Consider the following 57,671-nt stretch of genomic DNA (forward strand, 5'->3'; position numbering starts at 1 on the left):
GGACGGCAAGGACACGGGTAAGAGCCTGTGGACCTTCCACCATCTGCCGCAAAAGAAGAACGCCTACTGGACGTTCGATATTACGCTCGAGGTGGGAAACGAAGAGGCCGCCGACACGCTCGACCTGTACGTGGACTGCGTGGATGGCAAGACGGTGACGATTCCTCTGACTCAAAAGTCGCGCGAGGGCACCCGCGTGCGCTATGCGGCGGAGTATGTGGACGAGGGTTACCTTAAGCTGCTTAATGAGTTTAACAAGGCGAATGACTCGACCTATGTGAACTGCGGCAACTTTGAGCAAATCTTTATGCCGCAGACCTGCCGCATCTCCAATGCTCAGCTTATGACCATGCTGAGTTTTGACGCCAACGCTTCGGCCAAAAAGCATTCCGCCGCGGCCGAGGAGCGCCAGCAGGAGTTCTCGAATGCCGTGCAGCAGTGGCACGAGTATATGATGGATAACTCGTTTAATGATGTCGACGAGGCCTTTAACGACGCGATTGACCAGATGGTCGCCGATGCGTTTGCCGAGGAGGACAAGGACGGTAAAGAGGACGAAGCCCAAGGTGGAGCTGCCCGTAAGGCTCGTCGCGCCCCTGCCGCCAGCGACGGCGAGGGTGATGGTACTGGCAACGACGAGGCCGCGCAGTTTGCGGCTGAGCTCAAGGCCGCGGTCGGCGGGTCGTCGGCGCTGCTGACCCAGCAGGGCGACAGCTATGGCGTCAATGTGGACAAGATGATCTTTGAGGATGCTTACGGCACCAGCGAGGATTGGTATCAGGAACTCGCGGCGGCCCAGGGCGCGAACGCTGCGGATGCGGCCGCCATCAAGGAGCTCGTCGACCATGCATCGCGAGCGGAGTTTATTGCCCAGCAGGCCGAGGATCTGGTGGGCCAGTCGATGGGTATCGGCCAGCTCAACCAATATGGAAGCTGGAATGACGCAACCGCTGCGGCGCTCAACAAGTGTGCGGGCATTAAGGCCAGCGAGTACAACGGCCAGTCGACGAGCGGGTTTAACGATTTGGGCCAGGCGCTCGGCAGCTCACTGAGCTACAAGGCGGCTGACGACGATACCGTCAAGGGCTTTAAGGTCGCCGCGCCCGATGGCGAGCAGACGGCCTATATCGAGTCGGAGTTTATCGAGAACTCCAATAACAACAAGAACCAGGCGCTTCTGTTTAACTCGATCGCCATGCAGTGTGACATTCTGGACAATCTGTACGATAACTGGAATGTGGTCCATAGCCTCAATAACTCTACGATTCGCGGCTGGCTTATGGCTTGGAAGCGTAACGGCGACGTGAGCGCCCATATGAAGCTCATCCGCACGATTCGTTCGCTCAAGAGCTATAAGATCGAGTGCGAGATGTTCGGACAGGTCTTTAAGACCGATGCGTGGAAGGCGGCCGGCCAGGCGTTTCCCGCGGCGACCCAGGGCATCGGCATCTTTACCGGCATTTACGGCGTGAACGATGCCAGCAAGAACTGGGAGAACGTGAACGTCCGTATGCAGAAGGTGAAGGGCGAGCGCGAGGGCTATGAGCTTCAGCATACGCGCCTGCTTGCCAAGCCCGAGAAGACCGAGGACGACTGGAAGTGCATTTACGCGCTGCGCGACGCCATGGAGAAGGCGCGTGCGTTTGAGGATCTGCTGCATCGCCAGCTCTGCCACGACAGCACCGATGTGGCGGTGGGCTCCATTATGACAATCGCCGGCGTGCTGACGGCCAGTTCGGCGGGTACCGTGGTGGGCGCTGCCTATGACGCGGCTTCGACCAGCGTAGGTTCGGAGCGCGCGATTAAGCTGACCAATGCCGAATGCGCCTACGATGTTGCCTGCGAGCAGGTGGAGCGCGCGTGCCAGAATCGTATTACGGTCAACTGGGGCGAGCTGACTGATACCGAGGTCTACAAGGCCAACAAGGACGGCTTGATCTCGGACGAGAAGATGCAGTCGATCTTCGAGGCGCGTTATCGCAATGTGGCTGCCAAGGCTGCACCCGACCCTGCGGGCGTGGTGTACGAGGGCCTGCTGTCCAATACGGTTGAAGGCGCGACGGTTGAGCTGTGGAGCGCCGACGATGCGGCCGGTACCAATGCAGTGCGTTGGGATGCCGAGGAGTATGAGCAGGACAATCCGCTTGCAACGGGTGCGGACGGTGCGTACAACTGGAATACGCCGACCGGCTGGTATCAGGTGCGCGTGACCAAGGACGGGTATGAGGAGGCGCGTTCGGCCTGGCTGCGCGTGCCGCCGATTCAGACTGAGGTGAACATTGGCTTGGCGTCGACGGCGGCGCCCGAGGTGGCTTCGGCCCATGCCTATACCGATTGCGTCGAGGTTGAGTTTGCGCAGTATATGGATGCGAGTGACGATACCCTGGCCGCATTGTGCGCGCAGGGCTTGGGCGACGTGACGTATACGTGGCTCGATAAGCAGGACGATCCCAATGGCAAGCCGCTGTCGCGCGTGCTGCGTATTCGCTATGCCGATGCGTGTGAGGTGGGCTCGACGGTGTCGTTTGAGCTCGACGGTGCTCGCAACTACGCCGGCACGGCCATGGCGCGCTGGGCAAGCGGCGAGCTTGTCGTGGGCGTTCGTGCCGACAAACTCAAGCTCAACGTGGAGCAGGCCGTGACCATGCTTGAGGGCAGTGACTTTGAGCTGGTGGCGCACGTGACCGATAAGGCGGGCAAGCCGTTTGCGGGCGCCAAGGTTAGTGTTGGGCTGGAGTCCTCGGCTATCTGCTCTGTCGATGCCAACCAGGCCGTGACGGGCGAGGACGGCGCGGCGACGTTTGTGCTGCATGGTGCTCTGCCCGGTTTGACGACGTTGACGGCGGCGGTGGACGGCACGGCGCTGTCCAAGCAGGTCGACGTTCGCGTGTCTGCCGAGGCAGTGCGACCGGCGCGACCGGTGGCGACGATTGGTGCGACGACGTTTGGTGCATGGTCGCCCAAGGAGAACTACATTACGGTGCCCAAGGGCACGAAGCTGGAGCTTTCTGCCGAGGATGGCACGACGATTTGGTACACCACCAACGACACCTGCCCCTGCCGTGACGAAGGCCGCGTAAAGTACACCGAGCCTATTGCGCTCGATAGCAACATGTATGTGCGCATTGCGGCACAGCGCCCTGGCATGTCGTACAGCGAGTATTCCGAGCGTCTGAACATTACGATTACGGTGACCGATGAGCCGGCGCCTGAGCCGACGCCCGATCCCGGTCTGAAGCCGGAGCCTGAGCCGACGCCTGACGGCGGCGAGCAGGGTGGCGGTACGGATGGCTCTGGTGGCGCCGGGGTCCCTGCGGGCAGTTCGACTTCGACGACGACCACGGTGACGACGAACAAGTCCAAGGGTAAGGGCAAGAACGGCAAGAAGTCCGGTGGCACGGAGCTTGCCGGCACGGGTGACTCCGCCGCGATGACGGTCGCTGCCCTGGGCATCGCCGGTGCAACCGTTGCCGCAGCCGGCATCGCCGCGACCAAGCGCCGCAAGCATTAGAGCTGGGTGACGGCTCTCGTTCTCGGCCTCAGTAAAATCTCGATCTGTAACACCAAACTGCCCAAAACGGCTCTAGATGTTACAGATTGAGATGAACCGAATGGCCGCCAATCTAATGTCTCGATCTGTAACACCAGGCGGGGAATTTGACCTCTAACTGTTACAGATTGAGATGAACAGGTGGATGTTCGCACAATATCTTGATCTGTAACAACTACAAGGCTCAACAGGGTCTAACTGTTACAGATTGAGACAAACGCCGGAATTGGTTTGCCGACCAGTCCCCAACCACCACAAAGGTGCCTGTCCCCTTTGTGGTAGTCGGCCGGCATAGAAAAAGTCCCCGCCGGGCGTGTGCTCGACGGGGACTTTGCCGTTTGGTAGCTAGCGCTGCGGATGATTACTCGCCCAGTAGGCTCTTGGTGATGGAAGCGGCGGCCTTCTTGCCGGCGCCCATCGCCAGAATGACCGTAGCGGCACCGGTGACGATGTCGCCGCCGGCCCAGATACGGGGATCGGTGGTCTGGCCGGTCTCCTCGTCGGCAACAATGTAGCCCCACTTGTTGAGCTCCATCTTGCCGCCGATCTTCTTTGCGAAGGGGTTGGCGTTGGTGCCGATAGCCGAGATTGCGACGTCGCAGGGGATCTCCTCGATGGCGCCCTCGATGGGCACCGGGCGACGACGGCCGGACTCGTCAGGCTCGCCGAGCTCCATCTTCTGGACCTTGACGGCGCACACGGAGCCGTCCTCGCCAGCGACAAACTCGAGCGGGGAGACGAGCGGCAGAACCTCGACGCCCTCGGCCTTGGCATGGTGCAGCTCGGCGCGACGGCAGGGCATCTCGTCCTCGGTACGGCGGTAGGCGATGATGGCGTGCTCGGCGCCCAGACGCTTGGCGGTGCGGACGGCGTCCATAGCCACGTTGCCGCCACCAAAGACGACGACGTTCTTGCCGTGCTTGGTGGGGGTGTCGTACTCGGGGAACTTGTTGGCCTTCATCAGGTTCACGCGGGTGAGGTACTCGTTCGCGAAGAAGACGTTGGGCAGGTTCTCGCCGGGGACGTTGAGGAACTTGGGCAGGCCAGCGCCGGTCGCCACGTAGATGGCGTCGAAGCCCTGCTCGAACAGCTCCTCGGCCGTGGCCATGTTGCCCACGACGGAGTTGTACTCAAACTTGACGCCCATGTCCTCCAGGCCGTCAATCTCGCGCTTGACGACCGCCTTGGGCAGACGGAACTCGGGGATGCCGTAGACCAGCACGCCGCCGCCGGTGAAGAAGGCCTCAAAGACGGTAACGTCAAAGCCGTTGCGGGCGAGCTCGCCAGCGCAGGTGATGCCGGACGGGCCGGAGCCGACGACGGCGACCTTCTTGCCGTTCTTGGGAGCCATCTTGGGCGTGGAGGCGAGCTCGGGGCGGTCACCCAGGAAGCGCTCGAGCTGGCCGATGGCCACGGGCTCGGACTTCTTACCACGGATGCACTTGCCCTCGCACTGGTTCTCCTGCGGGCAGACGCGGCCGCAGATAGCGGGAAGCATGGAGTCCTCGCGGATGGTATCGAGAGCGCCGCCGAAGTCCTTCGCGCGGATCTGCTCGATAAAGCGGGGAATGTTGATGTTGACGGGGCAGCCCTCAACACAGAACGGCTTCTTGCAGTTGAGGCAGCGCTCGGCCTCGGCCAGCGCCATCTCCTCGGTGAAGCCCTTGTCGACGGGGCGGAAGTCGCAGGCGCGCTCGGCAGCCGGCTCCTCGTTATCGGGGGTGCGGGGCGACTTCATATCGGCAACGAAACGACCGTTAACTAGTGGCATGCGCAGCTCTTTTCCTCATAGGCCTTGAGGGACTCGCCCTCTTCGGAATGGTAAGCGGCCTGGCGGGCACGAAGGTCATCCCAGTCGACCAGGGTGGCATCGAAGTCGGGGCCGTCGACGCAAGCGAACTTGGTCACGCCGCCCACCTCGACGCGGCAGCAGCCGCACATACCGGTGCCGTCAACCATGATGGGGTTGAGCGACGCGGTGATGGGGGTGTCGTACTTCTGGGCGGTGAGGGTCGAGAACTTCATCATCGGAACGGGGCCGACGCAGAAGACCTGGCTCACGGCCTTGTCCTGAAGCAGGCGCTCCAGCGGAGCGGTGACAACGCCCTGCTCGCCGTAGGAGCCGTCATCAGTGGTGATGTGGATGTGGTCCTCGTCGAGGAGCTCGCGGAACTGGTCCTCCATAAGCAGGAGGTCCTTGGTGCGGGCGCCCATGATGGCGTGCACCTCGTGGCCGGTCTCGACCAGGTGCTTGGCGACCGGGAAGGCAATTGCCAGGCCGACGCCGCCGCCAATGACGGCGCAGGGGCCCTCAGCCATCTCGGTGGGAACGCCCAGCGGGCCCACGACGTCGCGCAGCGACTCGCCGGCCTCGTAGGTGGAAAGCATCTCGGTGGTCTTGCCGATCACCATGAAGATGAACTCGACCCAGCCCTCGTCACCGTTCCAGCCGGCCAGGGTAAACGGGACACGCTCGCCCGTCTCGTTGGCGCGAACCATGAGGAACTGTCCAGCGTGCGCATGCTTGGCGATTGCAGGCGCCTCGATGCGGAACTTGAACACCTTCTCCGAGAACTGCGTCTTCTCCAGGATCTTATACATAGAACCCCTCTCTTGTTAGGGCTGCCGAACCGTGCCTCCACGGAAATGGACGGTAGCCCGAATAAAACCGTACGCGCACAGGCGTTGTGCAGACATACGGTGCAAATTATACCCTCATGGCAATGTCGCTTACGTGTTTCTTTGGCAGGTGGGAAAAGGGTTTATCCACTTCGGCCTACCAAATAGGGACAGGTTTATTTTGGTCGGTTTTATCAGGCAAAACGGCAAAGGGGCCGGCCTCGGGTTGTGATGAGGCCGGCCCCCTTTGGGGCGCTGCATATGTATGGCGGCACAGGGTTTATTACGGCGCGGCTGTCATGGCGTTTCCGTAGATAAAACCTGCCAAAATAACCCTGTCCCTAAATAGTAGGTTTTAGTGCTTGCCGTTGGCGGAGGCGGCGCCGTTGACATGGTCGCGAGCATAGACTACGCCGTGCACAATCGCCAGGCCGGCGGCGTCGGCCGCGCGGGCGCAGGTGTCCTGGAAATCCTCGGCCTCGCGGGCGCGCAGCTGCTTAAGCACGTAGTCGGCGACGGCCATCTTGCCGGGAGGGTTGCCGATGCCGGTGCGGATGCGGCTGAAGTCGCGGCTGCCCATCTTATCGATGATGGAACGCAGGCCGTTGTGACCGGCATGGCCGCCGCCCACCTTAACACGCACGTCGCCGGCGGGAATATCGAGCTCGTCGTGGATGACGAGCAGCTCCTCGGCCTTGATCTTGTACTCGCGGCAGAGTTTGGAGATGGGCCCGCCCGAGGTGTTCATGTACGACTGCGGCTTGACCAGTACAATCTGGCGCTTGCCGCCCTCTTCCTCGGGATCGTTGATGTTGATGAGCGCGATCTCGGCGCCTGCTTGGTTTTTCCAGTACGTGACGCCGGCCTGACGGGCCAGCTCGTCGATTGCTTTGAAACCAGCGTTGTGACGGGTCTCGGCATATTCCTCGCCAGGGTTGCCAAGTCCGGCAACCATGCGAATCTTAAGCGGCTGTGCAGCTGCCATGTTCATCCTTTCGTTGATTTGTCGCCTGCTATGGTGAGCGACCCCGTTGCTGCTGTCAAATGGCGGGTGATTGAGGCTGTATGAGGGCGTTTGGGCAGTCGTCAGAAGCCGGGGTGGACAGTTAGTTCAGATTTGTATAAACCAAGAGGTCTTTGACTGTCAAAATTGGGACCGCGGAACTGCCACGGCGCTTTGGGGAGCACATTTTGCGCTATTTCAGATCTTTCGAGTCTTCAAATGAGGTGACTGGCGCCGGGATGGCGGCAAACTACCTCGATATTAGCCGTCTTTTTATACAAATCTGAACTAACTGTCCAGCCATGCTAGGTAACACTGGGTAAAAGTCTTTTAGACCGGCGCGAGGCCGATTCCGGCCCGCAGGGCGTTGAGCCAGGCAGCCTGACGCTTGCGATAGCCCTTGATACGGTAGCGGAATCGGACTCCCGCGAGTCGATGCATCGTTTGGGCGAAGGCTTCGAGCGCAACAAGGTCTTTCATTTGGTCGCGATTGATAACCAGGACGTGGATGCCCATTGCCTTGAGGCCATTATTTCGATTGCCATCGTGGATGCGAGCGTTTTGAAGCTCATGCCCAATTCCGTTATATTCGTTGTCGACACCGGCTGCCGGGCAATATAAGTCGCAGATGGCGTAGGGGATGCCCGAGGACATGTTGACCGCAAGGGCGTCGAAGTCGACTCGATAGTTGAGTAGCAGGCCGCCCATGGGAAGGCTGCAACACCCGAATCCGCCAAAGCGCATGGGCGCTCCGAGAACAGCAAACATTAGGGATTCGGCTGGGGATGCAGATCCGGGTCGGGCGAGTTTGACGGCAGTGCGAAACGAGGTATATGAGCTGCTTTTTGCGAACCGTGCGATCGCCTCGAGCTCCTCGATGGTCGTGGCTGGCTCGCATTTGTAGTGCGCCTGTTCGTAGCGGGTTTCATTTTGCTGCTCGGTCACCGACTGGTCGCTCCGGCAATCGAGATCGTTCGTCGCTTCGAAGGTGTCGGCCTTGGGCCAGATGTCGTCATAGGCGATGGGGTAGGTTGCCTCGGGCGGAAGAGAATACGTTCCGAGCAGCTCCATGAGAAGCATCAGGGTTTTGGCAACCGATTCATTTTTGGAACACAGCAGCGCCGTCATGGCAGGGGATGTGGCGTAGATGTCGGCCTCGATGTGCATAATCGCCCCTTCGGGAAGCGGGGCAGAGAGAATATGCTGAAGAAGTCGCTTGTCGGGACGTCTGTTGTCTTCGTTTGAAACGAGAAGATCGAGCAGTTCGGAATCGTCTTCATTCCAGGCATCGAGCATCGAAAGCGCGTCAAAGTCTATGGCGTCATTATTGGGGATGCAGCCAGCCAGAGCCCGCGATTGCTGTCCGACGTCGATGGAGTCCCACGGAAGCGCAGAGTACGCCCGTCGTGCGCGGCGAATCGCGCGGAGGGCGGAGAGATGTGAAATTACGGTCGTCATAACTACAAGGTACTAAGCCGTTGGCGAAACGTGGTTGCCGCGTCGTTCTTTTCGCTCAGTGGGGTGTTGTGTGCCATGAACGGCTGGGTGTTATGAAGTCGGAGGAATTGGTTGAGGGGATTGCGGGAAATCGAGCTCTTCCGCGAGGGTTGACGACAACTGCTGGACAGTTAGTTCAGATACGTATAAGGCATCGCGCGTTCGAGGCGTTTCTAAGGGCCCTCGAGGACGATTTGAGGGTAAATGTGCAGCGGTAATGCTCGAAAACGATGAGTTTTGGGCGGCATAGCGTCCGCCGGGGAGCTCAGAAAGCTCCGAACGGCACTTTGGGGCTTTAAATAAATACGTATCTGAACTAACTGTCCAGGGCAGGTTGACGAGGAATAGAAAAAGGGTCGGAAGTATGCTTCCGACCCTTAAAAAACATCGAAGATGATGCGATGTGCCGCAGATTACAGCGCGAAGTCGCCGCCGACGAGCGTGGAGACGGGCTCCTCGTGGTAAACGGCGGAGATGGCTTGAGCGAATTCCTCGGCGACCGAGATGGTCTTGATCTTGCCGCCGACCTCGACGGGGATGGCGTCGGTGACGACGCACTCGACGATGGGGGCGTCGTTGAGGCGCTCGATAGCCGGGCCGGAGAAGATGCCGTGGGTGGCGCACACGTAGATGTCGCCGGCGCCCATGGCTTTGAGCTCCTTGACGTTGGCGCACAGGGTGCCAGCGGTGTCGATCATGTCGTCGTTGATGATGCAGGTCTTGCCCTTGATGTCACCGATGATGCCCATGACCTCGGCGGCGTTGTGGCGCGGACGACCCTTATGGGCGATGGCAAGGTCGCAGCCGAGCATGTCGGACAGCTTCTTGGCAGCCTTGGCGCGGCCCACGTCGGGGGAGACGACAACCAGGTTGTCGGTGTCGAAGTGCATGTCGTTGTAGTACTGGCCAAACAGCGGCAGTGCGGACAGGTGGTTAACCGGGATATCGAAGAAGCCCTGGATCTGGCCCTGGTGCAGGTCGAGGGTGATGATGCGGTTGACGCCGGCGCGCTCGAGCAGGTTGGCGACGAGGCGGGCGGTGATGGGCTCGCGCGGGCCGGCCTTGCGGTCCTGGCGGGCATAGCCGTAGTGGGTGATGACGGCGGTGATGGAGCGAGCGGATGCGCGCTTGGCAGCGTCGGTGGCGATGAGCAGCTCCATGAGCATGTCGTTGACGTTGCCGCCGGCCACGGACTGAATCAGGAAGACGTCGGCGCCGCGGACGGTCTCGTCGTAGCGGGCGTAAATCTCACCGTTGGCGAACTGCTTAAGCGTAAGGCCCGAAAGCTCGACCCCAAGGTACTCAGCGATCTTCTGAGCGAGGGGACGGTTGGAGGAACCGGAATACACGCGGATGGACTTGCGCATATTCTCCGACTTCTCGGGATCATTAATCGGCATTACCCTTCTCCTTTATACATCGAATGCCATATAGATGCCTTGTTGCATTGTAACCGCGCGACGGGGTTTATCGAGTCTTGATAACGTCTTTACCGTCAACGGACACGAACCGACCACTCATCCGGTCGCGCAGGTCACGATAGAAAAAGGAGCCGTCCCCATGGAACAGCTCCTTTTGTGCTTGGTAAAACGTTATACCTCGTCGTCCTCGTGCAGACGGCGGCGATAATCGGCGGCCCAGCCCTCAATATTTACCTGACGGGCGCGACCCAGGCCGAGTGCGTCGGCCGGGACCGGCTCGGTGATGACGGAGCCTGCTGCCACGAGCGCGCCGTCGCCGATCTGGGCGGGCGCGACCATCATGGTGTCGGAGCCGATGAAGGCATCGTTGCCGATGACGGTCTTGTGCTTGTGGACGCCGTCGTAGTTGCAGGTGATGGAGCCTGCGCCCACGTTGACGCCGGAACCCATGGTGGTGTCGCCGATGTAGGACAGATGCGGCACCTTGGAGCCCTCGCCGATCGTGGACTTCTTGATCTCCACGTGCGTGCCGGCCTTGGAGCCGTCGAGCATGTGGGTGCCCGGGCGCAGGTAGGCGCGCGGGCCGCAGTCGACGCCGTTCTCGATGACGGCCTCGATGGCGATAGTCTCATCGATGATGCAGCCGCTACCGACGGTGGTGTCGGTGAGGCGGCTGTTGGGGCCGAGCTGGCACTCCTCGCCCACGGTGACGTGGCCGATCAGATGCGTCTGCGGCCACACGATGGTGTCGCGGCCGATGGTGGCGTCGGGGCCGATCCAAGCCTGCGTGGGGTCGATGAAGGTGACGCCCTCGGCCATCCAGTGCTCGTTGATGCGGTCGCGCGCGATGGCGGTGAGCTGGGCGAGCTGGATGCGGCTGTTGACGCCCAGGCCGTCGCGGTAGTCGTCGCAGTGGAAGATGGAGACCGCCTGGCCGTGACCTTTGAGAATCTCGAGCATGTCGGGCAGGTAGTACTCGGACTGCGCGTTGTCGTTGTCGATCTCGTTAATGTGGGCGGCGAGCTGTGCGCCGTCGAAGGCGTAGCAGCCGGCGTTGCACTCCAGCAGCGTGGCGGCCTGCTCAGGCGTGCAGTCCTTCTGCTCGATGATGCGCTCGATCTGGCCGTCGGCGCCCAGCTCGATGCGGCCGTAGCCAAAGGGGTCGGGCGGGGTCATGGTCATGACGGCGCAGGCGAGCTCGCCGGTGGCGACGGTCTGCGCGAACTTGGCGACGGTGTCGGCGGTGATGAGCGGCAGGTCGCCGTTGAGTACGACGACGGGACCATCGGCGATGCCGCAGGCCTCGAGCGCGACCTTTACGGCGTGGCCGGTGCCCAGGCGCTCGGTCTGCTCGACGCACTCGACCTTGGTGGCGCTGTTGGCGTAGGCGCCGTCGATGAGGGCGCGCATCTCGTCGGCGTGGCTGCCGATGACGACCACGACGCGGCTGCAGCCGGCCTTGATGGTGGCGTCGACGATCCACTGAACCATGGGCTTGCCCAGGATCTTGTGCGAAACCTTGCAGTGGTTCGACTTCATACGGGTGCCCTCGCCGGCAGCGAGGATAATTGCGGTTGCGTCCATGTGATCTCCTGTTACGTTATAGAGACGTGTGTTTGGAAACGATACACGGCGCAATATGATACCGCAGGCATATGATGAGCGCGTAACGATTGGCACGCGGTGGCCGAGGCCTGTGCTGTTGGCGCGGCGTTTGTGCTGCTTGTGTATGGCGTTGACGGCGCCGTGGCGTTGGCGTTTGAGCGAGAGAACGGGGGGTGCCCGTGGACAACATGCGAGAGGATTCGGGCGCCGAGCCCATGGCGGCATTCTCGATATCGCATCCGGCGGTGCCGGCGCTCTATATAGTGTTGACGCTGGGGCTCACCATGTTCTCGATGCAGCCGGTGTTGATCGCGCTGTCGCTTGCGGGTGGGCTGGCGTATGGATTTGCGACGCGCGGGGCTGCCCGCACGTTGGGTGCGCTGCGCTGGCAGCTGCCGGTGATTTTGATTATCGCGCTGGTCAATCCGCTGTTTAGCGCCTCGGGCTCGACGGAGCTGTTCCGCATTGGCATGCGCGCGGTGTATTTGGAGAGCATGGTGTACGGCCTGTGCATGGGCGGGCTGTTTGTGGCGAGCGTGCTGTGGTTTGAGGCCGCGGCGTCGATGCTCGAATACGACAAGGTGCTCGCGTTGCTGGGTAATGCCGCACCGGTGATTGCGCTTATGATCTCGATGTGCATGCGGCTGATCCCGCAGTTTTTGCGTCGCGGCCGCACCGTGTTGGCGGTGCAGGACGCGATTGATGTGCCGGGGCGCGCGCCCACCGATCCTGTGCGCTCGCGCTTGCGGGCGTCGAGCGTGCTGATGGGCTGGGGTTTGGAAGATTCGCTTGAGCGTGCGGACGCCATGCGCTCGCGCGGATGGGGTGCCGTGTCTCGTCGTACGACGTATGCGCGGTATCGGCTGGGGCGCGGCGATGTTGCTGCGCTGGTTGGGCTTGCACTGTTTGGCGTGGTCACGGTGACAGTGGCGTGGACCGCGACGACGCAGTATTCGTTTTATCCGCAGCTCTCGGTGCCGGCGCCGTGGCCGGGCTATGTCGTGTACGCTGCCTGGATGGTGCTGCCTTGCGCGTTGCACGCGATTGATGAGAAGAGGTTTGGCTGATGGCTCGGTTTGATAGGAGCTCGGCGGCGGGTGTGGCATATGGCTCGGCCGCGCCGGCGATTGAGGTGCGGGGCCTTAGTTTTGCCTATCCCGGGGCCGAGGCACCGGTGCTCGAGGGGCTTGATTGGCGTGTTTCCCAAGGTGCGTTTGCGCTGCTTGTTGGCGGTACCGGTTCGGGCAAGTCGACGCTACTCTCGCTGCTCAAACCCGAGATCGCGCCGACGGGCGAGCGCGCTGGCGATGCGCGCGTGCTGGGCGAGAGCGTTGCCGACATGGATGTTCGGACGTCCGCGGAGCGCGTGGGCTATGTGTTTCAGGATCCCGAGAACCAGATTGTGTGCGAGACCGTGTGGCACGAGATGGCGTTTGGCCTGGAAAACTTGGGGCTAGCGCGTGACGAGATGCGTCGTCGCGTGGCCGAGACCAGCTATTTCTTTGGGCTGGAGGATTGGCTCCACCGCGATACCGATACGCTTTCGGGTGGTCGCAAGCAGCTGCTGTCGTTGGCCGCCGTGTTGGCGCTCCGCCCGCGCGTGCTGCTGCTCGATGAGCCCACGTCTCAGCTCGACCCCGTTGCCGAGAAGAGTTTTCTGCATGCGCTGTTTCGCGTGAATCGCGAGCTGGGCTGCACGGTTGTTGTGGCGACGCATCAGCCGCGCCCAATGCTCGAATACGCGACGTGTGCGTACCGGATTGAGGACGGTCGCGTGCGCGAGGTGGCGGATATGGCTTCTTTGGGACGCCGAGAATCGCTGTTGTCCGATGACATGTTGGGGTGGGGTGCCATCCGATGTGCAAATAAAGGAGTATTCAGCAGGCGTGAGGACAATTTGGGCTCTCTGGAGCCGCCCGGGGACGTATCGAGCGCGAAAAAAAGTTCGGAATTGGACAAATCGTCCGAATTTGTGGCGCAAACGTCGCTCGAGAACGGCTCGGAAGCCTTTCCGCGCACGGATGGAAGCAGAATACTCCAAAAAATGCACGGCGGGTCGGCTACCACCCTGTCGGAAGGCTGGTTTCGCTACGATCGCGCGGGCGGTTGGGTGCTGCGCGGGCTCGATGTGTCGTTTTCGGCTGGCGCGGTGCATGCGATCGTGGGCGGTAACGGCTGCGGTAAGTCGACAATGCTTTCGGTGCTGGCGAAGACCGCCAAGCTGCAGCGCGGCCGCATGGTGCGCGGAGCGGCCTCGGCGGCGCTGCTGCCTCAGAATCCCAAAGCATTGCTGGTTGCCGAGACGGTGCGCGACGAGCTGATGGAATGGGCCTCGACCTGCGGATATGACGAGAACTTGGCGCGGGAGCGTGCGGCGCAACTGGGATTGGACGGCCTGGAGACGCGCCACCCTTACGACCTCTCGGGCGGACAGCGCCAGCTGCTTGCGCTGGCAAAGCTGCTGCTGATCGGCCCCGAGCTGCTGCTGCTTGACGAGCCCACGAAGGGCCTTGACCTGGAGAGCCGCCGCATCATCGCCCGCGCCCTGCGTGACCATGCGAAGGCTGGCGGCACCGTCATCATGGCTACGCACGATTTGGACTTTGCCGAGCAGGTAGCCGACGACGTCGCCATGATGTTTGACGGCGAGATTGCCTGCATGGAGCCCCCGGCCGACTTCTTTGCCGACAACGTGTTCTATAGGGCGTGATGGGATGACGGACTGTCGTTTCTCGCGTTTACTCACAAAACTGGAGATCCCGCTGTTGTTGGCGGTGCCGGCGGTGATGGCAGCGGCGTTGCTGGCGGGCGTTGAGCAGGCGGCGCTTGCCATGCTTGTCGTGGTGGCGCTGGTGCTTGCACTGTTCTTTGCGGGTTACGAGGCATCTCGTCCGGGTTTGCGCCAGATTATGCCCACGCTGGTGCTGGCGGCGCTGGCGGCGGCGGGGCGCATCCTGTTTGGGCCCATTCCCGACTTTAAACCGGTGAGCGCCATCGCCATTATCGCGGGGGCGACGCTTGGTCGCCGCAATGGTTTTATGGTTGGCGCGCTGGCGGCGCTGACCAGCAATTTCTTTTTTGGGCAGGGCATGTGGACGCCATGGCAGATGTATGCCTGGGGCCTGGCTGGCTATGTTGGCGGTGCGCTGGCGCATGCCGGTGCGTTCGACCGTGCGGATGGAACCGTGCGCATGCCGGCGCTGATGGCGTACGGCTTTGCTTCGGGTCTGCTGTACGGCGTGGTGATCAACGCGTACGACATTATCGGTTTTGTTCAACCGCTCACCTGGGCAGGCGCCGTAGCGCGTCTTGCCACGGCGGTGCCATTCGATATCACGCACGGCCTTGCGACCTGCGTGTTTTTGGCCGCCTTGTACAAGCCTTGGTGCCGTCGCATTAACCGTGTCGTCGTGAAATACGGACTGTAGGGCATTTCGCGTTCCCTCACGAACTTGCGGTGGAATAGTTCTCGTTTTTGGCTATTTGCTGCCCAAACAGGAACTATTCCACCGCAACTTATAGGGGGAGAGGGGTCACATGGTCTGTTTTCCTCTGTCCCCCAGGAATTACTTGGGGCTAGAGCTCTAGCGTGAGGGTGACGGGGCAGTGGTCGCTGCCGAAGATATCGCCACGGATACCGGTGTCGCGAACGTTGGCGGCGATCGAATCGCTTACCAGAAAGTAATCGATGCGCCAGCCTGCGTTGTTCTTGCGGGCATTAAAGCGGTAGCTCCACCAGCTGTAGACGCCCTCGACGTCGGGGTTTGCCGCGCGCCAGGTATCGGTAAACCCGCCGTTGAGCAGCTCGGTAAACTTGCCGCGCTCCTCGTCCGAAAAGCCTGCGTTGCCGCGGTTGGACTTGGGGTTCTTAAGGTCGATCTCCTCGTGCGCCACGTTAAAGTCGCCGCAGGTCACGACGGGTTTGCCGGTCTCGCACTCGAGCGCGTTCAAAAAGCCGCGGTAGGCATCGTCCCAGGCCATGCGCACGTCGATGCGGGCGAGTTCGTTTTGCGCGTTGGGAGTGTAGACATCCACAAACCAGAACTTGTCGAACTCCAGCGCGCAGACGCGGCCCTCGGTCGCGGCTTGGGCGACGAGCTCGGCCGCCTCGCCCTCGCCGGCGTAGGGCAGCAGCGCATCGGCGCGCAGTACGCGCAGCGGTTCCTGGCGGCTAAAGACCGCGGTGCCCGAGTAGCCCTTGCGCTCGGCGTAGCTCCAGGTTTGGTGATAGCCGGGCAGGTCGATATCGACCTGGCCTTCTTGCAACTTGGTCTCTTGCAGCGCCAAGACATCGACATCGAGGTCCTGCGCGATCTGGATAAAGCTCGGGTCCTTTTTGAGCACGGCGCGCAGGCCGTTGACGTTCCACGAGGCGAAAGTGTAAGTCTGAGGCATGGTGTCCTTTCGACGGGGTTGGCAGGCTTAAGATTAGCGCAACAGGGGCGGGGTGGGCTCCGCGCATGCTGACTTAAAGGCCGCATGCTGGGACGTCGCTCAACGCTGCCCGACTAACAAGGACGGAGGACTCATATGACGCAGGCAATAACGGATCCCAAGCAGGCCTCCGCCGCGCTGGCGGAGCTGTTCGGCACCCATAAGCGCGTGGTCTTCTTTGGCGGCGCGGGTGTTTCCACGGCAAGTGGCATCCCCGATTTCCGCAGCGTGGACGGCCTGTATCACCAGCAGTTTGCCTATCCGCCCGAGACCATGCTGTCGCATAGCTTTTACGAGGCGCATCCTGCGGAGTTCTTCGACTTTTACCGCACCAAGATGATCGCGCTTAACGCTAAGCCCAACCGCTGCCACACCAAGCTGGCCGAGCTGGAGCGCGCCGGCAAGCTCGACGCCGTGGTGACGCAAAACATCGACGGCCTGCATCAGATGGCCGGCTCACAGCGCGTGTTCGAGCTGCACGGATCGGTCCATCGCAACATTTGCCAGTCGTGCGGCGCGGTCTATAGCGCCGAGTGGATTTGCTCGCGCGAGCACGAGGACGCCGCGGGCGTGCCTGTGTGTCCTGCGTGCGGCGGGCGCATTAAGCCCGATGTGGTGCTCTACGAGGAGCCGCTCGATGAGCATGTGCTGACCGGTGCCGTTGCCGCCATCGCCGCGGCCGATGCCCTCATTGTGGGCGGGACCTCGCTCGTGGTGTATCCGGCGGCAGGCCTTACGCGATACTTTACCGGCGATACGCTGGCCATTTGCAATCTTGCTCCCACCGATCAGGATGCAAATGCCGACCTGCTGATTTCTTGCGACATCGCGGCCGCGTTTGCGTTCTAGCCCGCGCGCGCGGATACAATAGAAAGACTGATTGCAAAACGACCCCGCCGCCAGCGCCCGAGCGCGGCGGCGTGGGCATTTTAGGAGGATGTTCATGGCGAACGACAGCAAGACATGGCGGTGCGGAAAGTACGAGCTCAGCTTTGACCGTCCGCGCATCATGGGCGTCCTCAACGTGACGCCCGATTCGTTTAGCGACGGCGGGGAGCACTTCGACCCCGATGCCGCCATCGAGTACGGCCTGGCGATGCTCGATGCCGGCGCCGACATCATCGACGTGGGCGGCGAGTCCACACGCCCTGGTTTTACCCCGGTCAACCCCGACGAGGAGGCTCGCCGCGTGCTGCCCGTGGTGCGCGCGCTGGCCAAGGAGGGCGCCATCGTCTCGATCGACACGCGTCATGTGGCGGTTGCCAAGGCGGCCGTGCGCTGCGGCGCCTCGATCGTCAACGACGTGACGGGCTTCACCGATCCCAAGATGGTCGAGTTTGTTAAGACGAGCACCTGCGGCGTCATCGTGATGCATGCCGGCGAGGTCGCCGCGCCCGCACGCGCGCACGCAACGGTGCAGCTCGATACCTCGGCAGCGGCGTTTGTTGCCGAGAAGGCGCGCGAGGCGGCTGCCGAGGCCGCGCGTGAGGCCGAGAAGCCGGCCCGCCGCCGTCGCGGCAAGTTGCTGGGCGAGCCTAAGCCGGAGGCCAAGCTTCCGGGCGGCGTGGTGCAGCCCTCACTGCCGTTTGGCGAACCGGAGCCCACGTCCGAGCCTGCAACCGAGCTGGGGCAGGAGACGCCGGCCGCCGAGCAGGCTGCTGCCGCCGAGACCGTCGCGCCCGCGCCCGAGGCCGCGCCCGCAGCCACCGAGGCCGAATCGGAGTCCAATGACCGCCTGGCCGCCATGATGCGCCGCAGCGCCCGCCGCGAGGAAGCCTACGTGCCCACCTCGCAGCTCCGCCGCTTCACCCTGCCCGATTCGGCGCCCATCATGCGCCGCGTTATGGGCTTTCTGTCCGACCAGGCCCGCACGCTCATCCATGCCGGCGTGTCGCGCGACCGCATCTGCATCGATCCTGGCCCGGGCTTTGGTAAGTCGGCTAACGAGGATATCGTCATCCAGCGCGAGACTGCCAAGATGGCGTCACTGGGCTATCCGCTCATGTGCGCCGTGTCGCGCAAGCGCTTTGTGGGCGCCGTCTCGGGCGTGACCGAGGCCGCCGAGCGCGATGCCGCTACGTTTGGCGTGTGCCTGGGCGCCATCCAGGCCGGTGCCAACATCGTGCGCGTGCACGACGCCGCGGGTTTTGCGCAGTTCCTGAACGGTTACTGGGCGGTTGCCAAGCCGCAGCCGCGCCGCGCGTTTGTGGCTGTGGGCTCCAACCTGGGGCATCGCTGCGACAACATCCGCGCCGCACGCGAGATGATCGCCGAGATTCCACTCACCTGCGTGTCTAACTCCTCCAAGATTTACGAGAGCGAGCCTGCCTACGAGACGCGCCAGGACGCGTTTGCCAACGCCGTCATCGAGATCAAGACCGAGCTGGCGCCGTTGGTGCTGCTCGACGAGCTTATGAAGATCGAGGCTGAGCTAGGGCGCGACCGCTCCAAAAAGGCCAAGGCCAACGGCCCGCGCACCATCGATCTGGACCTGCTGTGGATGGACGGCGAGACCCACGGCGGCAAAAAGCTGCGCCTGCCGCATCCGCTGATCGGCGAACGCGACTTTGTGCTGGTGCCGCTCGAGGACCTGATGCACGACCCGGCGCGGTTCTTCCGCTACAACGGTGTCGAGGTCAAGGAGCCCGAGGACCGCGTGGGCCATATCGTGGGCGAATTGGGGCGTATGTAGATGATCGAGATGAATGCTGTTGCCGCCGGTACCGAGCTTGACGCCGCGCGCGACGCGGGCCGCGAGGGTGCGTCCGCGGGCTGGTGCGCTTGGAGCGCGGGCGATGCTTCGCTGAGGTTTTCGCTGATCGTGCGCCCGGACGTGAACATGCATGCCTTCCACGGCCTGCCGTTTGTGGCTGCGATGGGCATGATGGACGCGCTCGTGGGCACGGCTTCGACGCCGGGGTTGGGCCTTGCCGGTAAGGTGGGTATCCAGTGGCCGAGCGATATCGTGTGCGGTGCGCCTGCGTTTGAGACGTCGCTCGCGCGTGTTGCCGTGAACGGCGGTGCCGCTGCTGCGGGCATGTTCGGTGCCGTGACGGTGGATATTGAGCGTTCGGCGCTGGGCGAGCTTGGTGTGGACGTGGCTGACGAAGCGCTGGTCGAGACGCTGGCCGCCGCCGTGCTGACCCGTGTGGATGCCTGGGCGGCTGTTGCCAACACGCCGCAGGGCGCCGCAGGGCCGCTGGCTCCCGTGCTGGGCGAGTACTTCGACATGGTGCCGCTGCTGGGCCGCCAAGTTGCGGCGGTGTCGCCCAACGGCCTGCCGCTTGCGGTCGGTGTGTTTGCAGGCCTGGACATCTGGGGCCGCGCGACCATTAAGACCGATGCCGGCGAGCAGGAGTTTCCGCCCGAGGCCGTACGAATTCGCGGGCTGTAGCGCGGGGCGTTCGCGCCCAAAGATAGACATGACAACAAGACCCTCCTCGGCCTGTGCCGGGGAGGGTTTCGCCTATCTGGGGAATGGGTTGCCAGCGCCCTATTCCTCAAAACTGAAAAATTTTCGTTTTTGAGGAATAGGATTAAGGCAGCTCGGCCTTTCGCGAGGTATATTCGCTACAGAGCCTATTCCTCAAAACTGAAAAATTTTCGTTTTTGAGGAATAGCGATAAAAGACCGCGAGGAGGCCCCAATGAAACTCATCAATAGAACGTCATATATGGACACGTTGACGAGCCTTATTGGCGTGCCGGACATCAAGGTCATAACGGGCATCCGCCGTAGCGGTAAGTCAAAATTGCTCGAGGCCCTCCGCGATTACGTGGAGGCAAATCTGTCCAATTCGAATGTCATCCATATCAACTACAACCTCGATGAGTTCGAGAATCTGCTCGAGTATCACGCGCTGCTCGCCTATGTAAAAGAGCATCGAGTGTCCGGCAAACAAAACTTTCTGCTTATCGATGAAGTTCAGATGTGCGACGGTTTTGAGCATGCGATCAACAGCCTCCACGCATCCGAGCAGTACGACATATTCATTACCGGATCGAATGCCTTTTTGCTGTCGAGCGATCTGTCGACGCTCTTTACGGGGCGTACGTTTGAGATCGAGGTTTTCCCATTCTCGTTTGAGGAGTATCGACTCTATGGCGACGAGGGCGAGGTCGACCGCGACTTCGATGAGTACGCGAGAACCGGCGGTATGTCCGGCTCCTACCCTTATTCACTGCAGGAGCAGCGTTATCAATATCTCTCCAATGTCTTCAAAACGCTCATCGTGAGAGATATCGTGCAGCGGCATAACGTGAGAAACGAATCGGCGCTGCTGCGCATTGCCGATTACATGATGGACAACGTATCCAACATAACGTCGGCACGTAACATTACGGATATTTTGAACGCGGATGGGCTAAAGATAACGAACAAGACGGTCGGCACGTACATGGGGTACCTGTGCGATGCGTTTGCCTTCTATAAAGTTCGTCGGTACGACATCCGCGGCAAAAAATACCTTAAGAGCGGCGAGAAGTATTACCTGGCAGACCACGCGTTCAAATACGCGCTGCTCGGTACACGTGATATGGATTGGGGACGCGTATACGAGAACATGGTGGCAATCGAGCTGCTGCGCCGCGGATACGAGGTATACGTCGGCGTGCTCTATAAAAAGGAAATAGACTTTGTAGCAATCAAGCGAAGCGAGAAGCTCTACATTCAGGTGAGCGACGACATCAGCTCGGATAAGACATTTGAACGCGAGATTTCACCACTGCTGAGCATTGGCGACGCGTACCCCAAGATGATTCTCGCCCGCACGCATCACGAGGCCACGGACCGCAATGGGGTGCAGATCGTGGACCTGGCGAGGTGGCTGTGCGACGAGGCCTAGCAGAAAGCCCTATTCCTCAAAACTGAAAATCTTTCGATTTTGAGGAATAGGGCCGATGCGTTGCCTAGTTCGCCGCTCGCGCTCGTGCTCGACTTAAGCCCCTGTCCTATCCCAGCTCCTGCATGCGGCGGTAGATTTCGCAGATACCCTTGATGGTGAGCTGTCCGTCGACCACGTCGAAGGCATCGGTCGAATCGGCGACGATGCTGGCGAGACCGCCCGTGGCGATAACGGTGGCATCCTCGCGGCCCAGCTCGCGCTTCATGCGCGCGACCAGGCCCTCAGCCATGGCGGCGGCGCCCGTTACGGCGCCGACCTTGATGCACTCCTCGGTATCGCGGCCGATGGCGTGCTCGGGCGCCTCGAGCGGCACGCTGGCGAGCTTGGCGGCACGGGCGGCAAGCGCGTCCATGGAGATGCGAATGCCTGGCGCGATCGCTCCGCCAATGTAATAACCGTCCTCATCGATGACGTCGATATTGGTCGCGGTGCCAAAGTCCACCACGATTGCCGGCGCGCCGTAGAAAGTCTCGGCCGCAACGGCGTTGGCGACGCGATCGGCACCTACGGCCTGGGGGCGCGCCGCGCGCAGCTTGGTCACCGCGGCCGTCTGCGGCCCGATGACGATGGCGTCCGCGGCAATGCGGTCGGCCACGGCGTGCCACTCGCGCGAGAGCTGCGGCACCACGCCCGCAAAGGCGATTGCGTCGACCGCATCGAGCGAAAGGCCGTACATCTTAAAGAAACCCATCAGGCGCACGTGGATCTCGTCGGCGGTATAGGAGCGGTCGGTGGGCATACGCCACGACTGCACCAGCTCGTCTCCGTCAAACAGGCCCATGGCCGTCTGCGTGTTTCCCATATCGATAGCGAGCAGCATGTCTACTCCCGGTGTTGGCATAAAAGGACGCGCACCATTGTATACGCGCCGTCGACGGCGCTCGGCCGCGATTCGTTTACGGTGATAGGGGCTGAGGGGTTTTAAATATGAAGGAATTATGCTCTACGAGATTTTCCTTGCCGTTTACCGAACTCCCGCGTAATATTCTTTCTTGCGCACATGAGGCGCCCAGACATTGCGGGGTGGAGCAGTCTGGTAGCTCGCCGGGCTCATAACCCGGAGGTCGTAGGTTCAAATCCTGCCCCCGCGACCAAGAACTTGCAGCTCGTCGGCCTAGCCGGCGAGCTTTTTTTGTTATTTCGGGACCGTGTTTTCGGTCCAATTCTCGGCCTCTCAAACAAAATCTCGATCTGTAACATCTAGACCCGATTTGGGCGGCTAGGTGTTACAGATCGAGATATACCGGTGGGTTGGGTCGTGTTTGTCTAAATCTGTAACACGAGGGACGGATTTTGCCGAGTTGTTGTTATAGATTGAGATTTTCTAGCAGGCGGGTTTGGTTTGTCTCGATCTGTAACAGGTAGGGGTCAAAAGTGGGCCTAGCTGTTACAGATCTAGATTGTTGAGGATGGGCCGAGAGGAATGTCTCGATCTGTAACAGTAAGACCCGGTTTTGTCGCGTAACTGTTACAGATTGAGATAAACCGACGGGCTGCCCCGCCCATCCCCATCCACCTGCCGCTACCTGCTGTCCGCCGATTTCCGTTGCGCTGCTGTATTCCCATGCCATATCCTCTAGATAACTACGCGGCATCATCGCCGCCGCGCCTACAAGAGAGGAATGTCCATGACCACACCTGCATCCAAGCTGCTCCAGCCCATTACGGTTGGCCCCCTTGAGCTCAAGAACCGCATTATGTTTCCGCCGCTGACCACCGGCTACGAGGAGCGTGACGGTTCCATCGGCGAGCGCAGCCTGGCTTTTTACGAGCGCTTGGCCCGTGGCGGCGTGAGCTACATCGTCATCGGCGACGTCGCTCCCGTCATGACCGCAAGCCCCACGCCCAAGCTGGCAACCGACGCCCAGATCCCCACGTTTAAGGCGCTGGCCGACGCCGTCCACAAGCACGGCGCCAAGGTCGCGCTGCAGCTGTTCCACCCCGAGTACGATGTGCCCGGTGTCGGCCGCATGGTCATGGGATCCATGGCCGCCGCCAAGGCCGCGCAGGAGGCCAAGGCCGCCGGCGACGAGGAGACCTTTGCCGCCAAGATGGCCGAGTCCAACGAGATCCGCAACCAGGCCTACGCCAAGCTGCATCACGACATGCAGCACTTTGTGAACGAGGCGAGCGTAGAGCAGCTCACCCAGATCAAGGAGGCCATCGCTGCCTCGGCCGCTCGCGCACAGCAGGCCGGGATCGACGCTATCGAGGTCCACGGCGACCGCCTGGTGGGTTCGCTGTGCTCGGCCATCCTCAACCAGCGCACCGACGAGTACGGTGGTTCGTTCGAGAACCGCGTTCGCTACGCGCTGGAGGTCGTCGCCGCCATTAAGGAGGCCGCGCCGCAGCTGATGGTGGAGTACAAGCTCCCCGTGATCATGGAGAACCCCGACGGCACGCCGCGCGGCAAGGGTGGCCTGCAGCCCGACGAGGCCTGCGAGTTCGCCAAGCTGCTCGAGGGTACGGGCATCGATATGATTCAGGTCGCACAGGCCAACCACACCGGCAACATGGGCGACACCATTCCGCCCATGGGCGCCATGCCCTACAACTGGACGCTGCCCGTGGCCGAGCGCGTCAAGGCCCTGGTCTCCGTGCCGGTGGCAACCGTCGGCCGCGTTGTCTCGGTTGAGGCCGGCGAGAAGATTCTGGAAGACGGCGCCGCCGACATCATCGCCTATGGCCGCTCGCTCATGTGCGACCCCGACATTGCGCTGAAGGCCGCCACGGGTGAGCCCATCCGCGAGTGCCTCAACTGCAACAAGGGCTGCGTCGATGCGATTCAAAACCGCAAGTACATCTCGTGCGTGCTCAATGCCGAGAACGGCGATGAGGCAACCATCGCCATTAAGCCGGGCGAGGGCGACAAGAAGATCGCCGTGGTGGGCGGCGGCATCGCCGGTCTGGAGGCCGCGCGCGTGGCGGCCAAGCGCGGCTACGACGTGACCGTCTACGAGGCGAGCGATCATCTGGGCGGCCAGATTGTGCTGGCGGCCGCGCCTCCGCGCAAGGACGAGATCATGCGCTCGGTCGAGTACTACGAGAAGATTCTGCCCGGCCTGGGCGTGAAGGTCGAGCTCAACCATGCCGCTACCGCTGAGGACCTCAACGCCGCCGACGCTGCGATTGTGGCCGTGGGTGCACACGACGTGGTCATCCCCGTTCCGGGTGCCGATTCGGAGAAGGTCGTCTCGAGCTGGGACGTGCTGGCCGGCAAGGTGGAGCTCAGCGGCCGCGTCGCCGTCATTGGCGGCGGCCTGGTGGGCACCGAGACTGCCGAGTACCTGCTGCAGCACGGCTGCGAGGTGGCGATCGTGGAGATGCTCGACAAGATTGCCGCGGGCGAGTCCGAGACCATTCTGCCGCTGATTATGAGCGACTTTGCCGAGCACAACGTGGAGCAGCACGTGAAGACCCGCCTGACCGCCATTACCGATGAGGGCGTGGAGGCCGTTCGCACCGCCGAGGACGGCGCCGAGGAGCCGGTGAAGATCGCCTGCGATTACGTGGTGATGGCCGTGGGTTCCAAGGCCAACGCGTTTGACCTGGACGGCGTGACGGTGCCCGTGACCTGCGTGGGCGACTGCTCGGGCGAGCGCACCGCCGACATTGCGAGCGCCATCCGCACGGCGTATCACGCGGCCAACGAGTTGTAGTTGAACATCGCGGCGGGACGGGGCGGTAGCACGGATCCGTCTCGCCCGGCTGTGTCCCGTCGGGTGTCAACCGGTGCGGGGCCTGCAAGCGCAGCAGGTCCCGCCCTTTTTGTTTTGCTCCGATGAATGGCAATGCGCGGTAATCATGAGGAGTGAGGACGTCTACTGCCTTGCAGATCACTCAAAAATATTGGGGGAGGGGTTAATAACTATATCCTCTATACCAAAGGACATAAAGAGATGCCAATTTTGTTGACAAGCGAATGACGATTAGCTGCGAGTCAGCTACCAGCGTAAATAATCGATAAAGAAATGTCGTAATTTGGTGCCAAATGCCCAGATAACGCCGCGTCTATTTTAATTAACTGCTTTGAGCAAACAGTAAAATGCTACTATCTAACTTGCACGTAAGAAAGCAGATTAACGGCTAAGGCTAAGAAGTGGCAGGTATGTCGGAAGCAACTAGGACTCGCACGCATGCGCCCGAGGTTAGGCAGCGCGCCGTCGAGATCCTCCAAGAGGGGGTCGGTCATCGCGCTCTCGCCGCGGAGCTTGGCATTCCCCAGGCCACGGCTCGTCAGTGGGCCCGCGCGTATGCCGTGGGCGGTGCCGACGCCGTTCTCAATGCCGGTTCGCATCATCACACCTATTCGTACGACGTAAAGCTCGCTGTGGTTAAGGACCGTCTGGAAAACGGCTTGACGGTTCGCGAGGCCATGATCAAGCACAAGATTCCCAGCGAGTCTTCGGTCAAGGCTTGGTGCCGTCAGTACCGCGAGAGCGGTGAGGCCGCACTGGTCGATAAGCCGCGCGGTCGCAAGCCGCGCGTTAAAAAGGCGGAATAGCAAACGGGATGGTGCGCCCACAGGGGCGCATTTTTCTTGCCGCGCCAACTTTTTGGACCGGCGCGAGCCTGTCGGGACATTCTCCAAAGTGGCCAATAAACTGCGCGCAGTGGCCCGCGTGCCTGTCGCTGCGATAGGGGGGCGTCGCCCCACTGCTCCAAAGCGGACGTGCCCTTACCCCGTACGCCTAAAACTCCCCAGTTGACCGAAAACCTGCCGCCGCTGCTCCTCAATTGAGCTATAACGTTAAACAATTGCAGCGTTTTTGCATGGGGGAGTGATGGTATGACGCTACTGTATTTCCTTACCCTGTTTCCGCTGGTACCGGCGCTGGGCATGCTGCTCGCGCGCGGTGACCGCGCCCGCGATGCGGTGGGGCTTGTAGGCTCCGGCATTATTATGGCGGTGACAGTTGTAGTCGCCGTCTTGTTTTTTGGCACGGGTCCGCAGAGCTTTGAGGTTGCCCCCGGCACCTCGCATGTGCTCTCGATCATCAGCTCCGCCATCGATGCCATCCTGTGCGCCGTCATCCTGTACAACGCGTATAAATATAGGAACGCGCTCACCACGGTGCTCGGCATAGTCCAGCTGGTGGGCTCGCTCGCCTTTGCAGCCATGACGCTGCCCGCGGCCGAAGCCGTCACGGCGACGCCGCTCTACCTGGACTACATGAGCGTGATCATGGTCCTCGCCGTCGGCATTGTCGGCAGCCTAATCTGCGTGTATGCCCTGGGCTACATGAAGGACTTCCAGGCTCATGACGAGCACGAGGCCGCGCTGCGCGGGCAGACCGCGCCCGACCGTCGCCCGCAGTTCCTGGCGCTTATGTTCCTGTTCCTCTCGGCCATGTTCGTCATCGTGACGAGCGATAACCTTGAGTGGCTGTTCTGCGGCTGGGAAATCACCACCGTGTGCTCGTTCCTCATGATTGGCTACACGCGCACGCCCGAGGCCATCAAGAACGCCTTCACCCAGATCATCCTTAACATGCTGGGCGGCATCGCGTTTTTGGCCGGACTCATGTTCCTGCACGTTAACGGTATGCCGTTGACCATCTCGGGCATGATCGAGCTTTCCGGCGCCGGAACCGTGCAATCCGCGCTACTGGTGATGCCGGTCATCCTGTTGTCGCTCGCCGCGCTCACCAAGGCCGCACAGATGCCGTTCCACACTTGGCTGTTGGGTGCCATGGTTGCCCCCACGCCCACGAGCGCCCTGCTGCACTCGTCAACCATGGTCAAAGCCGGCGTGTTCCTGATGGTCAAGCTGAGCCCGCTCTATGCCATCTATCCCGTGACCGGCTTTATGGTCACGAGCGTGGGCGCCATCACGTTTTTGCTCGCTGCCCTTATGGCCATCTCGCAGAGCAATGCCAAGCGCGTGCTCGCGTACTCCACCATTTCCAACTTGGGCCTCATCAGTGCTTGCTTGGGTGTCGGCGCGCCCGAGGCCGTATGGGCGGCCATCTTCCTGATCCTGTTCCACACGGTGGCAAAGTCGCTGCTGTTCCTGTGCGTGGGCACGGCCGAGCATCATATCGGCAGCCGCAATATCGAGGACATGGACGGTATGTTCAGCCGCATGCCGCACCTGACGCGCCTGATGATGCTGGGCATCATGGGCATGTTTGTGGCGCCGTTTGGCATGCTCGTGTCCAAGTGGGGCGCTCTGGTGGCGTTCGCGCAGACCGGCAACGTGCTCATGATCATGGTGCTTGCCTTTGGCTCGGCCGCGACGTTCTTCTTCTGGGGCAAGTGGCTTGCCAAGCTTTCGGGCGTCGACCCCACGGCTCAAAACGTTGAGGGCAATGTCCATAAGACCGAATGGATGGCCCTCAACACCATCGCCGCGCTGCTGATTCTGTGCTGCGTGGCGTTCCCGGTTATCTCGAGCGGTCTGGTGTCGCCTTACTTGGCCATGGTGTTTGGCCGCGTGCCGTACGTTATTGGCAAGGACGCCATGTACCTGATGGTGGTTATCGTGGCGTTTATCGCCGTGGTGCTGCTGACTTCATTCCGCGTGAGCAACAAACCGCACGTCAACGTGTACCTTTCGGGCGTGGGGACCGACAAATATCGCCATTTCCGCGGCTCGATGGGACACGAGGTGAAGGCCGAAAAGCGCAATTGGTACTCGGAGGACGCCCTTGGCGAGAAGCGTATTGGCCCCGCGGGTAGCGTCGTGTGCTGCAGCATTATCTTGTTTGCGCTGCTGTGTTGCGCGTGGATTGGGCCCGAGCGACTTGCCATGAGTGCGCCCTCGGTGCTGCGCGGCAAGTATTTTGAAGGTTCGGGCGTCGTGGGCATTTTTATTGGCACCGTGGCATTTGCCTTACTGGCGCCGCTTGTGGGCGGCCTGATCGACGGCGTTGACCGCAAACTTTCGGCCCGCATGCAGGGCCGCGTGGGCCCGCGCCTGCTCCAGCCTTTCTACGATGTGGTCAAGCTGCTGCGCAAGGCCCCCGCCAGCGTAAACACCATGGACGATACCTACATGGCGTGCGCGCTCATCTTTACCGTGGTGGGCGGCGGCATCTTTGTGTCGGGTTCCAACACGCTGTTGTGCGCTTTTATGGTGACCCTCGCTGCGATCTTTGTGGTGTTGGCGTCCGCCTCGACGCAAAGCCCGTTTGCCCAGGTCGGCGCCGACCGTGAGCTGCTGCAGGTCATGAGTTACGAGCCCGCCGTTTTGCTGATGAGCGTGGGCCTGTACCTTGCCACCGACAGCTTCGATTCCATCGCCGTGACGGGGCAGTCGGCCCCCATCATCGTGTACAGCGCGCCCATTTTCCTCGCGCTGCTCGCGGTGCTCACCATCAAGCTGCGCAAGTCGCCGTTTGACCTTTCGTACTCGCATCACGCGCATCAGGAGATCGTCCAGGGCGTCGCCACCGAGATGAGCGGCGGCACGCTGGCCAAGATGACCCTTATGCACTGGTGCGAGACCGTGCTGTTTTTGATGTGGGTGGGCATGTTCTTTGTTTGGGACAACCCGGTGAGCTGGGTCGTAGCCCTGGTCGTGATGGCTGCGACGTATTTTGTCGAGGTGCTGATCGACAACACCTTCGCACGCAGCACCTGGCGCAGCTGCTTTAGGCTCGGATGGGGCGTGGCGCTGGTGTTTGGCCTGCTCAACCTTATGCCCATCCTCGTCGACGTTTTTATTTAGGAGGCGGCATCCATGGATCATAAAATGTCGCGCTCGCCGTGGGTTATTCATTACGACGGCTCGAGCTGCAACGGATGCGATATCGAGGTGCTAGCCTCGCTCACGCCACTGTTTGATGCGGAGCGCTTTGGCGTGGTCAACACCGGCAACCCCAAGCATGCGGACATCTTTTTGGTGACGGGGTCGGTCAATGCCCAGAACCTGCCCGTCGTGCGCCAGATTTACAACCAGATGCTCGAGCCCAAGTGCGTGGTGGCGTGCGGCATCTGCGCGTGTTCGGGCGGCGTGTTCCGCGATGCCTACAACGTGATCGGCGGCGTGGACCGCGCGATTCCCGTGGACGTGTACGCGCCCGGGTGCGCCATTCGCCCCGAGACGGTGATCGATGCCATCGTGGAGGCGTGTGGCATCCTGGACCAGAAGGAGGCCGTGATGCGCGCCGGCGGCGACCCGCTTACCGTGGGCGGTGCCGCTACTTGGGACGGTGGCGTTGAGCTGGGCGAGGACGGGTTTGTGGCTGCGGGGGCCGGGGCCGTCGCTGGTGACGCACCTGCCGCTGGTGACGCACCTGCTGAGAAGCCCGCCGCTGCAAAGGAGGCCGAGTAATGCAAAAGGCTATCTATACCACCGTCGGGATCGAGGAGCTCCTGTCGCATGTCCAGGCGCTTAAGGGCGTCGGCGCGCGCTTTGTGCAAATGCACGCCGAGCGCAACGTCGACGACGGCTCGTATCGCTTGGTCTATACGTTTATCAACGTTCGAGCTGCTCAGGAGCATATTGCGCAGGACGGCAGCTATGCGATCGAGAACCTGGTGGTTGAGGGCATCGACCAGTACCAGGAGATTCCGTCCATCAGCTCGTACTATCCGGCGGTATTTCCGTTTGAAAACGAAGCACACGACCTGTTTGGCCTTGCCATCACCGACATGCAGATCGACTTTAAGGGCTTTTTCTACCAGGTCTCGACTGCCGAACCCATGAGCGTTATCACGCCCGAGGTGAAGGTCGCGCGCGAGAAGGCCATGAAGGTCCGTGCCGCCGCCGAGGCCAAGGCGCGCAAGGCCGCGGCCGAGAAGGCCGCCGCGGCTGCGGCTGCTGCAGGGGAGAGCGCTGCGAGCGCCGGCGATGCCGCGGGCTCCGATGCTCAGCACGATGAGGCTGCTGCGAAGGCCGCGCTCAAGGCTGCCGAGATGGAGGCAAAGCTCGCTGCCATGGATCCCGAGAAAGCGGCCAAGGTCCGCGCGGCGCTTGCCGCCAAGGCCGCCCGCGACAAGCAGAAAAAGGAGGCGTAAGGTCCATGGCTCATCGCTCCGTAATTCCGTTTGGCCCGCAGCACCCGGTGCTGCCCGAGCCGCTTCATCTGGACCTGGTGATCGAGGACGACCGCGTCATCGAAGCAATTCCGCAGATCGGCTTTGTGCACCGCGGACTCGAGAAGCTCACCGAAAAGCGCGATATGCATCAGTTTTGCTATATCGCCGAGCGCATCTGCGGCATCTGCGCCGTGGGCCATAGCTGTGGCTACGCTAGCGCCTGCGAGCGCATGCTCGGCATCGAGGTGCCTGGTCGCGTGCAGTATATCCGCACCATTCTGCATGAGCTTTCGCGCATTCACTCGCACCTGCTGTGGCTGGGCCTGCTCGCCGATGCCTTTGGCTTTGAGGCGCTGTTCTATCGTTCGTGGACGCTGCGCGAGCAGATTCTCAAGATCTTTGAGAGCACTTGCGGCGGTCGCGTGATTCTGTCGATTAACGAGATTGGCGGCCTTAAACACGACATTGAGGATTCCGAGCTGGCGGGTATTGTCCAGACGCTCGACGCTATGCGCCCTGACTACGAGGCCGTGGTGCATACGTTTTTGGACGACAACAGCTGCGGCGAGCGCCTGCATGGCGTGGGCGTGATCAGCAAGAAAGACGCGCTGGATCTGTCGATGGTCGGCCCGTTCGGCCGCGCCTCGGGCGTGGATTACGACGTGCGCATGTTCGGCGACGGCGCCTATGCGGATCTGGCCGCGTTTGAGCCCATCGTTGCTACCGATGGCGATTGCTATGCCCGCTGCCAGGTGCGTTGCGCCGAGGTCACGCAGGCCATGGACATTATCAAGGAGCTTGTCGGCAGGATTCCGCACGACGGCATCGGCGGGCGTACCAAGCTCACACCGGCCGACGGCGCGCGCGGCGAGGTTGTGATTGAGCAACCGCGCGGCGAGGCGTATTACTATGTGCGCGGTAACGGCACCAAGAACCTGGACCGTTTCCGCGTGCGCACGCCGACGTCGCAGAACCTGGCGGGTCTGACGCATGCGCTGCAGGGCGTGCTCCTTGCCAACGTGCCCATGATTATCCTGACCATTGACCCCTGCATTAGCTGCACGGAAAGGTAGGCGCGGCATGAGTTTACTGACATTTGCCAAGACGGCCTTGGGTTCTATGGTCAAGCAGCCGGTCACGGTGTGCTATCCGCAGGAGAAGCTCGCGGCACCCGAGCGCCTGCGCGGGCATATCGTTAACGACATGAACGTGTGCATCTGCTGTGGCATGTGCGCGCGCCGCTGCCCGGCGGGCGCACTCGCGGTCGATCGCAAGGGCGGAACGTGGTCGATCGACCCGTATGCCTGTGTGGTGTGCGGCGAGTGCATCGAAAGCTGTCCTAAACACTGCCTGAGCATGGACACCGCCCGCACTCCGGTTGCGGCGGACAAGACTCCCACGGTAGAAACCAAGCCGGAGTAGCGTTTGGATGGGGCCGGTGGGGCAAAAATGCCCCACCGGCCCCGCGCGTGAACGCGCGGTTGGGCCGCCACGAACAAAACTATGCCGGTTTACGGAGCTGGATAGCGAACCTCCGACCATACGGAAAATCCCAAAAACAAAACCGACGCTCCTATAAGTTGTCAAGAGGCAGTTTGCGGGAGCGCTCCCTGCAATTCGCACAGGAGCTCGTAGTACATCCTCTCCAGTCTCGTCGACCGCCGTGTCCCCCGTTCCAGGTGACCGAGCGCGGCCGCGGACATGCCGAGCCCCGCTGCGGCCTGCCTCTGGGTCACCCGCATCGCCTTGCGCATCTTCGCGAGCTCGGGCCCTTCCGGCGCGGCGCCGTCGGGGTTCGGGTCCATGAGCACGCGGTACACCTCCCGCGCTATGTAGCGCTTCAGGCAGCGGATCGCCTCCCTCCGGGACTTCCCCTCGGAGGTCCGCCTCGCCACGTACCTCCTCGTCCTCTCGTCGTACGCCATGCGCTTGATCGCGATCTCGTAGAGCGCCCAGTTCGCCTGCCGGTTGCCGCCGCGGTTGAGCCTGTGCCGTTCCGTCTTCCCGCTCGACGCGGGGATCGGCGAGGTGCCGCACAGCATCGAGAACGCCGCCTCGCCCTTCAGCCTGCCGGGGTTGTCGCCGGCGGCCACGACCAGGGCGGCCACGACCAGGGCGGCGGCGGTCGTCGTGCCGCAGCCCTCGACGCCGAGCAGCGCGGGCGCGTTCGCCTCCAGCAGCGCGCGGATGCGCGCGTCGAGGGATTCGACCTGGCTGCGGGCCTCCTTCCAGACCGCCGCGACGGACCGCAGCGAGGCCAGCACGCTCTCCTCGAGCGCGCTGGCCGCCTTTCTCCCGCGCGCGAGCAGCGGCATGAGGTCCTTCGGCCGCTCGCGGCCCCTGAACCGCTCCCTCAGGGCGCTCGGGGCCGTCGTGAGCATCGACTTCGCGCAGGCCACGCAGGACGTGGACGTCGCGACGGCCAGCCTGCGCGCGACGTAGAGCTGGCGTACCGCCTCGACCCAGCCGTCCTGCGACTTCGGCACGGAGCACCCCTTCCCGGACGCCGCCTTGCGCGCCGCGCGCTCGGCGTCCAGCGGGTCGCTCTTCCCCTCGCCGGGCCTCGCCTTGTCCCTCTTGGGCCTGAGCACCTCGACCACGTTGTACCCGAGCTCCACGAGCCTCCTCGTCAGCCCGGCCCCGTACGACGCCGTGCCCTCGACGCCGACGACCAGGCAGCCGCCCGGGTCGCCTATCGCCTCCGCCAGCCTGTCGTAGCCTTCGGGGTCGGCCCTGAAGCTCCCGCTCCGGATCTTCCTCCCGAGGCCGTCGAGCAGGCACAGGACATGCACGTCCTTGTGCGTGTCGACGCCCGCGATGACCGTTTCGCCTTCCATTTTCGCTCCCCTCGGTCTGCCGCCTGCCCCGCGCCCGGGTCTCCCAGACATTGCACTGACGGGAGCGCTGCAATCCAATTGGCTTGTCCGATTGTCCGCGCTCATGCTCCTATTAGGTCATGGCAGGACTCCGGGTCGCGGAAGCCGGGGCGAGACAGGTCGGATTTGAGGACGGCCGAAGAGGCGTCAGCAGGTCAGTGGGTCATCGCCCCGGCTTTCAGCATCAGGGTAGCGCTGCGACGCGGAAATCGCGCGCTGTCGCCGCGCCCCGCAGTGCCCGCTTCCCCCGAGAACAATTATCAGTGCAGGTAGAACGCCTGCGGTTTTTCAAAAAATGAGGGTATGGATGAGGGTCCCGACTTTAGCCCCGTAATCCGGCATAGTTTTGAAATGGTACCATATCCGTAACAGCTTTTGATCTTCCGTGGACGGAGGAAAACGGATCATTTTGGCCTGTTGGCTCCGAGTCGCACCCGTTTTCCTGCAAAAACTCTCGTGTCTCAACTTTGGTGAGACATTTGTCTCACGCCCAAAATCAAATCTGGAACGTGTGTCACCTGCCCTAATTGTGTCTCATTTCGTAACTTTAGGCTGATGCAAGGTCTGAGACCGCGAGAAGGGAGACACGATGGGTAAGTACACGAGGGGCCTCTTGGCGGTGATACTTGCCGTAGTGCTGGTATTGCCAGCTGCAGCATTTGCCATGCTGCCCGAGGCCAACGCCAGGTCCAGCACCGGAATGGACGGACCGGTCATGACCGGAAAAACGGTCGTCGACTACGACACCAGCAACCACTGGAAGTTCTGGGCCGGCGGCTATAACGGAAAGGAAATAACAACTCAAAACGTCGGCCGAATCTGGACCGACAAGACGGTCAGGGCAGTCGAGAACGGGGATTCTGATTTCCTGACCACGCTGTCTGCTATCTCTTCGACATCCGATACGACGGTCTCCGGCAAGCCGCTCGACATCGTGCTGGTGTTGGATGCCTCTGGCTCGATGAGTGATCCTATGGGCGACGGAGACCCCATCAAGCGTATCGATGCGCTGAAGACGGCTGCCAATAGCTTTATTGACACCATCGCCAAGGAAAATGCAAAGATTTCGGACGAGTCCAAGCAGCATCAGGTTGCCGTCGTTAAGTTCTCGGGCAATAAGTCCACCACGGTCGGAAATGACTATTATCGTGATGATGATGGGTACACCTACAACTACTCACAGACCATGATGGGCCTGACCAATTGTTCTGAAGCCAGCGCGACTGAACCCGGCGCAACTGATCTTAAGAAAACAATCAACGCAATTAATCCTGCCGGTTCTACACGCGCCGACTATGGCTTGCAGCTGGCTGATGAGGTATTTTCGTCTGGTCGCGCCGACGCCAAGAAGATTGTTGTCTTCTTCACTGATGGTTCACCTACGAGTTCTAGTGGGTTCGAGAAAAAGGTTGCCAATAGCGCCGTCAACACCGCCAAGAAGATCAAGGGTAACGGCGCCGACATTTATGCAATCGGTATCTTTAGCGGCGCAAAACCCAGCGACGTTCCCACAGCTGAGGGCATAAGCAACGAGAATAAGTTTATGCATGCCGTGTCGAGCAACTATCCTGCCGCCTCATCCAGTATTTCTTTCTGGGGCGAATGGACTATCAACTTTGGTGCGCGCGCAGAAAACGCCAATTACTACAAGTCGGCAACCAGCGCCTCTGAGCTCGAGAAAATCTTCGAAGAGATCTCGGGAAGCATTATCCAAGCTGGTTACCCGACCGAAGTTCACGGCGGTTATGGCGAGCATAAGTCTGGCTACATTACGTTTACTGACGAGCTGGGCGACTTTATGCAGGTCGACAACTTTACGTCTGTCGTGTACAACGGCGAAACGTTTGCCAAACCGGCAATAAAGACCGAGGGCAATGTCGACACCTATAAATTTACGGGTGCCGCTGCGAACTTGGTCATCACCGTTCAGCATACCGAAAAGAGCAAGCCCCGGACCGGCGATATCGTAACAGTCAAGATTCCTGCGTCGCTGATTCCGCTGCGCCACTTTAAGATCACCGATGGCGTTCTTACGGTCGACGATGCTGAGCCCATCCAGGTGAACTACACCTCGAGCGTTAAGAGAGACGCACTCGACAACCTGTTTACGCCCGAGAAGGTAGCGGGGCTCAAGGGCTACATCGAGAGCAATACGATCACCGCGGAGAACGGTTCCAAGACCGTGAACTTCTACGCGAACAAGTGGAATGGCGGCACGCTGGGCGATACGATTGCGAACTTTGAGCCCGCCGATTCCAACCGTTATTACTATTTCCAGAAGCAGACTCCCATTTATGTGGATAAGAACTGCACAACGCCTGCGACGGGCTCGCTGGCTGCCGAGGGCATCTATTACTACAAGGATGAGTTCGAGGCGAAAGGCACAGACAGTAAGGTCGAGCCCCGCACAGCTATTATTGAGTTTACCGGTGGACATGCCGCGCAGTTTGAGGGCGCAATCGTGCGCGATGCGAGCGGCAACCTGTCGTTTAGTGAGGGAACCGCGCGACTGGCCTTTATTGACGAACTTCATACCACCAAGGAACTCGTGGGCGGCAACCCTACTGGTACCGCGGCCGACGTGCTCAATCCCAAGTGGAATAACACGTCTGCCAAGTCGGACGCCACGGAGGTTGACGTTCACCTGGGCAACAACGGCAAGATCAGCTTTAACGTGACGCCGGCAACGGTGGATACCAAGACGAGCTTTGGCCTGACCAAGGTGCTCGAGGGTCGCGAGTGGACGGATACGGACAAGTTTAAGTTTGAGCTCTCCGCGACGTCCGAGAATGACGCCCCGATGCCCGCACCCGCGACCGCGACTGTGACCAAGGCGAACCTGGATGACAAGGGCAAGGCGGCCATTAACTTTGGCGAGATCACCTACAACAAGCCGGGCGAGTACACCTATGAGGTCCGCGAGGTCAAGGGCGACGCCGGTGGCATCACCTACAGCAAGAACGTTGCCACGTTCAAGGTGACCGTGGCGGTTAAGGCCACGGGTGGGCTTAAGGCTGACGTTGAAAAGATCTCGGGCGAGACCGAGTTCAAGAACACCTATAGCGCCAAGACGGAAACCTCGCTGACTCTTGAGGCAACCAAGAAGCTCACGGGGCGCCCGATGGCCGATGACGAATTTAAGTTTGCGCTGAGCTATGCGGAGCACGACGAGGTTCTGCTGGATGCAACCAACAAGGGCGGCAAGGTTGAGTTCGGTCCGCTGACGTATACGACCGAGTCGCTTGCCAAGCTGGTCGAGGAAGAGAAGGCGTCGTTTGACGATAGCTCAGACAAGCCCACGTGGACCATTCGCTACACTGCTGCCGAGCAGACCGGCAAGCTGCCTGCGGGCGTGAGCGCTGCCGTGTCGGCAATTGACGCATATGTAACCGTTGTCGACAACGGCGATGGTACCCTGACGGCGACGGCTGACTACGGAGACGCCGGCAACGAGTTCGTGAACGCCTACACTGCCGCGCCTGCCGAGGCATCGCTTGTTGGCAAGAAGAATCTGCAGGTTCCTGATGGCCTGACCCCGGCTGACATTACCGGCAAGTTCACCTTTACCGTGACCGGTGAAGAGGGCGCACCCATGCCCGCGAACGCGAGCGTGACCAATGATGCCAAGGGCAAGGTCGACTTTGGCAAGATTACCTTTACGCTCGACGACCTTAACAAGGCCCTGGGCGAGAAGCCCGAGAAGCGCGAGCATACCTTTACCTACACCGTGACCGAGTCCGGCGAGGTCGCTGGCGTGACCAACGACGCCAAGCTGTCGCGCGAGGTTTCCTTCACCGTGACCGATGACAGCAAGGGCAAACTGAGCGTGTCCCGCAACCCGGATGGCAACGCAGCCTTTACGTTCACCAACACCTATAACGTGACGCCTGTCGAGACGAGCGTCACCGACCAGATCACCGCGACCAAGGTCCTGACCGGCCGCGACATGGCTGAGGGCGAGTTCTCCTTCGAGCTCGTCGAGGGCGAGGGCAAGGACGCCAAGGTCGTCGCCACCGGCAAGAACGCCGCCGATGGCAAGATCACGATGAGCGCCGTGAAGTACACCAAGGCCAGAACGCACACCTACACGCTGCGCGAGGTCAAGGGCAACGCCGGCGGTATCACCTACAGCGATGCCAAGTTCACCATCGAGACCACCATCACGGACAGCGGCGACGGTACGCTCAGCGCCACGCATGTTCTGAAGGACGTCAAGGTTGCCGAGTTCAAGAACTCCTACAACGTGACCCCCAAGAGCTCCAGCGTCACCGAGCAGATCACCGCGGACAAGGTCCTGGACGGGCGCGACCTCAAGGCTGGCGAGTTCCGTTTCGAGCTCGTCGAGGGCAATAACGTGGTCGCCACCGGTACCAACAATGCCGACGGCAAGATCGTAATGGATCCTGTCACCTACACTGCGGCTGGCGAGCACACCTACATACTGCGCGAGACCAAGGCCGGCACCACCGAAAATGGCATTACTTACAGCACCGCTGAGTACACTATTGTGACCACCGTCAAGGATAACAACGATGGCACCCTCAGCGTGGAGCACAAGCTGCAGAATGTTGACAAGGCGACCTTCGAGAACGCCTACACCGTAACCCCCAAGAGCTTCAGTGTTACTGATCAGATCACGGCGACCAAGGTCCTGACCGGGCGCGATCTCAAGGAAGGCGAGTTCTCCTTCGAGCTCGTCGAGGGCAACGATGTTGTTGCCACCGGCAAGAACGATGCCCGCGGCAAGATCAAGATGAGCCCCATCGAGTACACCGCTGCCGGCGAGCACACCTACACGCTGCGCGAGGTCAAGGGCGACGCCGGCAACGGCATCACCTACGATGGCAAGACCTACACCATCGAGACCACCATCACCGACAAGGGCGACGGCACGCTCGAGGCGAAGCATGTCCTGAAGGGCGACGGCGAGGCGAAGTTCAGCAACAGCTACAAGCCGAATCCTGGTGAGTTCAGCGTCACCGACCAGATCACCGCGACCAAGTCCCTGACCGGCCGCGACCTCAAGGAGGGCGAGTTCTCCTTCGAGCTCGTCGAGGGCGACAAGGTCGTCGCCACTGGCACCAACGACGCCAGCGGCAACATCACGATGGGCGCCGTGAAGTACACCGAGGCCGGCAAGCACACCTACACGCTGCGCGAGGTCAAGGGCGGAACCACCAGCAAGGGCATCACCTACAGTGACGCCAAGTACACCATCGAGACCACCATAACGGACAACGGCGACGGCACCCTCAAGGCCGAGCATGTCCTGAAGGACCTCACGGCTGCGACCTTCAAGAACACCTACAGCGTGACCCCGACCGATGCAGACCTCGACTTTGGCCTGAGCAAGGCTGTCGATGGTCGCGCTTGGACGGACTCCGACGAGTTCAGCTTTACCATTACCGCCGCCGAGGGCACCCCGCTGCCCGACCCCGCAACCGTGACCGTGAGCAAGAAGGACGCGAAGGACGGCATCGCCGCCATCAACTTCGGCAAGATCCGCTACACGGCTGCCGGAACCTACAAGTACGAGATCCGCGAGAACGCGGGCAATGCGGCAGGCATGACGTATGACGGACATGTCGCGACCGCCGAAGTGACCGTGACCGAGAACGGCGAGGGCGTCCTGACCGCCAACGTCACCAAGAAGGAAAGCGGACGTTTTACCAACACGTACCGCACTGAGCTCGATTACGCCGCGGCCGGCGGCCTCAAGCTCAGCAAGAGCCTCTCCGGACGTCCCATGACCGAGGGCCAGTTCACCTTTACCGTGAAGCCCGCCGACGAGGCTTCGGCCAATGCGCTCGGCCTGCTGCCCGGCGCCAACAACTTCCAGTCCCCTGCAACGGCAGAGGCGACGGTCGGTCTGATTGATATTCTGGCGGGCCATGAGGTCAAGTTTACGCAGGCTGACGCCGGCAAGACCTTCAAATATACCGTGACCGAGAAGAACGACGGCAAGCCCGGTTACACCTACGACAACGCCGAGCGCACGGTGACGATCGTTATCGCCGATGACGGCGCCGGTACGCTTACCGCTACCACGACCGTTTCCGGCGGTCCCGAGGGTACGCATACGACGGTCCACAAGAGCGGTGAGAACAAGGTCGAGAGTGCCCTGGTCCCGTTCCACAACAGTTACAGCGCTACGACCAACACGCCTGGTGGCACCGCTGCTCAGGTCGTTGCCACCAAGACTCTGACCGGTCGCCCGATGGCCGACGGCGAGTTCTGGTTCGGCATCGCCTATCAGGGTGAGCTTGTGGCATACGAAAACCTCAAGCCCAATATCGGCGGGCACGTGAGCTTTGATACGCTGCACTACGACACTAAGATGCTTGCTAATCTTGAGGCTGCTGGGCTTGCCCATCGTACCGATAAGGACGGTAAGCTTGCCTGGACCATTAACTACACGGCCTACGAAGATTTATTCGGGCTGCCGAATGGCGTTTCCGCTACAACGTGGAACTTTGGCTTTAAGGTTATCGTCGTCGACAACGGCGACGGTACCCTGACGGCAACGGTCGACTACGGCGGCGTCGAGCCCTTGTTCGAGAACGTCTACGGTGCCGAAGCCGTCGATGCCGCGCTCACCGGCACTAAGAAGCTCCAAGCTGCCGAGGGCCTGACCCCGGTTGACATCACGGGCAAGTTCACCTTTACCGTGACCGCCGACGAGGCTGGTGCCCCGATGCCCGAGCGCACGACCGCAACCAACGACGCGGCTGGCAACGTGGGCTTTGGCAAGATCCACTTTACGCTCGAGGACCTCAACCGCGCTCTGGGCGTGACGGACGATGCGACCGATAAGGCCGAGGCAGACGAAGCTGACGAAGCCGAGGCCAACGCCGGCGAGGCCGAGGTTGACGCCGACGCTGCCGACACCGACGAGTCCAACGACGAGTCCGAGCCCGCAGCCCCCACCGCTCCGCGCTCGCACACCTTTACCTACACGGTGACCGAGTCCGGTAGTGCCCCTGGTGTGACCAACGACGCCAACGCCATGCGCAAGGTTTCCTACACCGTGACTGACGACGGTACCGGACATCTGCGTGTCGTGCGCGAGGGCGACGACGGTGCTGCCTTCACGTTCACCAACACCTACGGCGTGGCACCTACCGATTCTTCCGTGACCGATCAGGTCAAGACGGTCAAGCGTCTGACCGGACGCGACCTTGCAGCTGGCGAGTTCACGTTTGAGCTGCTCGAGGACGGCGCGGTTGTCGCGAGCGGCACCAATGACGTCGACGGTAACGTTACGCTGAGCCCGATCCGCTACGAGGCGCCCGGCACGCACACGTACATGCTGCGCGAGGCCTGCCCCAACGCGCTCGGCCTGCACAAGGGCGTCACCTATGACGGCGCGACCTACACCGTCGTGACCACCGTCTCCGACAACGGCGACGGCACGCTGACCGCGACGCACAAGCTCGAGGGAACCACCGAGTCGGCTGGCTTTACCAACAAGTATCACGCCATGCCCACGCAGGTTTCCATCGGGGCCATCAAGGTGCTCGAGGGACGTGAGCTCAAGAAGGACGAGTTTAGCTTTAAGCTCGTTGGCGAGGACATCGAGTCTACGGTTACCAACGATGCCGACGGCAAGATCAACTTCGACAAGTTCGAGTACGACGAGCCTGGTACGTACGTCTACACCGTCAGCGAGGTCAAGGGCGACGAGGCCGGTATGACCTACGACAAGTCCGTCTTTACCGCGACCGTCAACGTGGTCGACGACGGTGAGGGTAACCTCAAGGCGAGCGTTACCTATACCAAGGGCGACAAAAGCGTCGAGGGTATCGTGTTCAACAACGCGTACAAGAAGCCCGAGACTCCTACGCCGGCACCCGATCCCGGCACGCCCAAGACCGTGACGAACATCGTCAAGACGGTCAAGGGTTTCCTGCCCACCACAGGCGACCAGCAGGCTGCCGCTCTGCTTATGGCATTTGTCATCGCCATGGCCGGCGTCGGAGCCCTGGTCTGGGGTATCCGTAAGCGCTAGGCACGTCGACAGCGCCCGGGGCCAAAAGGCCCCGGGCGGCCGGCGGGGAGCCAGAACATAGCCCCACCCCCAGCCCCAGCCGCCACGGAGGCATCTCCCTCCTCCGTGGCGGCGCTTTTGTGCGTTGGGGAGGAGAGCTCGCCACGAAATCGGCCCATCTACTACGTCTAACCCCTTACCCCCAACCATACTAAAAAAACGCCAAAACATAACCGCAGGTAGAACGCCTGCGATTTTTCATGAAAAGCGGGTATGGTCGGGGGTATCGGGTCAAACGTAGTAGATGGGCCGGTTTCGTGGCAAGCGGTTCCGGCCGATCTCTTGGGGACGGAGGAAAACGGATCATTTTGGTCCCGCGAGGCTTGCGGGAGCACTCGTGTAGGGCCGATCGAACAAAACTCTGCCGGTTTACGGGGCTGAGCCATGAGTTCCCAACCATACCGATATTCGTGAAAATAAAACCGCAGGTAGACAAGCCATCATTTGGCGGAAGCAATGGGTGTGGATGGGGGCCCTGAGTTTAGCCCCGTAATCCGGCATAGTTTTGAAATGGCATTAAATCGATAACAGCCATTTTGCTATGCCGGGGCGGTCGGTCGTTGGGTAATTACCCTCGCAGGTAGGCGATGGCGATTTGGGTGCGGTTGCGCAGACCCATTTTGGCCAGGATCGAGCTGATGTGGTTGCGCACCGTGCCTTCTCCCATATAAGCCGTGGCGGCAATCTCCTTGTTATCGAGGCCGCGGGCGATGAGCTCGGCGACTTCGAACTCGCGGTCGGTCAGGCCGGCAAAGGCGGCGGGCCGGCGGGTCGCGCCGGCCTCGACGTCCGCCCCATCAAAGTTGATATCTTCGATTGCCTTGCCCTCGAGCACGCGTTTGCCGTCCATGACCTGCGCCAACGCCGGCGGAATGGCAGCGACATCGGTCTTGATCAGGTAGCCGCGGGCGCCCAGCTTGAGCGCCGACACAATGTACTCGTCATCCAAGAATGTCGTCAGAAACACCACGCGCGCCGCAGGGTCGTGCTCAAGGATCTCGCGCGCGGCCGAAAGGCCGTCGCGTCCCGGCATCTGGATGTCGAGCAGCGCGATATCGGGTGCGTGCTCAGCGTAGAGCGCCACCGCATCGTTGCCGTTGGCACCGGTGCCCACCACTTCGATCTGCGGCTGGGCGCCCAAGATAATCTTGAGCGAATCGACCACCAAGCGGTCGTCGTCGACAACGATGAGCCTCATCGGCCCTCATCTCCTTGCTGTTTGGGAACGGTGGCAAACACACGCCAGCCGCCGGCGCCGGCACGCGGGCCGGCGGTGAAGGTGCCGCCAAGCGCCTCGATGCGCTCGCGCATGGAGGTAAGCCCCATGCCCTCCGCGGTGCCGCGGCCGCTTGCTTGGACCTCACCCACGCCATCGTCGGTAACAATGAGCTGGTAAAACGACGGATGCTCCATGCACCGTACGGTGACGGTCTGGGCGCAAGCGTGGCGCATGGTATTGGAGAGCGCTTCGCGCAGGACCGCTGCAAAGCAGTTGGCGACGTTTGCGGGCGCATGTTCGGCCATAACTTCAAGCTCAATCTGCGGGCCGCCGTCCGAGCGTGTGCCTTCGACAATGCGTTCGAGCTGCACGGAAAGGTCGACGGCGTTGTCGTTGAGCGCGTGGACGCTGGTGCGCACAAGCTGGAGCGCCTCGTCAACCGTGCGTTTAACGTCGGCGAAATCGGCGGCGACGCCAGGCTCGTCGGCGTGGACCACGCGTAGGGCTTCGGCCTGCAGTGAGGCGCGCGTGAGCTGGTGCCCGACGTTATCGTGGATCTCGCGCGCGATGCGGGCGCGTTCGGCGAGCGTCGCGAGCTCGACTTCGTAGTCCTGGCGGTCGGCGAGGTCGCGGTTGCGTGCCTCGAGTGCCAGGGCGCGTTCTTGCAGCTTGTCGCGGGTGCGACGCATGCGTTCCTGTTCGCGCTCCAGCTGCGCGGTGCGCAGCGACAGCAACGTGGCGGCGACCGAAAGGATGGCGGTTAACAGCAGCGTTCGGGTGGTGAGCACGCCACCACGAAGGTCCGCGACAAGCGCGCAGACAAGCACGGCGCCAATCGCCAGCGCGGGCCAGATTCGTTCACGGTGAACGCGTCGCGCGATGTCATAGAGAGCGAGAGGCGCAAACGGCACAAACGGCGGCACGAAGACGGCCGCGATGATGTAAGCGTAACTCGCGGCCTTGCCCGCACGGCGGGCGCGGTTTCCCTGTGCGACCTCGGCCAGCGAAGTGGCAATAACGCCAAGGCAAAACGCCACAACCAGACGAGCGTCCACGGCAAGACCCATGGCGGCCGCAATACAGCACGCCAGCACGATCGATTTGTCGAAAAGCCTGTTCATACGGGTATTGTACGCGAAGCTGCGCGTGGTGGAGGGGCCGCCTAGCGCAACCGTGACATTCCTCCCGCGCGGCAAAGCGGCGTCGATCGCTCGCGCGAGCGGGGGTTTCACCTCTGCCCCCTCGCACTCGTGACAAAGCTCACTGGCGCGCCCTCGCCGCACCTGCGATGATGCAATCGTACCGGGCCGCAATCAACGGAAAGGCCGCCTCATGACAGACATCGTCCACGTCGAAAACCTCGTCAAGCGCTATGACGACCTTATTGCGCTCGACCACTTTAACCTGAACATCGCCCCCGGCGAGATCTTTGGCCTGCTCGGCCCCAACGGCTCGGGCAAAACCACGTCCATCAACTGCATCCTGCAGCTGCTCGCCTACGACAAGGGCACCATCGAGCTGTTCGGCGAGCCCATGACGCCCGCCCGCTACGACCTCAAGCGCCGCATTGGCGTGGTACCGCAGCAGGTGGCAGTGTTTGACGAGCTCACGGTGCGCGAGAACATCGACTATTTCTGCAGCCTCTACGTAGGCGACCGCAAGCGCCGCCGCGCGCTGGTGGACGAGGCAATCGACTTTGTCGGTCTGGGCGACTTTACCAAGTTCCGCCCCGGCAAGCTTTCGGGCGGTCTGGCGCGCCGCCTCAACATTGCCTGCGGCATCGCGCACAAGCCCGAGCTCATCTTCTTCGACGAGCCCACGGTGGCGGTCGACCCGCAGAGCCGCAACGCCATCCTGGAGGGCATCTGCCGACTGCGCGACGAGGGCGCCACGGTGGTGTATACCAGCCACTACATGGAGGAGGTCGAGCAGATCTGCAGCCGCATCATGATCATGGACGGCGGGCGCGTGTTGGCGCAGGGCACCAACGACGAGCTCAAGCGCATGATTCAGATGGGCGAGAAGATCGTGATTGAGGTCGGTGAGGTGCCGAGCGCGGCACTCGCCGCCGTTGCGAGTCTGCCGCATGTCCTGGACCTGGCGGCGACGGCGGGCCAGCTCACGTTTTCGTGCGAAGCGAGCCCGCATAACCTGACCGACATCCTCGACGCGCTGCGCTCGCACGACGTACCGCTCGGCCGCATCTACTCCGAGCCGCCGACCCTTAACGACGTGTTCCTCGAGATCACCGGCCGCGAGCTGCGCGACTAGGGGGCGGCCATGTTCAACACCATCATCATCACGCTCAAGACGCTGTTGCGTCGGCCGAGCACCTGGGTTTGGGGTGCGGTCTTTCCCGTTGCGCTTTCCACGATGTTCATGTTTATGTTTGCGAACCTGAGCTCCGACGGTAAGGTCGACCCGGTGCCGGTGGCCATCGTGGCGGACAAGGCCTGGGACGCGTCGACCTTTAAGGACGTGGCGACCTCGCTGTCTAAGGAGGGCGACGATCAGCTGCTCGAGATTCACGAGTGCGAGGATGCGGCCGCCGCGAACCGCGCGCTCAAGGCCGGCGAGGTCGCGGGCATCTATACGGTCGATGCCGCGGGCACGCCCAAGCTCACGCTGCTTTCGAGCTACGATAGTTCGCGTGCGTCCACGGTGCTCGTCGACCGCAGCATTCTGGAGACGGTGGCAAGTTCGTATACGCAAAATGCCGAGCTCATGGCCCAGATTGCCCAGGACGACCCGGCGGCGCTTGCCGACCCGGAGACGGTTGCGCGCGCCCTGTCGCTCGAGGGCGGGACCCGCCGCGTGAGTCTGACGCGGACCACGCCCGACGGCACGACCATTTACTACTACGCGCTCTTTGGTCTGGTCGCGATGATGTCTGCCGAGTTTGCCGCCTTGAGCGCCGTCGACCTGCAGCCCAATCTGTCGGGCCTTGGCGCACGCCGCTGCGTGGGCGGCCTTTCCAAGACGGCGTCGCTGGCCGGTATCTTTATCGGCTCGTGGCTGGTCTCCTTTGCCTCGATGGCAATCGCGATCGGCTACGTGCGTTTGGTTGTCGGCGTCGACTTTGGCGGGCGCGAGGGGCTTTGCCTGGTGGGTGGCGCCGCATCCGCGCTTGCCGCAACGGGCCTGGGGCTCTTTGTGGGCACGCTGCCCGTTAAGGGCGGCAAGGCGTCCAAGTCGGGCATCCTCACGGGCTTTGCCACCACGTGCGCCCTGTTCGCCGGACTCTACGGCGAGCCGGCGATGGCGCTTGCCGACGACGTCGCCCGCGCCTGCCCGGCCGAGTGCTGGCTCAATCCCGTCAAGCTCATCTGCGACATGTTCAACCGCCTGTATTTCTTTGAGGACCTGGGTCCCTTTGTCGTGCGCGCGGGCGCGCTTGTCCTGATGACCTTGGTGTTTGTCGTCGCCGCTACGCTGATCTTTGGAAGGAGCCGCTATGAGCACCTTTAAGACCGCGCTTCGCATGGCGCTGGCGCACCCGTTCTACCTGCTCATCTACACGGTGTTCATCTCGCTCATGGGCGTGTTCATTGCGGCATCGGTGAGCTGGAACTCGTCGCAGCTCACCGAATACAAGCCCTACGACACCAACGTGATCGTGGTCGATCGCGACAACAGCGACCTTTCGCGGGCGCTCACCAAGCACCTGGGGTCGCGCTTTGACCTGATCGCAGGCGTCGGCGACGACACGTACGATCTTGCGGACGCGCTTTCCAAGAGCAACAGCGCCAAAGGCAGCGCCGATTGCGTGTTCTTTATCCCGGAGGGGTTTGAGGCCGACCTGATCGCGGCCGCCCGTGCGGGGGAGGCCCTGCCCAAACTCGACGTGACGTACGGCTCAGGCACCATGGCGGCAGCGCTTTCGTCTGCCGAGGCCTCGCGCTGGATCTCGCTCGCGGGCGCTGCGGCGGCGCTTGAGCCTGCTGCCTCCGACGGCGACGTCGCCAAGGCTGCCGAACATGCCGCCGCCAAGCGCGCCGAGGTCCAGATCGAGCAGGTCAAGGTCGACTCCACGGCCGCCGCCACGCTCGAGTCGTACTTCAACTTTGGCGCGTATGCGATCATCTCGTCGGTCATCGTGTCGGTGGGTCTGGTGTTCTCGGGTATGAACGAGCCCGAGCGCGTGCGCCGTATGGATGCCGGCCCGGTCTCCGAGCGCCAACGTTCGCTCGCCGTATTCGCGGCCGCCGCCGTGCTCACCGTCTGTATTTGGTTTGTGTCGAGCATGATGGGCGTTGTGGGCTTTGCCAGCGAGGTCGCCGAGGTCGGCGTGGGCCGCGTGTGCCTGGCGCTGGCGGCGACGTTTGCCTTGGCGTGCACGCTCCTGGCCGTTGGCTTTACGCTGTCGAGCCTGGGTGCGCGCGAGGAGTTGCTCAACGGTGTGGGTAACCTGCTCGGTATGCTCATGACGTTTTTGGGCGGTGCCTGGATGCCACTGTCGCTCATGGGGTCGGCCGTGCAGACCGTGGCGCACTTTGTGCCGACGTATTGGGTGAACGATGCGATCGGCAAGGCGCTTGCGTCGGACCTGACGTCTGCCGTGCTGGGCGACATTGCCTGCGACCTGGGCGTCACCGTGCTCTTCGCCGCCGCCATCGCCGCCGTAGGCCTAGCCCTCACGCACACCAAATCCCACGCCTAGCCACCTAGCCATCGGGTACTCATTGGGGACAGACTTAAACGACCAAGAGTAGTCATTGGGGACAGACTTAAACGACTAGTCATTGGGACAGTCTTTGCCGATCTACCGCTTCGCCGGCTGGGTTGGCAAGGACTGTCCCCATTTGCCGGCAGGAAAGGAACGTCCCTAACTGCCGGGTGACTAGTTTGAAATAAATGCCATATGTCGCGCAAAAATAGTTCGCCTGGGTTTACTATAGCCCTAGAAAAGTAGCAGAAGGCTAACAATGGGGGATAGTATGGCGACGAAGCAAGCCTACGTCCAGGTTAAGGACCTCAAAAAACACTACGGCGACGGCGATGCGCGCCTGACGGTGCTCGACGGCATCGACACGTCCATCAACCGCGGCGAGATCTGCGTCATGCTGGGGCCCTCGGGTTCGGGCAAGTCGACGTTTCTCAATCTCATCGGCGGCCTGGAGGACGCCGACGGCGGTTCCATTATGGTGGACGGCTGCGACCTGACGACGCTCAAGCCCGCCGATCTGGGCGAGTATCGCCGCCGCGAGCTTGGCTTTGTCTTTCAGTTCTACAACCTGGTGCCCGACCTCACCATCAAGGAAAACATCGAGGTCACGGCGCACCTGTCCAAAGACCCGCTCAACGTCGACGACCTGCTGCGCTCGCTGGGCCTCTACGAGCACCGTAACAAGTTCCCGCGCCAGGTCTCGGGCGGTCAACAGCAGCGTTGCGCCATCGGCCGCGCGCTCGTCAAAAACCCGGGCCTGCTGCTGTGCGACGAGCCCACGGGCGCGCTCGATTACAAGACATCCAAGGAAATCCTGCAGCTCATGGAGGACGTCAACCGCACCTACGGCTGCACCATCATCATCGTCACCCACAACGCCGCCATCGCCCGTATGGCCAACCGCGTGCTGCGCCTGCGCGACGGGCGCATCGTCGAGGACGAGCTCAACGAGTCGCCCGTCGCGGCCGCCGAGCTCGATTGGTAGGCGGCACCATGTCACCTCTCGCAAAACGACTCCCCCGCGAGCTGCGTCGCAATATCGGTAAATACCTAGGCATCTTCCTGCTTATGTGTGGAAGTATCGCCCTCACGTCGGGCTTTTTGCTCGCCGCGCACTCCATCGGCTGCCTTATCGACGACATGCGCGATACGTACACGATTGAGGACGGTCGCCTGACCACGGCGTTCGAAGCCACCGACGATCAGCTCAAAGCCGCCGAGGATGCGGCGGAGGATGTTGGGGGCGTCACGCTCTACAAGAACTTCTCCATCGACGCCATCATCAAAAAGGCCGACGGCGACGATGGCACCAAGCGCACGCTGCGCACCTATGCGCACCGCAGCAAGGTCGATATCGCGTCCTACTGTGAGGGCAAGGAACCCAAGGTGGATGACGAGGTGGCCATCGACCGTGTCTTTGCCACCAATAACGACCTCGCCGTGGGCGATAAGGTCGAGCTTGAGGACCGCGCCTACACCATCTGCGGCATCATGACCCAGCCCGATAGCCAGGCGCTGTTCCTCAACAATTCGGACTTTACGGTGAACACCATCACCTATGGCGTGGCCGAGGTCACCGACGCCGGCTTTGCCGCGCTCGAGGATGCCGGTGGCGCACCCGCCTACACCTACTCCTTCACCTTTACCGATCGCGACCTCCCCACCGCGGACCGCATTGACGCCGAGCAAGATATGGTCGAGGCGCTGACCGACGCCGATGCGCGCGTGGACGATCTGATCGACGCCGATTCCAACCAGGGCATTGGCTATGCGCGCGACGACGTGGACGGCGACTCCATGATGTGGATGACGCTGCTCGACATCATCATCGTGATCATGGCGTTTGTCTTTGTGGTCCTTACCGACGCCACCATCGAGGAGGAGAGCGCCATTATCGGCACGCTGCTCGCCAGCGGCTATCGCCGTCGCGAGATCGTGCTGCACTACCTTGCGCTTCCCGCCATCGTGGGCGTGCTCGCGGCGCTTTTGGGCACCGCGCTCGGCGTCGCGTTCTTTACCGAGCCCATGCGCGGCCTCTATTACGGCTCGTACAGCCTGCCGCCCTTCCAGGTGTACTGGAGCTGGGAGATCTTTGTAAAGTGCGCCGTGGTTCCCGCCTCCGCGCTCATCCTCATTACGTTGGTGGGCCTGCTCCGCAAGATGGGAAAGACGCCGCTGCAGTTCCTTCGTCACGAGGCGGGCGGCAAGTCAGGCACCAAGCGCGGTTTTCAGCTGCCGGAGCGTATGGGCTTTGTCTCGCGCTTCCGCCTGCGCATCTTCCTGCGCAATCTGGGCAACTTCGCCACGCTCTTCGTGGGCATCGCGTTTGCGTCGCTGCTGCTGCTCTTTGGTCTGGCGATCCTGCCCACGATGACGCACTACGCGGACAACCTGGAGACGAGTTTGGTCGCCGAGCATCAGTACACGCTCAAGGCTCCGCTAGAGCTTGAAGGCACCGCCGAGGAGCGCGAGCAGTGGTCGGCGCTCGAGCGCTTGCAGTCGGTGGATGGCGCGTTGCTCTCTGCCGCCCAGGATGCGGACGACGAGCTTGATGACGCGGTCGATGCCGCGCAGGCGGCTGCCAATGCCGCGACCAGCTCTCCGTCTGCCGAGGGTTTAGCCGCAGCGCAGGACGCGCTCGCAACGGTTCAGGACAAGAAGGACGTCCTCTATGCGCGCCTCGACGATCTTGCCGATGCGCTTGGCTGCAACCGCGACGAGGCCATCAATCTGATTGAAAAGGCCTCGAAGATCGATACCGACAACGATGATATTCATCCCGTCAATACGACGGATAACGGTGCGGCGAAGATTGCGCAGGCCGAGAAATATGCCGTTTACCAGCTGCAATACGACCGCGGCGACGGAAATGGGCAGGAGACGATTTCCGTCTACGGCGTCTCGCCCGATTCGCGCTACTGGAAGGACCTCGATGTGGGCGACGGTCTCGTCGTCTTTGGTGGCGGCTTGCTCGATAAGTTTGGTTGGAGCGAGGGACAAAAGGTCACGCTCCACGACAAGTACGAGGGCAAGGACTATTCACTGGAGTACACGGGCAAGGACGCCACCTGGGGCTCCAAGTCGGACATGAATATCTACATGAGCATCGACGACTTTAACGAGCTGTTCGGCAACGACGCTGCCTACTTTAACGGCTATGTGAGCGACGAGAAGCTCGACCTCGATGCGCGCTACTTTGCCGGCGACACCACGCCCGACGACATGCGTGCCGTGGGCGACCAGTTTATCGGCATGATGAGCAAAATGATCGGCATGATGGTTGGCCTCGCGGTGTTTATCTTCCTGCTGTTTATGTACCTGCTGACCAAGGCTGTTATCGACCATAGCGCCCGCTCGATTAGCTACATGAAGGTCTTTGGCTATCGCGACGCCGAGATCTCGCACCTGTACATCCGCTCGATCACGTTGTGCGTGGCGGCGTCGCTCGTGCTGAGCCTGCCCGTGATCATCGGCTCGCTTACGGCCATCTTCCGTTCGATGCTGCTCGCCTACAACGGCAATATCGAGATCTACGTGCCCGCTTGGTCCATGGCGGCGTGCGTGGGCATTGGCTTTGTGACCTACCTGGTCGTGGCGCTCCTGCACACGCGCTCCATCAGGCGCGTCAGCCTCGCCGAGGCGCTCAAGGTCCAGGAATAGGAGGGCTCATGGCCAGATCGGCAGAAGAGCTCAAGCAGCTTTCCGTCAAAGAGTTCACCGAAGCGGCGAAGATCTACGAGTCCGGCCATGCCGGGATCTACGAGATGTGCAAAGACGATTATCCGCAGATGCTCGAGGAGCTCGCGCTCGAGCCGTTCGAGGACGTGCTCGACGTGGGCTGCGGAACCGGAGCGGTCCTGGAGCTGCTGCACGGGGAATACCCGGGCAAGCACCTGACGGGGCTCGACCTCACGCCCAAAATGATCGAGGCGGCATGCGCCAAGCAGCTCGGGAACGTCCGCTTCGTCGTCGGGGACGCCGAAGCCCTGCCCTTCGAGCCGCAAAGCTTCGACGCCGTGCTCTGCTCCAACAGTTTCCATCACTATCCGCACCCCGAGAGGTTCTTCGCCGAGGCGGCCCGAGTCCTGCGCCCCGGCGGGCGCCTGATTCTCCGCGACTACACGTCGAGCGACTTCGTGGTATGGCTCATGAACACCTTTGAGCTGCCGTTGGCGCGCCTCGCAGGTCACGGCGATGTCCGGATCTGCAAGGTGTCCGAGCTTCGCGCGCTCGCCGAGGGGGCCGGATTCCTCCTGCTCAAGCTCGAGGCGCAGAAAGGCTTCCGCGCCCACCTGGTTGTGCGCAAGCCCTCCTAGGACGACCACACATCACACACATTTTGGGACGAAATCCCCCGCGACGCCTTTCCTACCAAGAGTGGTCATTGGGGACAGACTTAAATGACTAGTCATCGGGGACAGTCTTTGCCGATTCGCCGGCTCGCCGGCCGGACTGACAAGGACTGTCCCCAACTGCCGGCAGGAAAGGAACGTCCCTAGCTGCCAGGTGGCGAGGCACTCATTTAAGTCCGTCCCCAATGAGTGGTTTCAGTCATTTAAGACTGTCCCCAATGACTAGGTGCCGTACTTGACTTTAACTCTGCTTTAACTGGTACCATCCTCTTATGTCTGTAACGCCATATAGACCGAGGGGATAGATCTATGACCGCAACTGCACCCGCCAAGGTGTACTTTACGAATCTGCGCACGCATGCTCGCGAGAGCCAGCTCGACAAGCTTAAGCGCCTCATTCGCCGCGCCGGTATTGAGCAGATCGACTTCGAGAACAAGTTCGTCGCCATCAAGATTCACTTTGGCGAGCTGGGCAACCTGAGCTTTTTGCGCCCCAACTACGCTCGCGCCGTCGCGGATGTTGTGAAGGAGCTGGGCGGCAAGCCCTTCCTTACCGATTGCAACACGCTCTACGTCGGTAGCCGCAAAAACGCGCTCGAGCACATCGACACCGCTTACCAGAACGGCTTTACCCCGTATGCCACGGGCTGTCAGATTATTATCGCCGACGGTCTCAAGGGTACCGACGAGGCGCTCGTCCCGGTCGAGGGCGGCGAGTACGTGCACGAGGCCAAGATCGGCCAGGCACTCATGGATGCCGATATCGTGATCAGCCTCACCCACTTTAAGGGCCATGAGCAGGCCGGTTTTGGCGGCGCCATGAAGAACCTGGGTATGGGTGGCGGCAGCCGTGCCGGCAAGATGGAGCAGCACGCCGCCGGCAAGCCGAGCGTTGCGACCGAGCATTGCGTGGGCTGCCGTGCCTGCGAGAAGATCTGTGCGCACAACGCCATCTCGTTTGACGACACCCGCGAGCGCGAGCTTGCCAACGGCAGCACCCGCACGGTCCATGTCGCCGCCATCGACCACGATCGCTGCGTGGGCTGCGGACGCTGCATTGCGGCGTGCAATCAGGATTGCATCAAGCCTGATTATGACGCCGCGGCCGACGTGCTCAACTATAAGATCGCCGAGTACACCAAGGCTATCGTCGACGGCCGTCCGAGCTTCCATATCTCGCTCGCCATGGATATCAGCCCCAACTGCGATTGCCATCCCGAAAACGACACGCCCATCGTCAACGACATCGGCATGTTCGCGAGCTTCGACCCGGTCGCCATCGACCAGGCCTGCGCCGATGCCGTCATGGCATCCGAGCCGCTGCCCAACACCGAGCTCACCGACAGCGCCGCCAAGATGGAGCACAACCACGAGCATCTGGAGGGCGAGCAGGCGCGCGATCCCTTCTGCATCACGCATCCCGACACCGACTGGCGCGCGTGCATCGCACACGCCGAGAAGATCGGCCTGGGCACGAGCGAGTACGAGCTCATCGAGGTCAAGTAGCGCCGGACTATTGGACAAATCGCGCGCTTTTGTTGCGTAACTCAAACATAAACCGCCTGCGAGCACGGTGCTCGCGGGCGGTTTTTCGGAAGTATGCGGCAAATTTCGAGACCGCCGAGCACACGGCGTTTTTTGGCAACAAAACCCCTGATAAATTGTTGGTAAAACAGCGGTCTGGTCGGCAACTCCAGAATTTGCCGCATACTTCCGAAATCATGGGGCTGGAGGAGGCTGCAGACGCCGCTTTTTGCCTAAAAATTCTTGTCGAGGAAGTCGTTGACCGTGCTCCAGTAGAGCTCTGGGTCGACCTGCGCGCTCTTGGCGTGGGCGGCGCCGTGGACGGTGAGCTTTTGCTTGACCTTGCTGGTGCACGCGTCGTAGTTTTGGTCGAGCATGCTGTACGGCACAAAGGTGTCCTGGTCACCGTGGATAAACAGCATGGGGACCGTTGCGTGCTTGAGCTGCTCCACGCTGCTCGCTTTATGAAAGTCGTAGCCCGCGCGCACGTTGCACACCAGGTTGGCTACATCGAGCAAGGGAAAACTAGGCAGGCCGAACACGTCTTTAAGCTGCAGGGAAAACTCGTCCCAGACACTCGTATAGCCGCAGTCCTCGATAATGCACTTCACGTTTGCGGGCAGAGATTCCCCTGCCACGTTCATGGCGGTCGCCGCGCCCATCGACTCGCCAAAGACCAGGATGCGCGCCTCGGGATCGTCCGCAACGATCCGTTCGATCCACGCGACGACATCGAGCCGCTCGGGCCAGCCCATGCCGATGTAGTCGCCGCCGGAGCGCTCGTGGGCGCGAGCTGCGGGCGCGAGCACGTTCATGTCGCGGTCGTGGAAACGCTTGATGTATCGTGCCATGCCGATGGGCTCGTTGGTGTATCCGTGCAGGCAGACAGCATAATCGTGGGTGCTCTCCGGTGCAGCGAAATACCAAGCGGCAAGCTCGGTCCCGTCATCCGCGGTGAGGCTGCTGCTCTCGCGATTCTGCTTAAACCAAGCCCGCGCTTCGGTCTCCTCGGCATCCATCTGCTCGCCCTTTTCGGCGTTCTTGCCGTCCTGCATCATCTTCATGGTGTAGGGCGCTTGGGGGTTTAGGGCAAAGTCGAATAAGAAGTTGCCGGCAAACCCCAATAGGGCGACAACGAGCACCGCGGCAACGGCCAGGCCGATCTTGAGTCCTCGATGGGGGTGCGTATTTTGAGCCATAATCGCTCTCCTATAAGATGTTAATACATCAACATTTAATGCAAGCGCATTATGGATGTTCATCGTTGATGCGTCAACAAGCAAAGAATGGGTAAACAAAAGGTCACGTATAGTGCAAATTTCGCACGTACCCAGACGCTTTGATATAGTGTTGAGAACTATTTATGTTGGAGGATGTAACCGGCATGTCCGATTCGAGCGACAGTTCCAAGCCGCGACCTAAGGCCGCGGCCGTTCCGCAGTACACGGTGGGCGAGGAGATCATGAACTCCGTCACCCATGGTGTCGGCTGCCTGCTGGGCATCGCAGGCCTCGTACTTTTGATCGTATTCGCCGCCCTGCGCGGCGGCGGCCCGGCCCACATGGCCGCGGCGATCGTCTACGGCGTCAGCATCATTCTCGAATATCTGGCCTCCACGCTCTATCACGCGATTCAGCCCGCGCCCGCAAAGCGCGTATTCCGCATCATCGACCATAGCTGCATCTACCTGCTCATTGCGGGCAGCTATACGCCGTTTTGCCTCATTACGCTGGCAAACGACGGCGGTGCCGTGCTGTTCTTTGCCGTATGGGCCATCGCCATCATTGGTATCGCGCTCGAGTGCTTTTTGCGCGAGCGTCAGCCGCACTGGGTAAGCGGCCTGGTCTATCTGCTGATGGGCTGGCTCGTCGTCTTTAAGCTGCCCGCACTCGTAGCGCTGTTGAACCCCGTCGCGTTAGCGCTGCTCGCCGTCGGCGGCGTGTGCTACACCGTGGGCGTACCGTTCTACATCGCCAAAAACGTGCGTTACCTGCACAGCGTGTTTCACCTGTGGGTGCTCGCCGGTAGCATCTTCCAGTTCATGGCGGTGATCCTCTTCGTAATCTAACGACCGAGCCCGTGCCCGCGGATCCACCCAGGTGGCCGTCGGGCGCAACCGCCTTATCCGCCAACTACGTCTCCTGCCAACGTCCCGAATCTTGGAGGTTCGAGAAACTCCCGATGGACATAACCATCTCCCTTATCACCACCCTCGTTTTGACCCTCATCAACGGCTACTTCTCTATGTCCGAGATGGCCCTCACCACGGCCAAGCGCGCCGTGCTGGAGCACGAGGCCGAGGAGGGCGACAAGCGCGCCGAGTGCGCCATTAAGCTCGCCGCCGACTCCGACCAGCTGCTGGCCACCATCCAGGTCGCCATCACGCTTGTGGGCTTCGCCTCGTCTGCCGTCGCCTCGACGAGCCTGTCCGACCCGCTCGCCACGTGGCTCATGAGCTTTGGCATCGCGCCGCTTTCCGCCATCGCGCGTGGCCTGGCGCCGGTCATCATCACCGTCGCCGTCGCCTTTGTCTCCATCGTGATCGGCGAGCTCGTGCCCAAGCGTATCGGCCTCGCTAACGCCGAGGGCGTGTCCAAGCAGGTCGTGGGGCCGCTTTCCGTGTTCCAGAAGATCGCCCGCCCGCTCGTGTGGCTGACCGGCGCCTGCTCCGACGGCCTGGCCCGCATCCTGCGCATCAAGAGCGCCGACGACCGCCAGAACGTCTCGGAAGAAGAGATCAAGTACATGGTCTCGGAGCAGGACGACCTGCTCGACGAGGAAAAGCGCATGATCCACGAGATCTTTGACCTAGGTGACACCGTTGCCCGCGAGGTCATGGTGCCGCGCGTGGACACCACCATGTGCGAGGATGACGAGACGGTCGCCGACGTGTTGTCCACCATGCGCCAGACCGGCTTCAGCCGTATCCCCGTCTACCACGAGGATCCCGACAACGTGGCGGGTATCGCACATATCAAGGACCTGATCCAGCCCGCGCTCGACGGCAAGGGTGACCAGCCCATCGCCGACTTTTTGCGCGACGCCACCTTTGTGCCCGATACCAAGGACATCCTGCCGCTGCTTTCCGAGATGCAGACCTCGCACGATCAGATCGTGGTCGTTGTGGACGAGTACGGCGGCACGGCCGGCATCATCACCATCGAGGACATCGTCGAGGAGATTGTGGGCGAGATCGAGGACGAGTTCGACCCCGATAACAAGTACCTCACGCGCCTCTCGCGTCGCGAGTGGCTCGTCGATGGGCGTTTTTCGTGCGATGATGCGATTGAGCTTGGATGGCCGCTCGAGGAAAGCGATGATTATGAGACCATCGCCGGCTGGATTTTGGAGCTTTGCGACTCGGTGCCCGACATCGGAGAGGTGTTTGAGGTTGCGGGGTACAAGTTTAAGGTGCAGTCGATGCGTGGCCAGCGCATCTCGCTCATTCGCGTGATCGCTCCGGCCGAAACCGATAAGAAGGATTCCGAGTCCGCGGCGGACGAGCCGGCGGCGTCGGGTGCGGGTTCTGCAGATCCGCACGATGGCGACGAGTAGGACAAGGACGAGTAGGGGAGAGTTATGGCAGGCCTGTTCAACATCCTTAAGGTCACCGTCAGCGAGGACAAGATCTGCGCGCATGTGCTGGTGAACCCCGGCATGCCGCTCATGACCTCGGAGGATATCGAGGCCACGGCGCGCGTGTACTATCTGGTGCCAGCGATTGCCAAGCATCTGTGCCTGGGCGATTCCGGCCGCGAGTTCCAGGATTGCATGGGCCAGACCGAGCTCTGCCACCTGCTGGAGCACGTGTCGGTCGAGCTCATGAACGAGACCGGCCTTGCCGGCAATATCTCGTGCGGCCGCACCCGCGTGAGCGAGCATGACGAGCGTGTCTTTGAGATTGAGCTTTCGTGTCCCGACGACGCGCTGGCCATCGGCGCGCTGTCGTCGGCTACCTTTATGATGGACTGGGCATATCTGCATGCCGACCAGCCTGCGCCCGACGTGGACGGTACGGTCGCGGGTCTGCGCAATCTGGTTTTGGGCATGCGTGCCGAGGCCGAGGGCAAGGATCCGCACGAGGCCGTCGCCGCCGCGAATGGCGAGGACGTGGCCGAGGATGCGGCCGAGGGCGATGCTCCTGCCGACGACGACGTCGATCCCGTTGTCGATGCGGCCGCCGAGCCGGCAACTGAGCCCCAGGGCGTCCCCAACTTTGAAGACGAGCCCCAGGTGGTGATTGATACCGAGGGCGCGGTTGTCGAGAACCACGAGGCCTCCGCGGCCGTCTTCGGCGGCGCGGCAACGGCTCCGGCTGGCTCGGCACATGAGGCCGGCTTGCCCCTCGTGGACGGCGCCGGCGGGGATCCGGCTGCCACGGTTGCCATGCCCGCCATGCCTCAGGAGTAGGTTCGCTCGCTCAACACCATCATGTACCTGCGCCTTTGCCGTATGCAGATGAGCGGGGCGGTAAGTGTTGCGCTGCGGGTATAATGGACAGCATTCAAACGGTGGGCGCCGACGTGCCCGCAGGAGAGGAATGATCATGGGTAAGACTTTTAGCTTTGTCTCCGGTGCACTCTTTGGTGCCGCCGCCGGCGCTATCATCGGCGTTGCTCTGGCCCCGCGCTCGGGCGCCGAGACTCGCGCCATGGCTGCCGATATCGCCAACGACGCTTGGGATAACATGCGCGATACCTACGAGCACGGCGCCGAGGAGGCCCGCGCCGCGGTCAACGACTTCGGCCCGATGGTCGATGCCAAGACCGATGACCTGCGCGCCAAGGTCGACCTGGCCCGCGAGCGTATGGACCAGCTGCGCGAGCAGCTCAACGACGCCATCTCGGGCGGCAACGTGACGCCCGCCGCCGACGTCGTGGTCGAGAACGCCGCCGAGGCCGACACCGAGGCTGCGGAGCCCTCGACCGAGGCATAATGCGCGCTGGGGATTTTGTCGGCGCCAAGATCTA

At 61.7% G+C, this 57,671-nt stretch carries 40 protein-coding genes and 1 tRNA gene (2 of these 41 only partly in view); 29 read left to right on the forward strand and 12 right to left on the reverse strand.

Features of this window, described 5'->3' with window-relative positions; translation table 11 throughout:
- Window positions 1–3,511, forward strand: the 3' portion of a protein-coding gene (locus OIL88_01955; protein HJI71138.1) for a leucine-rich repeat protein. Its footprint begins 3,101 nt before the window's first position; only the last 3,511 of its 6,612 coding nucleotides appear in the window; the start codon falls outside the window, past its left edge; its stop codon occupies window positions 3,509–3,511.
- A 400-nt stretch (window positions 3,512–3,911) separates the two neighbouring features.
- Here the strand turns inward: OIL88_01955 and gltA are convergent, their stop codons facing one another.
- From gltA to glmU, 6 genes are all read right to left on the reverse strand, one after another.
- Window positions 3,912–5,321 carry an NADPH-dependent glutamate synthase gene (gene gltA / locus OIL88_01960; GenBank protein ID HJI71139.1) on the reverse strand — a complete coding sequence of 470 codons (1,410 nt, stop codon included), beginning with the start codon at window positions 5,319–5,321 and terminating at the stop codon, window positions 3,912–3,914.
- Window positions 5,312–6,151, reverse strand: a complete 840-nt coding sequence (locus OIL88_01965) for a sulfide/dihydroorotate dehydrogenase-like FAD/NAD-binding protein (protein HJI71140.1) — start codon at window positions 6,149–6,151, stop codon at window positions 5,312–5,314. Before OIL88_01965 ends, gltA begins: the two co-directional genes overlap by 10 nt.
- 373 nt (window positions 6,152–6,524) lie before the next feature.
- Window positions 6,525–7,154 carry an aminoacyl-tRNA hydrolase gene (pth, locus tag OIL88_01970; GenBank protein HJI71141.1) on the reverse strand — a complete coding sequence of 210 codons (630 nt, stop codon included), beginning with the start codon at window positions 7,152–7,154 and terminating at the stop codon, window positions 6,525–6,527.
- A gap of 348 nt (window positions 7,155–7,502) precedes the next feature.
- A complete protein-coding gene (locus OIL88_01975; GenBank protein ID HJI71142.1) occupies window positions 7,503–8,630 on the reverse strand; it encodes an endonuclease domain-containing protein in 1,128 nt (375 codons plus the stop codon).
- A gap of 452 nt (window positions 8,631–9,082) precedes the next feature.
- On the reverse strand, window positions 9,083–10,069 hold the full coding sequence (locus OIL88_01980; GenBank protein HJI71143.1) for a ribose-phosphate pyrophosphokinase: 987 nt from the start codon (window positions 10,067–10,069) through the stop codon (window positions 9,083–9,085).
- Window positions 10,070–10,261: 192 nt separating this feature from the next.
- Window positions 10,262–11,674, reverse strand: coding sequence for a bifunctional UDP-N-acetylglucosamine diphosphorylase/glucosamine-1-phosphate N-acetyltransferase GlmU (gene glmU, locus OIL88_01985; GenBank protein HJI71144.1), 1,413 nt, complete (start codon window positions 11,672–11,674; stop codon window positions 10,262–10,264).
- Window positions 11,675–11,883: 209 nt separating this feature from the next.
- Here glmU and OIL88_01990 point away from each other — a divergent pair, with 209 nt between their 5' ends.
- The 3 genes from OIL88_01990 to OIL88_02000 are packed head-to-tail and all read left to right on the forward strand — an operon-like array spanning window position 11,884 to window position 15,123.
- The gene (locus OIL88_01990) at window positions 11,884–12,762 is read left to right on the forward strand and encodes an energy-coupling factor transporter transmembrane protein EcfT (protein HJI71145.1); all 879 of its coding nucleotides are present in this window, start codon (window positions 11,884–11,886) and stop codon (window positions 12,760–12,762) included.
- Window positions 12,762–14,405 carry an ATP-binding cassette domain-containing protein gene (locus OIL88_01995; protein HJI71146.1) on the forward strand — a complete coding sequence of 548 codons (1,644 nt, stop codon included), beginning with the start codon at window positions 12,762–12,764 and terminating at the stop codon, window positions 14,403–14,405. The genes OIL88_01990 and OIL88_01995 overlap by 1 nt, the downstream gene beginning before the upstream one ends.
- A gap of 4 nt (window positions 14,406–14,409) precedes the next feature.
- Window positions 14,410–15,123 (forward strand): ECF transporter S component, encoded by a 714-nt coding sequence (locus tag OIL88_02000; protein HJI71147.1) that lies wholly within the window; start codon window positions 14,410–14,412, stop codon window positions 15,121–15,123.
- 148 nt (window positions 15,124–15,271) lie between these two features.
- On the opposite strand, the gene OIL88_02005 is transcribed toward OIL88_02000, so the two are convergent.
- Entirely contained in the window at window positions 15,272–16,090 is an 819-nt protein-coding gene (locus OIL88_02005; protein ID HJI71148.1) for an exodeoxyribonuclease III, read from the reverse strand.
- Window positions 16,091–16,225: 135 nt separating this feature from the next.
- On the opposite strand from OIL88_02005, the gene OIL88_02010 reads away from it, so the two are divergent.
- The 4 genes from OIL88_02010 to OIL88_02025 all read left to right on the forward strand — a co-directional run bounded on the left by OIL88_02010 (window position 16,226) and on the right by OIL88_02025 (window position 20,972).
- A complete protein-coding gene (locus OIL88_02010; protein ID HJI71149.1) occupies window positions 16,226–16,978 on the forward strand; it encodes an NAD-dependent protein deacylase in 753 nt (250 codons plus the stop codon).
- Between the two features lie 94 nt (window positions 16,979–17,072).
- Entirely contained in the window at window positions 17,073–18,821 is a 1,749-nt protein-coding gene (folP, locus tag OIL88_02015; GenBank protein HJI71150.1) for a dihydropteroate synthase, read from the forward strand.
- Window positions 18,822–19,523 (forward strand): hypothetical protein, encoded by a 702-nt coding sequence (locus tag OIL88_02020; GenBank protein ID HJI71151.1) that lies wholly within the window; start codon window positions 18,822–18,824, stop codon window positions 19,521–19,523.
- Between the two features lie 252 nt (window positions 19,524–19,775).
- Window positions 19,776–20,972: an ATP-binding protein gene (locus tag OIL88_02025; protein HJI71152.1), complete on the forward strand. Its 1,197-nt coding sequence runs from the start codon at window positions 19,776–19,778 to the stop codon at window positions 20,970–20,972.
- Window positions 20,973–21,078: 106 nt separating this feature from the next.
- On the opposite strand, the gene OIL88_02030 is transcribed toward OIL88_02025, so the two are convergent.
- Window positions 21,079–21,852, reverse strand: a complete 774-nt coding sequence (locus OIL88_02030; protein ID HJI71153.1) for a type III pantothenate kinase — start codon at window positions 21,850–21,852, stop codon at window positions 21,079–21,081.
- Between the two features lie 197 nt (window positions 21,853–22,049).
- Between OIL88_02030 and OIL88_02035 the strand changes: the two genes are divergently transcribed.
- The 8 genes from OIL88_02035 to OIL88_02070 all read left to right on the forward strand — a co-directional run bounded on the left by OIL88_02035 (window position 22,050) and on the right by OIL88_02070 (window position 31,439).
- A tRNA-Met gene (locus tag OIL88_02035) sits at window positions 22,050–22,126 on the forward strand.
- 534 nt (window positions 22,127–22,660) lie between these two features.
- A complete protein-coding gene (locus OIL88_02040; protein ID HJI71154.1) occupies window positions 22,661–24,691 on the forward strand; it encodes an FAD-dependent oxidoreductase in 2,031 nt (676 codons plus the stop codon).
- Between the two features lie 449 nt (window positions 24,692–25,140).
- Entirely contained in the window at window positions 25,141–25,536 is a 396-nt protein-coding gene (locus tag OIL88_02045) for a transposase (GenBank protein HJI71155.1), read from the forward strand.
- 285 nt (window positions 25,537–25,821) lie between these two features.
- Window positions 25,822–28,704 carry a proton-conducting transporter membrane subunit gene (locus OIL88_02050; GenBank protein ID HJI71156.1) on the forward strand — a complete coding sequence of 961 codons (2,883 nt, stop codon included), beginning with the start codon at window positions 25,822–25,824 and terminating at the stop codon, window positions 28,702–28,704.
- 12 nt (window positions 28,705–28,716) lie between these two features.
- On the forward strand, window positions 28,717–29,310 hold the full coding sequence (nuoB, locus tag OIL88_02055) for an NADH-quinone oxidoreductase subunit NuoB (GenBank protein ID HJI71157.1): 594 nt from the start codon (window positions 28,717–28,719) through the stop codon (window positions 29,308–29,310).
- Window positions 29,310–29,996, forward strand: a complete 687-nt coding sequence (locus OIL88_02060) for an NADH-quinone oxidoreductase subunit C (GenBank protein ID HJI71158.1) — start codon at window positions 29,310–29,312, stop codon at window positions 29,994–29,996. The genes nuoB and OIL88_02060 overlap by 1 nt, the downstream gene beginning before the upstream one ends.
- 5 nt (window positions 29,997–30,001) lie before the next feature.
- Window positions 30,002–31,090, forward strand: a complete 1,089-nt coding sequence (locus tag OIL88_02065) for a nickel-dependent hydrogenase large subunit (protein HJI71159.1) — start codon at window positions 30,002–30,004, stop codon at window positions 31,088–31,090.
- A gap of 7 nt (window positions 31,091–31,097) precedes the next feature.
- Window positions 31,098–31,439: a 4Fe-4S dicluster domain-containing protein gene (locus OIL88_02070; GenBank protein HJI71160.1), complete on the forward strand. Its 342-nt coding sequence runs from the start codon at window positions 31,098–31,100 to the stop codon at window positions 31,437–31,439.
- A gap of 161 nt (window positions 31,440–31,600) precedes the next feature.
- On the opposite strand, the gene OIL88_02075 is transcribed toward OIL88_02070, so the two are convergent.
- Window positions 31,601–32,854, reverse strand: a complete 1,254-nt coding sequence (locus OIL88_02075) for an IS110 family transposase (GenBank protein HJI71161.1) — start codon at window positions 32,852–32,854, stop codon at window positions 31,601–31,603.
- Between the two features lie 628 nt (window positions 32,855–33,482).
- Between OIL88_02075 and OIL88_02080 the strand changes: the two genes are divergently transcribed.
- Entirely contained in the window at window positions 33,483–40,901 is a 7,419-nt protein-coding gene (locus OIL88_02080) for a VWA domain-containing protein (GenBank protein ID HJI71162.1), read from the forward strand.
- A 607-nt stretch (window positions 40,902–41,508) separates the two neighbouring features.
- Here OIL88_02080 and OIL88_02085 read toward each other — a convergent pair.
- Together OIL88_02085 and OIL88_02090 are read right to left on the reverse strand one after the other, a co-directional pair.
- Entirely contained in the window at window positions 41,509–42,138 is a 630-nt protein-coding gene (locus tag OIL88_02085) for a response regulator transcription factor (GenBank protein HJI71163.1), read from the reverse strand.
- Complete coding sequence (locus tag OIL88_02090; GenBank protein ID HJI71164.1) at window positions 42,135–43,280, reverse strand: histidine kinase; 1,146 nt, start codon at window positions 43,278–43,280, stop codon at window positions 42,135–42,137. Before OIL88_02090 ends, OIL88_02085 begins: the two co-directional genes overlap by 4 nt.
- Window positions 43,281–43,491: 211 nt before the next feature.
- Here OIL88_02090 and OIL88_02095 point away from each other — a divergent pair, with 211 nt between their 5' ends.
- The 7 genes from OIL88_02095 (at window position 43,492) to OIL88_02125 (ending at window position 52,683) form a co-directional block, all read left to right on the forward strand.
- Window positions 43,492–44,430, forward strand: a complete 939-nt coding sequence (locus tag OIL88_02095; protein ID HJI71165.1) for an ABC transporter ATP-binding protein — start codon at window positions 43,492–43,494, stop codon at window positions 44,428–44,430.
- A gap of 9 nt (window positions 44,431–44,439) precedes the next feature.
- Window positions 44,440–45,627 carry an ABC transporter permease gene (locus tag OIL88_02100; protein HJI71166.1) on the forward strand — a complete coding sequence of 396 codons (1,188 nt, stop codon included), beginning with the start codon at window positions 44,440–44,442 and terminating at the stop codon, window positions 45,625–45,627.
- Entirely contained in the window at window positions 45,614–46,819 is a 1,206-nt protein-coding gene (locus OIL88_02105; protein HJI71167.1) for an ABC transporter permease, read from the forward strand. The genes OIL88_02100 and OIL88_02105 overlap by 14 nt, the downstream gene beginning before the upstream one ends.
- 277 nt (window positions 46,820–47,096) lie before the next feature.
- A complete protein-coding gene (locus tag OIL88_02110) occupies window positions 47,097–47,810 on the forward strand; it encodes an ABC transporter ATP-binding protein (protein ID HJI71168.1) in 714 nt (237 codons plus the stop codon).
- A gap of 8 nt (window positions 47,811–47,818) precedes the next feature.
- Window positions 47,819–50,485, forward strand: a complete 2,667-nt coding sequence (locus OIL88_02115) for an ABC transporter permease (protein HJI71169.1) — start codon at window positions 47,819–47,821, stop codon at window positions 50,483–50,485.
- A gap of 8 nt (window positions 50,486–50,493) precedes the next feature.
- Entirely contained in the window at window positions 50,494–51,141 is a 648-nt protein-coding gene (locus OIL88_02120) for a class I SAM-dependent methyltransferase (protein ID HJI71170.1), read from the forward strand.
- A gap of 345 nt (window positions 51,142–51,486) precedes the next feature.
- The gene (locus OIL88_02125; GenBank protein HJI71171.1) at window positions 51,487–52,683 is read left to right on the forward strand and encodes a DUF362 domain-containing protein; all 1,197 of its coding nucleotides are present in this window, start codon (window positions 51,487–51,489) and stop codon (window positions 52,681–52,683) included.
- Window positions 52,684–52,934: 251 nt separating this feature from the next.
- Here OIL88_02125 and OIL88_02130 read toward each other — a convergent pair whose 3' ends face one another.
- A complete protein-coding gene (locus OIL88_02130; GenBank protein ID HJI71172.1) occupies window positions 52,935–53,900 on the reverse strand; it encodes an alpha/beta hydrolase in 966 nt (321 codons plus the stop codon).
- 185 nt (window positions 53,901–54,085) lie between these two features.
- Here OIL88_02130 and OIL88_02135 point away from each other — a divergent pair, with 185 nt between their 5' ends.
- From OIL88_02135 to OIL88_02155, 5 genes are all read left to right on the forward strand, one after another.
- Complete coding sequence (locus OIL88_02135) at window positions 54,086–54,769, forward strand: hemolysin III family protein (GenBank protein HJI71173.1); 684 nt, start codon at window positions 54,086–54,088, stop codon at window positions 54,767–54,769.
- Between the two features lie 113 nt (window positions 54,770–54,882).
- The gene (locus tag OIL88_02140) at window positions 54,883–56,256 is read left to right on the forward strand and encodes a hemolysin family protein (protein HJI71174.1); all 1,374 of its coding nucleotides are present in this window, start codon (window positions 54,883–54,885) and stop codon (window positions 56,254–56,256) included.
- A 24-nt stretch (window positions 56,257–56,280) separates the two neighbouring features.
- On the forward strand, window positions 56,281–57,111 hold the full coding sequence (locus tag OIL88_02145) for a hypothetical protein (GenBank protein HJI71175.1): 831 nt from the start codon (window positions 56,281–56,283) through the stop codon (window positions 57,109–57,111).
- Between the two features lie 136 nt (window positions 57,112–57,247).
- Entirely contained in the window at window positions 57,248–57,637 is a 390-nt protein-coding gene (locus OIL88_02150) for a YtxH domain-containing protein (protein ID HJI71176.1), read from the forward strand.
- On the forward strand, window positions 57,637–57,671 hold the beginning of the coding sequence (locus tag OIL88_02155) for a PRC-barrel domain containing protein (protein ID HJI71177.1). Its footprint extends 721 nt past the window's final position; only the first 35 of its 756 coding nucleotides appear in the window; the start codon lies at window positions 57,637–57,639; the stop codon falls past the right edge of the window. The genes OIL88_02150 and OIL88_02155 overlap by 1 nt, the downstream gene beginning before the upstream one ends.

The organism is Coriobacteriaceae bacterium, assembly GCA_025992855.1.
Lineage (GTDB): Bacteria > Actinomycetota > Coriobacteriia > Coriobacteriales > Coriobacteriaceae > Collinsella.

Bases quoted from the DNA above. Each gene is read 5' to 3' on its own strand.
- folP (HJI71150.1), top strand. From the start codon at position 17,073: ATGGCGAACGACAGCAAGACATGGCGGTGCGGAAAGTACGAGCTCAGC.
- OIL88_02110 (HJI71168.1), top strand. From the start codon at position 47,097: ATGGCGACGAAGCAAGCCTACGTCCAGGTTAAGGACCTCAAAAAACAC.
- pth (HJI71141.1), bottom strand. From the start codon at position 7,154: ATGGCAGCTGCACAGCCGCTTAAGATTCGCATGGTTGCCGGACTTGGC.
- OIL88_02115 (HJI71169.1), top strand. From the start codon at position 47,819: ATGTCACCTCTCGCAAAACGACTCCCCCGCGAGCTGCGTCGCAATATC.
- nuoB (HJI71157.1), top strand. From the start codon at position 28,717: ATGGATCATAAAATGTCGCGCTCGCCGTGGGTTATTCATTACGACGGC.
- OIL88_02045 (HJI71155.1), top strand. From the start codon at position 25,141: ATGTCGGAAGCAACTAGGACTCGCACGCATGCGCCCGAGGTTAGGCAG.
- OIL88_02150 (HJI71176.1), top strand. From the start codon at position 57,248: ATGGGTAAGACTTTTAGCTTTGTCTCCGGTGCACTCTTTGGTGCCGCC.
- OIL88_01995 (HJI71146.1), top strand. From the start codon at position 12,762: ATGGCTCGGTTTGATAGGAGCTCGGCGGCGGGTGTGGCATATGGCTCG.
- OIL88_02100 (HJI71166.1), top strand. From the start codon at position 44,440: ATGTTCAACACCATCATCATCACGCTCAAGACGCTGTTGCGTCGGCCG.
- OIL88_02145 (HJI71175.1), top strand. From the start codon at position 56,281: ATGGCAGGCCTGTTCAACATCCTTAAGGTCACCGTCAGCGAGGACAAG.
- OIL88_02060 (HJI71158.1), top strand. From the start codon at position 29,310: ATGCAAAAGGCTATCTATACCACCGTCGGGATCGAGGAGCTCCTGTCG.
- OIL88_02020 (HJI71151.1), top strand. From the start codon at position 18,822: ATGATCGAGATGAATGCTGTTGCCGCCGGTACCGAGCTTGACGCCGCG.
- glmU (HJI71144.1), bottom strand. From the start codon at position 11,674: ATGGACGCAACCGCAATTATCCTCGCTGCCGGCGAGGGCACCCGTATG.
- OIL88_02040 (HJI71154.1), top strand. From the start codon at position 22,661: ATGACCACACCTGCATCCAAGCTGCTCCAGCCCATTACGGTTGGCCCC.
- OIL88_02140 (HJI71174.1), top strand. From the start codon at position 54,883: ATGGACATAACCATCTCCCTTATCACCACCCTCGTTTTGACCCTCATC.
- OIL88_02130 (HJI71172.1), bottom strand. From the start codon at position 53,900: ATGGCTCAAAATACGCACCCCCATCGAGGACTCAAGATCGGCCTGGCC.
- OIL88_02065 (HJI71159.1), top strand. From the start codon at position 30,002: ATGGCTCATCGCTCCGTAATTCCGTTTGGCCCGCAGCACCCGGTGCTG.
- OIL88_02105 (HJI71167.1), top strand. From the start codon at position 45,614: ATGAGCACCTTTAAGACCGCGCTTCGCATGGCGCTGGCGCACCCGTTC.
- OIL88_02030 (HJI71153.1), bottom strand. From the start codon at position 21,852: ATGCTGCTCGCTATCGATATGGGAAACACGCAGACGGCCATGGGCCTG.
- OIL88_02070 (HJI71160.1), top strand. From the start codon at position 31,098: ATGAGTTTACTGACATTTGCCAAGACGGCCTTGGGTTCTATGGTCAAG.
- OIL88_02080 (HJI71162.1), top strand. From the start codon at position 33,483: ATGGGTAAGTACACGAGGGGCCTCTTGGCGGTGATACTTGCCGTAGTG.
- gltA (HJI71139.1), bottom strand. From the start codon at position 5,321: ATGCCACTAGTTAACGGTCGTTTCGTTGCCGATATGAAGTCGCCCCGC.
- OIL88_02075 (HJI71161.1), bottom strand. From the start codon at position 32,854: ATGGAAGGCGAAACGGTCATCGCGGGCGTCGACACGCACAAGGACGTG.
- OIL88_02005 (HJI71148.1), bottom strand. From the start codon at position 16,090: ATGCCTCAGACTTACACTTTCGCCTCGTGGAACGTCAACGGCCTGCGC.
- OIL88_02085 (HJI71163.1), bottom strand. From the start codon at position 42,138: ATGAGGCTCATCGTTGTCGACGACGACCGCTTGGTGGTCGATTCGCTC.
- OIL88_01990 (HJI71145.1), top strand. From the start codon at position 11,884: ATGCGAGAGGATTCGGGCGCCGAGCCCATGGCGGCATTCTCGATATCG.
- OIL88_01975 (HJI71142.1), bottom strand. From the start codon at position 8,630: ATGACGACCGTAATTTCACATCTCTCCGCCCTCCGCGCGATTCGCCGC.
- OIL88_02025 (HJI71152.1), top strand. From the start codon at position 19,776: ATGAAACTCATCAATAGAACGTCATATATGGACACGTTGACGAGCCTT.
- OIL88_01965 (HJI71140.1), bottom strand. From the start codon at position 6,151: ATGTATAAGATCCTGGAGAAGACGCAGTTCTCGGAGAAGGTGTTCAAG.
- OIL88_02135 (HJI71173.1), top strand. From the start codon at position 54,086: ATGTCCGATTCGAGCGACAGTTCCAAGCCGCGACCTAAGGCCGCGGCC.
- OIL88_02095 (HJI71165.1), top strand. From the start codon at position 43,492: ATGACAGACATCGTCCACGTCGAAAACCTCGTCAAGCGCTATGACGAC.
- OIL88_01980 (HJI71143.1), bottom strand. From the start codon at position 10,069: ATGCCGATTAATGATCCCGAGAAGTCGGAGAATATGCGCAAGTCCATC.
- OIL88_02125 (HJI71171.1), top strand. From the start codon at position 51,487: ATGACCGCAACTGCACCCGCCAAGGTGTACTTTACGAATCTGCGCACG.
- OIL88_02010 (HJI71149.1), top strand. From the start codon at position 16,226: ATGACGCAGGCAATAACGGATCCCAAGCAGGCCTCCGCCGCGCTGGCG.
- OIL88_02090 (HJI71164.1), bottom strand. From the start codon at position 43,280: ATGAACAGGCTTTTCGACAAATCGATCGTGCTGGCGTGCTGTATTGCG.
- OIL88_02000 (HJI71147.1), top strand. From the start codon at position 14,410: ATGACGGACTGTCGTTTCTCGCGTTTACTCACAAAACTGGAGATCCCG.
- OIL88_02050 (HJI71156.1), top strand. From the start codon at position 25,822: ATGACGCTACTGTATTTCCTTACCCTGTTTCCGCTGGTACCGGCGCTG.
- OIL88_02120 (HJI71170.1), top strand. From the start codon at position 50,494: ATGGCCAGATCGGCAGAAGAGCTCAAGCAGCTTTCCGTCAAAGAGTTC.